The following is a 55,807-nucleotide window of genomic DNA, read 5'->3' on the forward strand; positions in this document are numbered from 1 at the left end:
GTGCGCGACTCGACCGACCGCGTCGACGTCGGGCCGATGCGCGTGCTGCTGAGCCGCCGGCCGTGGCCGTACTACGCGCGCCCGCGCGCCGAGCTCGACCTGTCGGCGCCGGCCGCCGTGACGGGGGAGGACGTCGCGGCGGCGGCCGCGCTGCTCGAGCAGAACGGCGCGCCGGTCGCGTTCGAGTGGGTGCGCGAGCGCGTGCCGTCGATGGACGCCGCGGTGACGGCGTACGGATTGGCGGTCGAGGCCGCGCCGCTGCTGGTGCGTCGAGCCGAGCCGCTGACCGCGGCCCCGTCCCCCGGAGTCTCGGTGCGCCTCCTCGCCGCGGACGACGAGCTCGTGCCCGCCGCCTCGCAGGTGGTGGCGACGGCGTTCGGCTCGCCGTACGTCGAGGAGCACGACCACATCCGCAGCCGCATCGAGCGCGGTCTCAACGTGACCGCGGTGGCGCAGGCGGCGGACGGGTCGGTGGTGGGGGTGGCCACGCTGCAGCCGATCGACAGCACCGCGGAGATCGTCGGTGTGGCGGTGCTGCCCGAGCACCGGCGCCGCGGCATCGGTGCCGCCCTCGTCCGCGTGCTCGTCACGGAGGCGTCCGCCCTCGGTGTCGGCACCGTGCTCCTCTCGGCGGCGCCGGACGCGCTCGCGCTGTACGAGTCGCTCGGTTTCGCCGTGGTCGGCACGCTCGCGAGCGCGCCGCCCGACCCGCACTGAGGCTCGGCCTGCGGGGTCAAGGAGGCTGGCACCGGCGTCGAAGGCAGAACGGTGGGGATCCGCACGCTCGTGGTGGTCGGCCTGTCCGCGTGGGCCGGCTGGCTGCTCGTGCGCGGGATCCTCCTCCGCACGGTCCCGTGGATCGGCCTCGGGCTGATCGCGGTGCCGCTGGTCGTCCTCGGCGTCACCGAGCGGCAGTGGGTCGACGCCGAGCACCGCTTCAGCGCGGTCGCCCGGGCGCTGGCCCCCGGCACCGACGGCGTCCACTGCCAGCGACTGGGTGAGACCTTCACGTACGCCGGTGCCGAGCTCGGCCACGTCGACTGGGACGAGGACGGCGTGCCGACGGGGCCCGCGATGGTGTCGTACGAGACGTGCGGACGCCTCGCCGCCTACCGCAACTCCTCGGGCACCGAACGGTCCGACCCGCCGCTCGACCAGGTGATCGCCGTGCACGTGCTCACCCACGAGGCGATGCACCTGGCCGGCCGGCTCCGGGAGGCCGATGCCGAGTGCGCCGCGATGCAGCGGGACGCATGGGTAGCGCAGCAGCTGGGTGCCACCGCCGCGGAGGGGCAGGCCCTGGCCGAGACGTACTGGCGCGAGGTCTACCCGCGCATGCCCGACGCCTACACCGACGACGCGTGCACCGCCGACGGCGACCTCGACGAGACGCCGGGCGACGGGCAGTGGCCCTAGCGAGCCAGGGATACGTCACGCGCGCGAAACCACCACCCCCTATCTTCACCACCACGACATGGGGTCGTGAGGAGCGAGGTGGTCGGGGTCGTGGCGCTGCCGGTGACGCTGCGCGCCATGCAGGCGCGCACGGGCGTCCGACGCGTGCTCGTCGGCTATGCGCTCTACTGCCTCGTCGAGATGGCGATGTGGATCGGCATCATCCTGTACGCCTTCGCCGAGGGCGGGGCGGTGATGGCCGGCGTCGTCGCCGTCGCGCAGCTCGTGCCCTCCGCGGTCATCGCCCCACTGCTGGCCGGCATCGCCGAGCGCCTCCCGCGCGGGCGCGCGCTCAGCCTGGCGTACCTCGGCGTCACCGCCACCTGTGCCTGGACCCTCGCGGCGCTCGCCGCCGAGGCCGACATCTGGGTCGTGACCCTGGCAGCCGGTACGTCGGTCACCGCGATCGCGGTCGCACGCCCGCTGCACTACGCCGTGCTGCCGTCCATGGCCGTCGGCCCGGACGACCTCGTCTCCTCGATCTCGCTGTCGTCGATGGCCGAGGGGCTCGCGCTGTTCGCCGGCCCGATCCTCGCCGGCGTGGGCACCCAGGCGCTCGGCACCTGGTCGGTGGTCGCGTCCTGCACCGTCGCAGCGGCGCTCGCCACCGTGCTCGTGCTGGGGCTCGGGCTCGCGTCGTCCGCGCCGCCGCACCACGGCGGCGACGACGAGAGCCCGCTGCGCGAGGCGTTCGCGGGCTTCGCCGCGCTGCGAGGCGACCGGGGCGCGATCGCGCTCATGGTGGTGCTGACGACGTTCTTCGTCTTCATCGGCGCGATGGACGTGCTCGGCGTCGCCTACTCCGAGGACGTGCTGGGCCTCGGCCACTCCGGCTCGGGCCTGCTCATCGGCGCGGCCGGGATCGGCGCCTTCGTCGGGGCCGCGATCGCCGCGTCGTTCGTGCGCCGTCGCGAGCTGACGCCGGTCATCCTGGTCAGCGGCGTGCTCCTCGGGGCGGGGCTCGGCGCCGTGGCCCTGTTCACCGCGCTGCCCCCGGCGATGGCGGTGCTCGCCATCGGCGGCCTCGCCGGCCAGCTGCTGATGGTCGCGGGGCGCACGCTGCTGCAGCGCTCGACGGACGACTCGGTCATCGCACGCGTCTTCGCCGTCCAGGAGAGCACCTCGCTGCTCGGGCTGGCGCTCGGCTCCGCTCTCGCGCCGGTGCTGGTCGCCCTCATCTCCGCCCGTGGCGCGTTCATCCCGCTCGGCATCGGCATCGTCGCGTGCGCCTTCGTGTGCGCAGCGTTCATCCGCTCGCTCGACGCGCGCGCGGTCTACCGCCCGGTCGAGATGGAGCTGCTGCGCTCGGTGCCGTTCCTCGGCGTGCTGCCGCCGTACGAGCTCGAGCGGCTCGCGAAGACGGTCACCTGGCGCGAGGTGCCCGAGGGCACGGTCGTGGTCACCGAGGGCGAGCCCGGTCGGGACTTCTTCATCGTGGACGAGGGCTCGCTCGCCGTGCAGGTCGGCGGCGTCACCAGCCCCGAGCCGCTGACGGCTCCGGGGTGGTTCGGCGAGATCGCGCTGCTGCAGGACGTGCCGCGCACGGCCACGATCACGGCGCTCACGCCCGTGCGACTGCTGCGCATCCAGGCCGAGGACTTCCTCGCCGCCGTCACCGGCAGCCCGGACGGCCGGGCGCTCGCATCGGAGATCTCGGCGGGGCACCTCGCCCGCGACGCCGCCCGGCGAGCCACCTAGCCGCGCACAGCGGGGAGGCCTGAGCGCCTCTCAGGCGGCCTGGGGCACCTTCATCCGGAGAAGCGCCGGTAGGTGGTCGGCGTGAGGACGGCGTCGACGGGACGGTCGTGGGGCTCGTGCGGGACGGAGTCGAGCACCTCGTCGTCGTGGACGACGGCGACGAGCAGCGGGCCGCCGTCCAGGTGCTCGGGCACGTCGGCGAGGAGCCGGTCGTAGAAGCCGCCGCCCTGGCCGAGCCGGCAGCCGTCGTGACCGACCGCCAGCGCGGGCACCAGCACCACCGAGCATCCCGACGCGGCGAGGCCGGCGGCGCCCGTGCCGAGCGCGGGGTCGGCAGCAGGCTCGGGGATCGCGAGCCTGTGCGCACGCGGCACGAGGTCGTCGGAGTCCCAGCCCCAGTCGAGGCGGCCGTCGTCGCGGATCACGGGCAGCAGCACCCGTACGCCGGACAGAGCGAGGAGCGCCCGCAGCGCGCCGGTGCCCGGCTCGTCGCCGAGCGAGGCGTACGCCGCCACCACGCCACCACCCGCGGCGACCAGCGCCGTCACCTCGGGGACCGTCCCGACCCGGACTGCCAGGCCGGACGCCACCTGCTCGCGGTCCGTCGCCGACCGCGCCGCCCGGGCCGTGCGCAGCCGTCGGCGCAGGACCTTCTTGGCGTCCGCGTCGTACGCCGCCCGGCCGCCGGCGGGGTCGGGGGCGGAGGTCGGCGAGGGGTCTCCCGGCAACGTCACGAGGTCATGATCCCCTCTGCGCCGTAGGGTCGGGGGGTGCGCAGCGTCGAAGAGCATCTCCAGCGGGTCCTGGCAGGGGTCGTGCCCCTGTCCCCGTTGGACCACACCCTGCTCGACGCGCGCGGCTGCGTGCTCGCCGAGGACGTCACCGCGCCCTGGCCGCTGCCGCCGTTCGACAACTCCGCGATGGACGGCTACGCCGTGCGCGTCGAGGACGTCAAGGCCGCGAGCGACGGCAAGCCCGTCGTGCTGCGCGTCGTCGACGACGTCCCGGCCGGCTACCGCGCGAGCGTGCCCGTCACCGAGGGCACCGCGATCCGGATCATGACCGGTGCCCCGATGCCCGAGGGCGCCGAGGCCGTCGTCCCGGTCGAGTGGACCGACGGCGGCATGCCCGAGGTCACGATCATGCGCGACGTGGCGCACGGGGCGCACGTGCGCTCGCGCGGCGACGACGTCTCGCTCGGCGATGTCGTGGCGACGTCCGGCACCGTGCTCGGCCCGCGCGAGATCGCGCTGCTCGCCGCCGTCGGCCGCGGCCGCGTCTCGGTGCACCCGGCGCCGCGCGTGGTGATCCTGTCGACGGGCAGCGAGCTGGTCGAGCCGGGCACCCCGCTGCAGCCCGGCCTCATCACCGACTCGAACGGCTACACGATCGCCGCCGCCGTGCAGGAGGCCGGTGCCATCGCCTACCGCGTCGGCCCGGTGCCCGACGACGCGCCGCTGCTGCTGTCGACCATCGAGGACCAGCTCGTCCGCGCGGACATGATCGTGACGACGGGCGGCGTGAGCGCCGGCGCGTACGACACGGTGAAGGCCGTGCTCTCGCGCCTCGGCACGGTCGAGTTCACCAAGGTCGCGATGCAGCCCGGCATGCCGCAGGGCCACGGCTTCCTCGGCCCCGAGCAGACCCCGATCTTCACGCTGCCCGGCAACCCGGTGTCGGCGTACGTCTCCTTCGAGGTGTTCGTGCGGCCGGTGCTGCGCCGCATGCTCGGCCACCAGCGCATCTACCGGCCGGTCGTCCGCGCGGTGCTCACGGAGACCCTGATGTCGCCGCAGGGCAAGCGCCAGTTCGCCCGTGGCCACCTGTCGGTCGAGGAGGGCCGCTACGTCGTGCGCCCCGCCGGCGGTCAGGGCTCGCACATGCTCGGTGCCATGGCGCAGGCCAACTGCCTCGTCGTCGTCCCCGAGGACGTCACCGAGGTGAAGCCGGGCACCGCGCTCGCCGTCCTGCGCCTCGACGAGGCCTGACATGACTGCCGACCACGGACTGACGCACGTCGACGAGACCGGTGCCGCGCGCATGGTCGACGTCAGCGGCAAGGCGGTGAGCGTCCGCTCCGCCGTCGCCACCGGCCGCGTGCTGGTGTCCGACGACGTCGTCCGCGCCCTGCGCGACAGCACCGTGCCCAAGGGCGACGCGCTCGGTGTCGCGCGCATCGCCGGCATCCAGGCGGCCAAGCGCACCCCCGACCTCGTGCCGCTGTGCCACCCGATCGCGATCCACGGGGTCGTCGTCGACCTCGACGTGCACGACGACCACGTCGCCATCCGCGCCGAGGTCCGCACCGCCGACCGCACGGGGGTGGAGATGGAGGCGCTCACCTGCGTATCCGTCGCGGCGCTCGCCCTCGTCGACATGGTCAAGGCGCTCGACCCGTCGGCGACGATCACCGACATCCGCGTCGAGGAGAAGCTCGGCGGCAAGACCGGGGTCTGGCGCCGCGAGGGGCTCGAGGCCTGATGCGCGCGCTCGTCATCACGATCTCGACCCGCGCCGCAGCCGGCGTCTACGAGGACGTGTCCGGCCCGGTGCTGGTCGCGGGGCTCGAGGCGCTCGGGTTCGACGTCGCCGGCCCGACCGTGGTGCCCGACGGCCCGGAGATCGAGAGCGTGCTCCTCGGCGCCGTGCACGACCGCTTCGACGTGGTCCTCACCACCGGCGGCACCGGGCTGACGCCGAACGACGTCACGCCCGAGCACACCGCCCGCGTCATCACGCGCGAGGCCCCGGGCATCGCCGAGGCCATCCGCGCTGCCGGCGTCGCCAAGGGCGTGCCCACTGCGGCGCTGTCCCGCGGCCGGGCCGGCCTCGCCGGGGAGACCCTCATCGTCAACCTGCCCGGCTCGAAGGGTGGCGTGAAGGACGGCATGGCCGTCCTGTCGGAGCTGCTCGTGCACGCCGTGGAGCAGATCCGGGGTGGCGACCACCCCCGGACGGACGACGGCGCGGCATGACCGTCGGCTGGCCCGTCGTCCTGCGGGATGGCGACGTCGTGCTGCGGCCGCTGCGCCTGCGGGACGCCCGCGAGTGGCGCGAGGTGCGCGCCCGCAACGCCGAGTGGCTGCGGCCGTGGGAGGCCACGAGCCCGGACCCGGTGTCGGAGGCGCCCCCGACGTACGGCGCGATGGTGCGGCGCCTGCAGACCGAGGCCCGTCAGGGCCGGTCGATGCCGTTCGTCGTCGAGTTCGGGGGCGCGCTCGTCGGCCAGCTCACCGTCGGGGGCATCGCCTGGGGCTCGCTGCGCGGCGCCCACATCGGCTACTGGGTCGACCAGAGGGTCGCGGGCCGCGGGATCATGCCGACCGCCGTCGCGATGGCGAGCGACCATTGCTTCGCGATCGGCCTGCACCGCGTCGAGATCAACATCCGACCGGAGAACGTCGCCTCGCGCCGCGTCGTGGAGAAGCTGGGGTTCCGGCCGGAGGGGCTGCGTCCGGCGTACCTCCACATCGACGGCGACTGGCGCGACCACCTGTCGTTCTCCCTGACGGCAGAAGAGGTTCCGGAGGGTCTGCTCGCGCGCTGGAAGGCTGCGAACGGCTGGGCCTGACGCACATCGTCATCCGTGTGGCCGCTCACCGCTCAGCGGTGTCCGCGACACGCACCCTCAGTGACGCGTGTGATCCACGGGGTTACCGTGCCGTGACCGTAGCCTCGGGTTCGTGCAGAGCGGATCCGGCGTCCTCGGTGGATCGTGGATCTATCTCGTCATCGCCGGCATGTGGGCCCTGGTGCTCGTGCCGATGTGGCTGAAGCAGCACGACGCGAGCCGGGAGTCGAAGTCGGCCGACCGGTTCGCCCGGGCCATGGGCACCCTGCGCCGCTCGCGCGGTGAGGCCGACGCCGCGCCCGCGCAGCGCGAGGTCCTCATGCCCGGCCGCTCGGCCAAGGTGCGGGAGACCCAGGTGGTCGTCACCGGGCCGCGCGCCGAGCAGAGCGCGTCCAGCCAGGCCGCCTCGCGCCGGCGCCGGACGCTGTACGTCCTCCTCGGTCTGCTGACCGTCACGCTGCTCCTCGGCGCCTTCGGTCTGATCCCGCTCGTCGCGGCCGCCGCGCCGCTCGTGCTCGTCCTGGGCTTCCTCGTCGTCGCCCGTCGGCAGGTGACGCACGCGGCCGAGATGCGCGCGCGCCGCGAGCGCCGCGCGGCCCTCGCCGAGGCGGCCCGTGCCGCTGACGCCCACTACGCCACCGGCAGCACCGCGGCGCGTCGGGGCGGACGCGCGATGGACCCGGCCCCCATGTCGGACCGTCGCGGCGAGCTCGTCGCCGACTCCGCGTACGACGCCGTGGCCGCCACCGGCACCGACGACGCGTGGCACGCCGTCCCCACCACGCTGCCGACGTACGTCACCGCCCCCCGCGCCACGAAGATGCCGCGCGTCATCGACCTCACCCACCCCGGCGCCTGGACCGGTGCCGCGATGGTCGAGCAGGCGCGCAGCACCCTCGCCGCCGAGCCGGTCGGCGACGGCGAGATGCGCGTGGAGACCTTCGAGATCACCAAGCCGCGCGAGGGCCAGCTCGAGCAGCCCGCGCGCGAGCCTGCGGCGTACGCCGACCGCTACGTGCACGACGACGACACGTTCGAGCAGCTGGCGTCGCAGGAGGACCTCGACGCGCTGCTCGAGGACCCGCGCACCGGCGTCGACCTGCCGGGCGACGGCTACCGCCGCGCCGCCAACGGCTGACGCGCGCTTCCTGAGAACGGCCGCCTGCCCGGCAGAGGGGTCTCTCAGCGTCGTCCCAGGGTGACGGGGGTGCCTCTCACAGGTCGGGTCGGGAACGTAGGGGACGTCGAGGGCGACGAGCCCTCCCGACCTCAGGAGAACGACTCACATGAACAAGAAGCTGACGCTCGTCCTTGCCTCCACCGCCGTCGCCGGCGGTATCGCCCTCGGAGCCAGCGCCCTCCCGGCCATGGCCTCCACCACGTCGCCGAGCCCGAGCGCCTCGAGCTCCGCCGGCTCCTCCACACCGTCGGTCGACGGCAGCACCGACGCCGACCGCACCGCCGACATCCAGGCGCGGATCGCGTCCGAGCTCGCCGGCCTCGTCTCGGACGGCACCATCACCCAGGAGCAGGCCGACAAGGTCGCCGAGACCCTGGCCTCGAAGATGCCCGCCGGGGGCGGGCACGGGGGCCGCGGTGGTCACGGCGGCGGCTTCGGCGGCCTGACCGCTGCTGCGACCGCGATCGGGATCACCGAGGACGAGCTGCGCACCGAGCTCGAGGCGGGCAAGTCCGTCGCGGCCGTCGCCGAGGCCAACGGCGTCTCGGAGCAGACCGTCATCGACGCGATCATCGCCGAGGCCAAGGCCCACTTCGCCGAGGAGGTCGCCGCCGGCGAGCACACGCAGGCCGAGGTGGACGCCAAGCTGGCCGACCTGCAGACCCGCGTGACGACCATGGTCGAGACCGAGGGCCTGCCCGAGCGCGGCGGCCGCGGCGGTCACGGCCCCGACGGCGACGGCGGTTCCAGCACCCTCACGCCGAACAGCACCACCTCGTCGTCGGCCACGGCCAGCTCGGCCGCCTGACGCACGCCCGCTCGACCCGCCTCGTCCCCTGACGTGGTCCTCTCCCGCCCGCTCTCCCCGGGCACCGACGGCCGGCCTGCCTCCCCAGCAGGTCGGCCGTCGCCGATTCGGTAGTGGAATCTCGTCACCTGCGCCGAGATTCCACTACCCAATCGGTGGGTCCCCTCAGCTGAGAAGGGATCAGGCTCCGACCCGACGAGCGTGGGACGGAGCCTGATCCATGGTGGAGCTGAGGGGACTCGAACCCCTGACCCCCTCGATGCGAACGAGGTGCGCTACCAGCTGCGCTACAGCCCCTTGCGGTGAGGAGAGGGTAGCAAGGCACCGGCAGGCTGCCCAAACCGGATCGATCTGCCGCCGAGCAGCTGTCGCCGGCGCGACTCCGGCGTACGGCGGGAGCAGGCTGGAGGTGGGACGGGAGCATCCGGGACGCCGGACGCACGGACCCGCCTCGCGAGGAGGTGCGTCATGAGCACCGTCAGCTCCGGTCCGGTCCTCCACCACCCCCACCCGGCCGTGCGGGTCATCGGCCACGTCGCGGCGGTGGTCGGCGGGGGCCTCGTGCTCCTCAACGTCGCCTTCGCGGCGTACGCAGCCCTGTTCCAGGTCGTGCGTCGTGTCGGGGCCGTACTGGTGGGTGGAGGCACTCCCACCGAGACGGCGCTGCTGACCGCGAACGTCGTCGTCCTGGCAGCCTGGCTCATCGCGGTCCGCTGGGTGACGGTCTGGTCGCTGCGGCGCTGGCCGACAGGGCTCGCAACCGCTGCCTGGCTGGCGGTGCCGACGGCGAGCGTGCTGCTGCCCATCGGGATCGCGCTCGTCGACTACCCGGTCGCCGTCACGCTCACCCTGTGCGGGGTCCTGGTCGTCGGGGTGCTCTGGCTGATGGCGCGCACCCACCAGCCGTGGGAGCAGCTGCTGTCCGTCGCGTGGGTCGCCGGCGCCCTGGCTGCGATCGTGCTCCTGGGCATCGACATCTGACCCGTGCGTCCGCGTGACCGCGGCACCCGCGATGATGCGTGCCGTGGACGGGCTGAGCATCGACGTCGTCGGCGAGGGCGCGCCCGTGGTCCTGCTGCACGGCGCCCTGGGCTGGGGGGCGCAGACCTTCGCCGAGCAGTATGTGCTCGCCGACACCTATCGCCTGCATGTCGTCGACCGTCGCGGGTACGGCGCCTCTCCGCATCAGGGCGCGGTCGGGTGGCCCGTCGACGTACCGGACCTGCTCGCGCTTCTCGAGCAGCTCGGCGGTGCGCACGTGCTCGGGCACTCGTACGGCGGCGTGGTCGCGCTGATGGCCGCAGGGCAGCGGCCCGACCTCGTGCGGTCGCTCGTCGTCGTCGAGCCGCCGATGTACGGGATCAGCGACCATCCCGAGGCCCAGTCGCTCACCGCCGACCTCTGGGGCCTCGCCGAGCGGGCGCCGCACCAGGACGGCGCGGAGTTCTTCGCCGACTGGGCCGACCTCGTCCTCGGCCTGCACCCGCGCCTGGTGTCGATCACGGTCAACGGCTGGAGCGACCTCGACCGCATCGCCGCCGAGGCAACGCGGGTCGAGGCGATGCCGCTCGACCCCCCGGTCGACTGGGACGGCGTACGACGGGTGAGCGGCCCCACTGTCGTGGCGTCCGGTGCCTGGCCGCCCGAGAACGCCCGCGCCGCAACCGATCCCAAGCGGCTGCGCGCCGCGGCTGCCTTCCGGGAGACCGCGCGCGAGGTGGCCGAGCGGCTCGGCGTGCCGATCACGCAGTTCGACGCGTCCGGCCACAACCCGCAGCTCACCGAGGCGGCGGCGTTCAACTCGCTGCTCCGGCGTACCTGGGGCTGACGCCTCACGCACCGATGTGCCAGAAACCGCAAGGGTTTTCTGGCAGTTCGGTGGGTCAGGCGGGGCCGCCGACCTCGACGGTGATCTCGTGCAGGCCGGCTGACGCGCCCGGGAAGATGGGACGCTCCGCTTCGGTCTGCCAGGTGCCGTCGCTGCTCCGCGCGCGGCACTCGAGGGTGTGCGGGCCCGGGGTCGCGGGCCACTGCCACGACCACAGCCGCCACGAGTCGTCGCCGACGTCGGAGGCGAGGACGGCGTCCTCCCACGCACCGCCGTCGACGCGCACCTGAACGGCCTCGATCCCGCGGTGCTGGTGCCAGGCCCGACCGCCGACCGCGACCGTGCCGCCCGTGATCAGCGTGCGGTTGCGAGGCACGTCGATCCGCGACGACAGCTCGATCGTCCCGTCGGCCGACCAGCCACGAGCCAGCCAGAAGGGCACCGTCTCCTGCAGCGTCGTCAGCCGGATAGCGCTGAGCCACTTGGTCGCCGAGACGTAGCCGTAGAGCCCGGGGACGACGAGCCGCGCGGGGAACCCGTGCTTCACGGGCAGCGGCTCGCCGTTCATGGCGTAGGCGATCATCGCGTCGCGGCCGTCGTCGAGGACCGACAGCGGGAAGCCGGCGGTGAATCCGTCGACCGACTCGCCCACGAGCGCGTCGGCGTCGGGCCGCACGCCCACCGTGGCGAGGACGTCGCTGAGCCGCACGCCCTGCCACCTCGCGTTGCCGACGAGGTCACCGCCGACCTCGTTGCTGACGCAGGTGAGAGTCACGTGCCGCTCGATGCTCGGCAGCGCGAGCAGGTCGGCGTACGACAGCGTGAGGGGCGTGGCGACGCGCCCGTCGACGGTGAGCGACCAGCTCTCGACGTCCACCGCGGGCGTCACGAGCGCGGTGTCGATCTGGTAGAAATCCGCGTTCGGTGTGACGGCGGGTGCGAGGCCGGGCACCGCCGGGTCGACGCCGGCAGGCAGCGGCTTCGCGGGATCGGTGGGCTTCGGCAGCCCGATCGCGGCGCGCACGGTGTCGACCGCCGCCGCGCTCCCTCGCCGCGCTGCCGCTGCTATGCCGACGCCGACGGCGCCAGCAGCCGCCAGCACGGCGGCGAGCTGCAGGAACGCGCGGCGGTCGAGCGCTCCCGCAGGAGTGGATCGCATCGTGGGGCGGGTCGGGCTCAGCACGAGGCGTGTCCAGGCGAGGGCGCCGACCCCCACGCCGACGGCGAGGGCGATCGCGAGGGTGACGGCGTCCTGCACATTGCCTGTGAAGCAGAGCAGCCACGTGACGAGCCCGCCGGCGGCGAAGACCCACGGCACCCGCTCCGGCTTCGCGAACCAGCCGACGAGCGCGCCCACGATCACGACACCGAGGACGATGCCGAGCACGAGCAGCGGCTTGTCGGCCGTGCCGACCGCGCCGATAAGCGTCTCGCGCAGGCCGTCGGGCGTGTTCTCGATGATGCGGTCGGCGAACGCCGCCGTGGGGCTGGGAGCGCCCGGCAGGATCAGCCCGGCCACCTCGGCGGCGCCGAGACCGGCGAGCGCGGAGGCGCCGCCCGCCAGCGTGAGCCGCGCCGGGTCGCGCCTGGCCTCGGCCTGGACCTCGCTCATGCGGACCCCTCCGGGAGGAAGCCGGAGTCGAGGTTCCACGGCTGGATGGGGGAGTGCTCGAGGATCCAGGCCTGCAGGTCGCGGTCCCAGCCGAGTGCGACGGCGACCCCGACGAGGATGAAGACCAGCCCGAGCCCGCGCCGGAACCTGCCGTGCGGGTCGGCCGCCCAGCCGAGCCTGGCGATGACCCGCTGGCCCGCGAGGGCGACGACCAGAAGCGTGCCCGCGAGGCCGACGACGTAGATCGTCAGCAGCACGAGGCCGTCGACGGGCGAGGCGGGCAGGACCGTGACGAGGACGTACGCGTAGAGCGGCGAGCACGACGTGAAGACCGGACCGAGTGCCGCACCCGTGAGGACGGCGCCTGCGGTGCCGTCACGATCGGCGGCCGCGGCGAGGCGCGCGGTGCTGCGCCCCTGGAGCCCGAGCCGACCGGACACCCTGTCCCAGGCCGTGGGGAACAGCATGGCCGCGCCGAGGGCGACGAGGATGCCGCCCGAGAGCCAGGACCACACCTCGGGCGGGATGCCCAGCAGTGCGGTCGTCGCGCGCAGCAGCAGGGTGAACGCCAGCACCGACACGGCGAGCGATCCGGCCACCACCAGCGCGCGCCGTGTGCCCGGGGAGACGCGTTGCCTCACAGCGACAGATCCCGCGGCGTGATCCGCACCGGTCGTCGGAGCGACCGAGCCGCCCACGATGACGGGCAGCAGGGGGAGCACGCACGGGGCGAGGGTCGTGAGGACGCCTGCCGCGAGCGCCCCCAGGAGGACGACAGGATCCACGGTCAGGCGACCTTCCCGGCGATCTCGCCGCCGGTGTAGGTGCCCGTCCAGGCGCCGATCTTCGCGCCGGAGGCGTCGACCTGGACGAAGGTGTGCTGCACGGTCACGCCGTACTGCTGGCGCAGTGCCGTCTCGCTGTCGAAGTCGAGCTTCACCACGGTGAGCCCGTCCGGCAGCGACGCGGGATCGGCCGTGAGGTTGGAGTCGGTCTCGCGGCACTTGGGGCACCAGTCGGCGTGGAAGAACAGCACCACCGGTCCGGAGGAGAACGCCTCCTTGTCGGCCGTGTAGTCGGCGTACGTCACGTAGCCGTCGCGAGCCTCGGCCGCGGGCGTCGTGGCCGACGCCGACGGTGAGCCGGACGTCGCCGGAGCGGTGGAGGAGGAGGCCGAACCGGCTGTCGACGCCGGTGCCGCCGAGCCCCCGGAGGTGGTCGTGCCGCAGGCGCCGAGCAGCAGCCCGACGGCGATCAGAGCGGGCAGGGCTCGTGCGGTGTGCGAAGTCATCGGCTTCTCCTCGGTCGAAGTGTTACCAGTGGAACTCATCCGCGCACCCGGGAGGTCCCTCGAGCGCTTACGGACCGATGACGTCGTGCTCCGGGCCGCTGTCGCGGCGCATCCGCGGTCCGTACGCTGCGCAGGTGCCTCGCGTCCTTGTCGTCGACGACGACCTCACCGTGGCCGAGGTCGTCCTCGGCTACCTCCGACGCGACGGGTTCGAGGCCGCGCACGCGGCAGATGGCCTCGCCGCTCTCGCGATCGCCGAGCAGGCACCGCCCGACCTCGTCGTGCTCGACCTCATGCTGCCCGGGATCGACGGGCTCGAGGTGTGCCGCAGGCTGCGTGCGGCGAACCCCTCCCTCCCGGTGGTCATGCTCACCGCGCGCGGCGAGGAGGAGGACCGCATCGCGGGCCTCGAGGTGGGCGCGGACGACTACGTGGTGAAGCCGTTCAGCCCGCGCGAGCTCGCCCTGCGCGTGCGCTCGGTGCTGCGCCGCACGGAGCCGCGGACTGCGGCCGAGGCCGATCCGGTGCTCGTGGACGGCGATCTGCGCGTCGACACCGCCGCACGCGCCGCCACCCAGGGCGGCGCACCGCTCGCGCTCACGACGCGCGAGTTCGACCTGCTGTCGCACCTGCTCGCGAACCCCGGCCGGGCGATGTCGCGCGAGGACCTGCTGCGCGACGTGTGGGGCTGGGACTTCGGCGACCTCTCGACCGTGACCGTGCACGTGCGCCGGCTGCGCGAGAAGGTCGAGGCTGATCCCGCGACGCCGACCCGCCTCGTCACGGTGTGGGGCGTCGGCTACCGCTGGGACCCTGCTGCGTCCTCCGCCGGTGAGGCGCTCGCGCAGACCTACGGGGGCCCGGAGGAGTGACGCTCGACTTCGCGCTGGCCGCGCAGGCTGCGCTCGCCGCTGCCGTCGTGGGAGTGCTGGGCGTGCTGGGGGTTCTCCTGCTCGCCCGTCGGTCGCCCCGCTGGGCGGCGGTGCTGACACCCGTGATCGTGGTGCTCGCGGTCGCGGCGGGCGTGCTGGCGGGCGCGCGCTCGATGGTGCTCGAGGGCGCAGACCTCGCGGTCGTCTGGACCGTCCTGCTCGCGGTCGTGCCGGTCGCGCTCGTGGTCGGCGTGGTGCTCGCGCGGCGCACGATGGGCCTGCAGCGCGAGATCGAGCGCGAGGCCGCCGCGCGGGCGATGGAGGCCGAGGTCGAGGCGCGTCGGCGCGAGATGGTCGCGTGGGTCTCGCACGACCTCCGCACGCCGCTGGCCGGCATCCGCGCGATGACCGAGGCGCTCGAGGACGGCGTGGCGCCCGATCCGTCGGCGTACCACCGGAGGATCCGCGAGGAGGTCGACCGGCTCGCGGCGATGGTCGACGACCTGCTCGCGCTGTCGCGGCTGCAGTCGGGCCAGCTCGAGCTGTCGCGGTCGCTGCTGCCGCTGCGCGACCTGGTGTCGGACACGCTGGCCGGTGCCGAGCCTCTGGCCCGCGAGCGCGGCGTGGCCGTGTCCGGCACGTGCGACGACGCGGTGACGGCGTACGTCGACGAGGCGGCGCTCTCGCGCGCGCTGACCAACCTCGTGGTGAACGCCGTGCGCTACACGCCGTCGGGCGGTTCGGTGCGGATCGAGGCGGCGTCGGACGGCGCGGTCACGGCGCTGCGCGTCGTCGACACGTGCGGCGGCATCCCCGCGGACGACCTGCCGCGTGTGTTCGAGGCCGGGTGGCGCGGCACGGTCGCGCGCACCCCGGGGGCCACGAGCGGCGCGGGGCTCGGGCTCGCCGTCGTACGAGGCCTGGCCGACGCCCTCGACGGCTCCGTCACCGCCGCCAACACCCCCACCGGCTGCGTCTTCACCCTCACCGTCCCGGCCACCGCCCCCTGACCGCGCTCGGGTGACCCCTCGGGTCGATGGTGGAGGGCGCGGGGAACGTGCTGCGGGTCAGGCGGCGGGAGCGTCCGCCAGGTCGAGGCGGATGCGTGCGGCGGCGAGGTGCGGGTTGGTGCGCCGTGCCTCGGGCACCGCGAGCAGCGCAGTACGCAGCGCCCGCGCGGTGAGCGACGCCGACAGATCGGTGGTCGGCAGGCCGGGCAGCGCGAACATCCGGCGCGACCAGCGCGGCATGAGGCCGAACCCGGTGAGCGCGAGCGTCGTCCACGCCGGGCGGGCCGGGGTCAGCAGCTGCACGCGCGGCGCCATCGGCGGCCAGATCAGGTCGCGCACCGACTCGCGCGTCTCCGGCGTCACCTCGAGCTGCGGCTTCATCCGCTCGAAGTACGCCGACAGCTCGGCGACCGAGGCCGGCACGGTGTCGAGGTCGCAGCCGACGAGGCGCGCGGCCTCGACCTGCTCGAGCACGTACTGGTCGGCCTCTGCGTCGGTCAAGGGTGCGCCGGAGCGACGGTGACCCACGAGCCAGGAGTCGACCGCGCCGCAGTGCACCCACAGCAGCCAGTCGGGCCGGTCGAGACCCAGCTTGCGGTGGACGAAACGCACGCGGGTGGCGGTCTTCTCGGCCTCGGCCCGGGTGCCGTACGTGATGGCGTTGACGTAGGCGCCGGTCCGCGCGAGCCGGCCCCAGGGGTCCTCGCGGGTGGAGGTGATGTCGTGGAACGAGCGCATGACGTCCGGGTGCAGCGCCTGCAGGATCAGCGCCCGGATGCCGCCGACGACGTTCGCGGGGTCGTGGTGCACGCGCCAGGAGACGCTGTCGGGGCCGAAGAAGCCCGGGTCCGGCGTCGCCTGGTCGAGCGACTCCATCGGGGTGAAGCCGCTGCGGATCCCGGTGCGGGGGCGCTCGAAGGTCTCGGACATGGTGCTCCCAGGGTGCCCCTTCCCCGCGCCGGGCGCACGGCGGACGGGCTCGACGCCGCGTCGATGGGGGAGCCCGGTTGCCCCGCCGTGGGCCGGGGGCAGCCGTATCCGGCACGTACGGGGAGTGGCGGGCGAGACATCGGGGCGTGAGCGGTGGTGGTCCGGCTGGCGGGCTCGGGCCGATAGGGTCGGGGTGACCGGTTCGTGACCGTGCAGCCAGCACCGTGCTCGGTGAGCGTCCGGCCGCCGCACCCGTGGCGCCTCCTGGCAACGTCGCCGAGGCCGTGGACGGCTGCGGCAGACGAGCCCGTCCGCAGCGCCGCTGCGGAGCACAGCGACACCCTGGAGCTACCTGTGGCCAGCATCGACGCCGTCATCGCCCGCGAGATCCTCGACTCCCGCGGCAACCCCACCGTCGAGGTGGAGGTCGGCCTGGACGACGGCACCGTCGCCCGCGCAGCAGTCCCCTCCGGCGCCTCGACCGGCGCCTTCGAGGCCGTCGAGCTCCGTGACGGCGGCGACCGCTACGGCGGCAAGGGCGTGGAGAAGGCAGTCCTCGCGGTCGAGGACGAGATCGCCCCCGAGATCCTCGGGTTCGACGCCACCGAGCAGCGCCTCATCGACCAGGTGATGATCGACCTCGACGGCACCCCCAACAAGGAGCGCCTCGGCGCCAACGCGATCCTCGGCGTCTCGCTCGCTGTCGCGAAGGCCGCCTCGGACTCCGCCGGCCTGCCGCTCTTCCGCTACATCGGCGGCCCGAACGCGCACACCCTGCCTGTCCCGATGATGAACATCATGAACGGCGGGTCGCACGCCGACTCCGACGTCGACATCCAGGAGTTCATGATCGCGCCGATCGGCGCCGAGTCGTTCCGCGAGGCGCTGCGGATGGGCGCGGAGGTCTACCACGCGCTCAAGTCGGTGCTGAAGAAGGAGGGCCTCGCGACCGGCCTCGGCGACGAGGGCGGCTTCGCCCCCAACCTGCCGAGCAACCGCACCGCGCTCGACCTCATCGCCAAGGCCGTCGACATCGCCGGCTACACGCTCGGCACGGACATCGCGCTCGCGCTCGACGTCGCGGCCAGCGAGTTCTACAACGACGGCGTCTACACGTTCGAGGGTGCGACCAAGACCGCCGAGGAGATGTCGGCGTACTACACGCAGCTCGTCGCTGACTACCCGCTCGTCTCGATCGAGGACCCGCTGAACGAGGACGACTGGGACGGCTGGAAGACCCTCACCGACGCGATCGGCTCCCAGGTCCAGATCGTCGGCGACGACCTGTTCGTCACCAACCCCGAGCGGCTCGCCCGCGGCATCGCGTCCGACACCGCCAACGCGCTGCTCGTGAAGGTCAACCAGATCGGCACGCTCACCGAGACGCTGGACGCCGTCACCATGGCCCACCGTGCCGGCTACCGCTGCATGATGAGCCACCGCTCGGGCGAGACCGAGGACGTCACCATCGCCGACCTCGCGGTCGCGGTGGACGCCGGCCAGATCAAGACCGGTGCCCCGGCCCGTTCGGAGCGCGTGGCGAAGTACAACCAGCTGCTGCGCATCGAGGAGGAGCTCGACGACGCGGCGCGCTACGCCGGTCGCGGCGCCTTCCCGCGTTTCCACGGCTGATCGCGGCACACTCGTACGCATGACGGGGCCGTCGCAGCGTGCCGCGGAGCGCCAGGCGGCGCGCCGCGGGGCTGCGACGTCCCCGTCCGCACGAGGTCGCGTCCGGTCGGTCGCGACCGCCGTGCGCGACCGCCCGACCCTCACCGGGCGCGCCGTCGTCCTCGCCGCCATCCTCGGCATGCTCGTGCTCACCCTCGCCGTGCCGCTGCGCGAGCTCGTCGCCCAGCGCGCGGAGATCAACGCGCTGCGCGCCGCGAACCAGGCTGCGTCGGCCCGCGTGGCCGAGCTCGTCCTGCGCGAGGAGCGGCTGAAGGACCCGGCGTACGTCACCTCGCTCATCCGCGAGCGGCTGCACTACGTGCTCCCCGGCGAGGTCGGCTACGTCGTCCTCGACCCCGAGGAGGCGCCGGCGCCGGCGAAGGCGGGCGCGAAGGCCCCCGCGAACCCGTGGTACGCCACGCTGTGGTCGTCGGTGCAGTCCGCCGACCAGGCAGCCGGTGCCGCGTCGCGCTGACGCGCCCGTCACTGCCGCCTGCTCGCGGCTCTGGAAGGCTTGCCCCATGACCGACGCGCCGTCCCCCGACGACCTCGCCGCCATCGCCCGCCAGCTCGGGCGCGAGCCGCGCGGCGTGCGCCGGGTGGCCCACCGCTGCTCGTGCGGCGACCCGGACGTGGTGGAGACCGAGCCGCGGCTGCCCGACGGCACCCCGTTCCCGACGATGTACTACCTCACCTGCCCGCGCGCGGCCGGCCTGATCGGCACCCTCGAGGCCGGCGGCACGATGCGCGCGATGCAGGACCGCCTCGCCGACGACCCCGGCCTCGCGGCTGCGTACTCCGCGGCGCACGAGGCCTACCTCGCGGCCCGCGAGGAGATCGCGCACGTCGAGGAGATCGCGGGCATCACCGCCGGCGGCATGCCGTCCCGGGTGAAGTGCCTGCACGTGCTGGTGGGCCACTCCCTCGCCGCCGGGCCCGGCGTGAACCCCTTCGGCGACGAGGCCCTCGCCCTCCTGCCCGACTGGGGTGCGTCCGGCCCGTGCACGCGGGACGAGACCGCGTGAGCGCGGTGCGCGTCGCCGCGATCGACTGCGGCACCAACGCCATCCGGCTGCTCGTCGCCGACGTCGACCTCGAGGCGGGAACGCTCGTCGATGTCGACCGCCGCATGGAGATCGTGCGGCTCGGCGAAGGGGTCGACGCCACCGGTCGACTGTCCGAGGGAGCGCTCGCGCGCACGTTCGCGGCGTGCGAGACCTACGGGGCCCTGATCACGTCGTACGGCGCGATCCGCGTGCGGTTCGTGGCCACGTCGGCCTCGCGCGACGCGAGCAACCGCGCGGACTTCGTCGCCGGCGTGCTCGCGCGGATCGGCGTCGAGCCCGAGGTGATCTCGGGCGACGAGGAGGCTGCGCTGTCGTTCACCGGCGCGACGCGCGGGCTGGTCGGCGCGGAGCCGCCGTACCTCGTGGTCGACATCGGCGGCGGCTCGACCGAGTTCGTCCTCGGCACGAGCGTGCCGGTGGCGGCGCGCAGCGTCGACATCGGATGCGTGCGGATGACCGAGCGCCACGTGCGGCACGATCCGCCGACCCCTGCCGAGGTGGCCGGTATCGTCGCCGACGTCGATGCGGCGATATCCTTTGCAGCAGAGGCGGTTCCGCTCTCCGAGGTGCGCACGCTGGTCGGGCTCGCAGGCTCGGTCACCACCGCCGCCGGCATCGCGCTCGACCTTCCCGAGTACGACTCGGCGCTCATCCACGGATCGCGGATCAGCGCGGCGGACGTGGACGCCGTGTCGGAGCGGCTGCTCGCGCTCGGCCACGACGAGCGCTCGGCGATCGGCGTCATGCACCCCGGCCGCGTCGATGTCATCAACGCCGGCGTCCTCGTGCTGCGCCGGATCATGCACCGCACCGGAGTGCCCGAGGTGCTCGTCTCCGAGCACGACATCCTCGACGGCATCGCCTGGGCGCTGGCCGAGCCCGGGGCATGAGCGGCTGGCGCATCGAGGCGCGCGACCCCTCCGACCCGGCTGCGGTCGCCGCGGTCGCGGCGTACTCGGCCGAGCTCGACTCGCTGCTCGGCGCGTCGTCGCCCACCATCAGCGACCCGCGTCTCGACGACTACCGCGCACCCGGTGGCACGTTCCTGCTCGTGGTCTCCGACGACGGCGCCGTGCTCGGATGCGCGGGGCTGCGGACGATCCAGACCGACGCGTACGGCGACGTCGCGGAGATCAAGCGCATGTGGGTCTCGCCGTTGCTGCGCGGGCAGGGGGCCGGGAGGGCGCTGCTCGAACGGCTGCACGAGGAGACGCGGCACCTCGGCCTGGGGTCGGTGGTGCTCGACAGCAAGCGCGAGCTCCACGACGCCCGCCGCCTCTACCTGGCTGCCGGGTACGCCGAGGTCGGGCGCTACAACGACAACGCGGACGCCACCGTGTGGATGCGCCTCGATCTCGGCGTGCGCCGGCCGACGTACGCCGCGGTGCTGCTCGTGGACGCCGAGGGCCGGGTGCTGCTGCAGCACCGGGACGAGCACGCGCCGCGCGCGCCGCTGCAGTGGGGGATGGTCGGCGGTGCGGTCGAGGCCGGCGAGTCGCCCGAGCAGGCGGCGTACCGCGAGCTGCTCGAGGAGACGGGCTTGGCGCCCGCCTCCGGGGAGCTCGCGCTCTGGCGGTCCGAGGCGTTCGCGTGGTCGGACGGGTCGATGGCCGACTACCACCTCTACGTCGCCCCGACCGCGGCGACCGACGCCGACGTCGTGCTGGGGGAGGGGCTCGCGATCGTGTTCGTGACGCCCGACGAGATCCAAGCGCTGCCGCTCACCGAGAGCGGCGAGCACTTCCTCACCGCGTTCCTCGGCTCGCCCGCGTACCGCGCACTGCTCGGCTGAGCTGTGGCGTGCGCCACGGCCCGTGGCGTTGCGCGTTCAACGACCCGTGGTGAGGGTGGGGGCATGACCGACGTGCGACCGATCCCGCTGACCCTGCTCGACGGCTCCGCCACGACCCTCGGCGAGGTGGCCGGCGACGGGCCGGTCCTCGTGGTCAACGTGGCGAGCCGGTGCGGCCTCACGCCGCAGTACGCCGCGCTCGAGGAGCTCGCGCGCACGTACGGGCCGCGTGGGCTGACGGTGCTCGGTGCCCCGTGCAACCAGTTCCTCGGGCAGGAGCCGGGCAGCAACGAGGAGATCGCCGAGTTCTGCTCGATGACCTACGGCGTCACGTTCCCCCTCACCGACAAGGTCGAGGTCAACGGCGAGGGCAGGCACCCGCTGTTCGCCCAGCTGACGGCCGCCGCGGACGCCGAGGGCCACACCGGCGACGTCCGCTGGAACTTCGAGAAGTGGCTCGTCTCGCGCGACGGCGAGGTCGTCGCCAGGTTCGCGCCGATCACCAAGCCGGACGCCGCCGAGGTGGTCGCTGCGGTCGAGGCATCGCTCGAGGCCTGACCGCACGGTGAGACGTCCGGCACACACCGAATCGCTCAGGCCCACGTCGTCGCAGGTCACAGCCTGATGCGAACGATTCGCATTGGGATTGCTGGACTTGCGGCGGTGCGGGCCTGGTGAGGTCGCCCTAACCTGGACGCATGAGCACCAACGACACGACCAGCACGGTCCCGCGCATCCTCATTGTCGGCGGAGGGTACGTCGGCCTCTACACGGCGCTGCGCCTCGGCTCGAAGCTGCAGCGCGGCGAGGCCGTCGTCACCGTCGTCGACCCGCGCTCGTACATGACCTACCAGCCGTTCCTGCCCGAGGCGGGCGCCGGCTCGATCCAGCCGCGGCACACCGTCGTCCCGCTGCGCCAGACGCTGCCGGACGCCGAGATCATCACCGGCTCCGTGCAGTCGGTCGAGCACGCCCGCAAGGTCGCGGTGATCGAGCCGCTCGAGGGCGAGGCGTACGAGCTGCCGTACGACGTGCTCGTGATGGCCGTCGGCGCGGTGCCGCGGGTGCTCCCCATCCCGGGGCTGGCCGACTGGGCGATCGGGTTCAAGAACGTCGAGGAGGCCATCGCCCTGCGCAACCACGTGCTCGAGTGCCTCGACATCGCCGAGACGGCGACCGATCCCGCGATCCGCGAGCGGAACCTCACCTTCGTCTTCGTCGGCGGCGGGTACGCCGGCGTCGAGGCGATCGCCGAGATCGAGGACCTCGCCCGCTACGCCACGCGCTACCTGCGCAACGTCACTCCCGCCGACCTGCGCTTCGTGCTGGTCGAGGCCACGAACCGGATCCTCCCCGAGGTGGGCGAGGAGATGGGTCGCTGGACCGTCGAGCAGCTGCGCGAGCGCGGCCTCGAGATCCGGCTCGAGACGCGGCTCGAGTCGACCGTCGAGGGGCACGTGATCCTGTCCGACGGCGCCCAGATGCTGTCGGACACCGTGGTGTGGACCGCCGGCGTGAAGGCCCACCCGCTGCTCGAGGCCACCGACCTCCCGCTCGACGACCGAGGCCGCCTCGTGTGCGCCACCGACCTGCGCGTGGTCGGCGTGGAGGACGCGTGGGGCGCCGGCGACTGCACCGCCGTACCCGACCTGACCAACCCCGGGACGTTCTGCTCGCCGTCGGCGCAGCACGCGGTGCGCCAGGCGAAGGTGCTGGCCGACAACGTCATCGCGGTGATGCGCGGCTTCGAGCCCGCCGACTACAAGCACAAGCACAACGGCTCGGTCGCCTCGCTCGGCCTCTACAAGGGCGTCGCGCAGGTGAAGGGCATCCAGATCAAGGGATTCCCGGCCTGGTTCCTGCACCGGACCTACCACATGAGCAAGGTGCCGACGACGCGCCGCAAGGTGTCGGTCATCGCCGACTGGACGATCGCGTTCCTGTTCAAGCGGGACGTCACCAGCCTGTGGGGCACGCACGAGCAGCTGCGCAACAGCTCCTCGCTCGTGCAGCACGAGAGCCGCAAGCGCGCCGGCTGACCCGCCCGCTCGCGATGATCAATCCGTTGTTTCCCGGTGCGGGAAGCGACGGATTGATCAGTCTCAGGGCAGGGGTGGCGGCAGCGGCGCGGTCTCGGCTGCCTAGGCTGACGGCATGACTCGCAGTCTCGCCGTCACGGTCCTCGGGCACGACCGCCCCGGCATCATCGCCGAGGTCACCGGCGCGCTCGCCGCGCTCGGCGGCAACCTCGAGGACTCCTCGATGACGCTGCTGCGCGGCCACTTCGCCTGGACCCTCGTCGTGTCGGTCGAGGCATCGGCCGGGGACGTCGCGGCACGGCTCGAGCACCTCACCGCCGAGGGCCTCGTCGTCTCCGTGCTCCCGGTGCCGGACGCCGACGCCGCGGCCGTCGAGGGCAGCGCCTGGCTCCTGTCGGTGCACGGCGCAGACCGTCCGGGCATCGTCTCCGGGATCACCGGCGTGGTCGCCGAGGCCGGCGGCAACATCACCGACCTCACGACGCGGCTCGGCACGGGCCTCTACGTGCTCGTCGCCGAGGTGGCGCTGCCCGCCGACGTCGACGTCACGGCGCTGACGGCGCGGATCGACGCGGTGGCCGCGGACCTCGGCGTACGCGCCACGCTGCACGCCGCCGACGTCGACGAGCTGTAGGCATCTCGTGGGGATCGTGGACGGGCGGATCGTCATGCCGCCGTTGCCTTCCGGGCAGGTGCTGCCCGTGGTAACGGTGCCGGCCGACGTGCTCTCGACCCCGTGCATCGACGTCGACCCGACCGATCCGGCCGTGGCGCAGCTCGCCGCCGACCTGCTCGCGACGCAGCGCGTCTCGCCGGGCTGCGTCGGCCTCGCTGCCAACCAGGTGGGCGTGGGGTGGCGGGTCTTCTCTCTCGACGTCTCGCAGCACCCGAAGGCACGTATCCACCACGGCGAGTACGTGCTCGTGAACGCACGGGTCGAGTCGTCGTCGCGCAACGAGAAGTCGCGCGAGGGATGCATGTCGGTGCCGGACTTCACCGGTGACGTGAAGCGGGCCTCGCGCATCGCCGTCCGCGGCTGGCTGCCCGGCTCCGGCGAGGAGGTCGTCGTCGAGACCGACGCGTTCGAGGCCCGCGCCCTGCAGCACGAGCTCGACCACCTCGACGGGTTCGTGTTCCTCGACCGCGTCGTCGGCCCGCACGCCGTCTTCCCGCGCAAGACCTACCTCTAGCCCCCGGACGCCGCGGCACGCGGCAGACTGGTGCGCGCGCCCCCGTAGCCCAACTGGCAGAGGCATCCCGCTTAAACCGGGACCAGTGCAGGTTCGAGCCCTGCCGGGGGCACACGCGATTGAGGCGAGAGCAGTACGAGCTTGCTCGTACTGCCGAGCCGATTGAGTGTGTTGAGCGAGGGCGGCGCTCTTCCGCCCCTCGCGATCACTCCGCTTACATGCTCGGCGCATAGCGCCGCACTCTGAGCCACCTACCCGGCAGGGCTCGGGAGGAACCCCCGCGCGCCGCGCCCCGCCAGCGTCCCCGGCCACCCTCGGCCGAAGGCTGCACGTGCCCGCCCGCCGTCGGGCGCCCGACTAGCTAGCCGAGACGGCCCCTGCCGGGCGCGAGCTCCGCCGCGCCTCGGCCGCAGGCCGCGGCCGGCGCCCTCGCAGACACGTTCGACGTCCGCGATCGCACGGTGGGGCGCAGCGACGTACCGCGTCGGGGCGACAGCTCAGCTGCGGCATTGATCGGGGTGTCCTGCTGTCAGGACAGCCGCTCGACCACCATCGCCATGCCCTGGCCGCCGCCGACGCACATCGTCTCGAGGCCGATCTGCTTGTCGTGGAAGCGCAGCGAGTTGAGCAGCGTGCTCGTGATGCGCGCGCCCGTCATGCCGAAGGGATGCCCGACGGCGATGGCACCGCCGTTGACGTTGAGGCGGTCGACGTCGATCCCGAGCTCCCAGGCGGAGGCGAGCACCTGGGCGGCGAACGCCTCGTTGATCTCGACGAGGTCGACGTCGTCGATCGTCATGCCCGCGCGGGCGAGCGCCTGACGGGTCGCCTCGACCGGGCCGAGGCCCATGATCTCGGGCGACAGCGCGCTGACCCCGGTGGAGACGATGCGTGCGAGCGGTGCGATTCCGAGCTCGGCTGCTCGTACGTCGGACATGATCACGACCGCCGCGGCGCCGTCGTTCAACGGGCAGCAGTTGCCGGCCGTCACCGTGCCGTCCGGCCGGAAGACCGGTGCGAGAGTGGAGACCTTCTCGAGCGTCACACCCGGGCGGGGCCCGTCGTCGGTCGAGACCATCGAGCCGTCGGGCAGCTCGAGCGGCACGATGTCCGTCGCCCAGAAGCCGTTGGCGATCGCGGCCTCGGCCAGGTTCTGGCTGCGCACCCCGAACTCGTCCTGGGCGAGCCTGCTCACGCCGCGGATCTGCGCGACGTTCTCCGCGGTCTGACCCATCGCGATGTAGACGTCGGGCAGGCCGCCGTCGAGCGCCGGGTCGGTCCAGACCTCGGCTCCTCCCGCCGAGCGCGCGGCCGTGCGGTCCCCGGCCTCGGCGAAGCGCGCGTTCCTCGTGCCGGGCGAGCCGTCGCTGGCGCCGTGCGCGTAGCGGCTCACCGCCTCGACGCCGACCGAGAGGAAGGCGTCGCCCTCCCCGGCCTTGATGGCGTGGAACGCCATGCGCGTGGTCTGCAGGCTCGAGGCGCAGTAGCGGTTCACCGTCGTGCCGGGGATGTCGAGGCCAGCGAGCAGCGCGGTGACGCGGGCCAGGTTGTAGCCCGCCTCGCCCGCGGGCTGGCCGCAGCCGAGCATGACGTCGTCGAGGGTGGCCGGATCGAGCTCCGGCACTTGGGCGAGCGCGGCCAGCACCATCTGCGCAGCCATGTCGTCGGGGCGGAGGCCGGCGAGGCTGCCCTTCACGGCGCGGCCGATCGGGGAGCGGGCGACGGAGACGATGACGGCCTCGGGCATGGTGCGCCTCTCGAGCGGGGTGGGGCGACCCGCGGTGAGGCGGGGCGCGGACCGTGGTGCGTCGTCAGCCGCGGGCCGGCGCCCGGGCAGTGCGCTGTGCGCTGTGCGCTGTGCACAGTCTGCCGGGCGGGCCGCAGCGGCCGCCACCGCCGGGAACGCCGTGCCCTGCGTGCGCCTTCTCCACGCGGCCGCCGGCCGCAGCGGCGTTCTGCGTCCATGAAGGCCGGAATTGTTCGGCTCTATTGGATGAAGGTCGCCTTCATCTGGATAGGTTCGCGGGCGTGGGATCGATCAGGGTGCGCCTCGGGGCGTTGTGGGCGGCGGCGCGGGGGCGGTACTACCCGCACGGCACGCGGCGTCGGCGTACGTACCGTGAGGCGGCGCTCGCACTGTTCGGCCTCGCCGTGCTGGTGCCGGTGCTCGCCATCGGCTGGGTGCTGCTGACCTCGCCCGGTGCGGGCCGTGCGCTCCTGGTGATCGTCGGCGCGGTGCTGCTGGCGTTCGGGTCGCTCGTCGTGTTCGCGCAGCTCGACCGGCTGCAGCCCGGCCGGGCGCCGTGGTTGAAGGTCGTCCTGGCGTGGATCCTCGCTGCACCCGGAGCGGTCGCCGGCGTGGTGCTGCTCGTCGCCGACCTGCTGCGCGGGTCGGGCGGTGCCGCGCGGCTGCAGGCCGGCGAGGTGCTGTGGGCTGAGATGCCGAACGACGAGGACCGCGGCGCGACCTCGAAGGTCCGACCGGTCGTCGTGGTGGCCGACGAGGGCGACAGCGTGCTCGTGCGCTGGTTCACCAGCCAGGACAAGTCCCAGCGCCACGGATACGTCGAGTTCACGACCGCGATGCAGAAGCAGGCCGGCCTCGACGGTGTCGGGCACTCGACCTGGCTTTCCGGGGAGGCGCGGCCGCTGCCGCGCAGCGCGTTCCGCGACCCGGTGGGCAGGGTGCCCGCCGAGGTGCTGCACCGCCGCCCGAGCTGACCGCCGTGCGCCGATCCGCCCCCGAGCGCTCCGGGCAGGCCCCCCGCCGTACGACGAAGGCCGCGCCCACCGGGGTGGACGCGGCCTTCGTGCGGAACGACTAGCGGTTGGCGATCGACAGGAAGCGCAGCAGCTCCATGTAGAGCCAGACGATCGAGGACGCCAGCGACATGCCGAGCGACCACGACCAGTTGCGCGGCGCACCGCCCTGGATGGCCTGGTCGGCACGGCCGATGTCGATGAGCAGGGACCACGCGGCGAGCGCCACGCCGAGGGCGCAGAGCACGAGGCCGATCCCGCTCACGCCGTAGAAGCCCCAGCCGCCGCCGACGCCGAAGAGCACGGCGACGATGTTGGCGAGGCCGAGCACGAGGTAGCCGATCGCGAGGCCCGCGAAGAGCTTGTAGGCGCGCGAGGCCTTCTTGCCCCACGAGGTGGAGTACACGGCGAGCATGCCGATGACGCCGGCGAAGGTGCCGATGATCGCCTGGGTGATGAGCGCGACGTTGCCGCCCTGGCCCACGGCCATGTGCGAGAAGGCGCCCATCATGAGGCCGAGCGCGGCGCTGTAGACCAGCGCCAGCGGCGCGCTGACCGGCGAGCGGCGCGCGACGTAGATGCCGAAGAACATCAGGCCGATGATCAGGGCGAGGTACAGCGCGAAGCTGCCGGACAGGTAGATCCAGCCCGGGACGGCGGCGACCACGGCGATACCGAGGCAGGCGGCGGTCGTGACGAGGACGTCGGGGAGGGCGAGGCGCTCCTCGGCCTGCGGGGTGGTGTCCTGCAGCGCCTTCTGGACCTCGGCGAGCATCTGGTTGGCCACGTCAACTCCATCTGTGGGGGCCGGTGCAGCCGGGGTCGTGCACCCCGTCTGGGTCAGATCGTAGCCGCTCAGGCCTCAAAGGAAGAAGTCGAGATCGGGTGTTCGGACCCCACGGGAGGGAGATTCCGCTCAGAGCCGACCGCCGCTTCCGCTCAGGTGCGGGGAGCGCCGACCGATCGGGAAGCCGACCAGCACGACTCTGCCGCCTGCTCACGTACCCCGGGCGTGGACCTTGCATCATCGACTTCCTGCGTCGCTGCCCCCATCCGCTCGCGGCTCATCGCGCTCGGCACGCTCGCCGAGGTCGCCTCGTCCGTCGCGTCAGCCGACGTCGCCGCCGCCGCGGTCGAGGAGCAGACGCGGAGCGCCACGCGCGAGCGCGCGGTCCTGGCCTCGACCCTCGAGGGCCTTGTCGGCGGCCTGCGCCACCGACCACGGCAGCGGCTCCCGGCGCGTCTGCGCGCCGGGAACCGCTGCTGCGGGCCGACGGTCGTACGGTCGGGGGAGCCACCAGCCCGACCGTGAGGACGCGCCGTGACCCACCACGCAGACCTCGTCCTGCGCGCTGCACGCGTGCTGACCATGGACGAGCGCAACACTCCCGGCACAGCCGTGGCGGTGACGGACGGCGTGATCTCCGCGGTCGGCGGTGACGCCGATGTGGCGCCGCTGATCGGGCCCCGGACCCGCGTCCTCGACCTCCCTGGCGCGACGGTCCTCCCCGGCATCAACGACGCGCACTGCCATGCCCTCGCGTTCGGGCTCGACCGGCCGCCCTTCAACCTCGATCTGTCGTACCCCACCGTTCGGTCGATCGCCGACGTCGCCGAGGCCGTCCGCGAGGCGGCCCGGTCCCGTCTGCCGGGCGAGTGGATCGTGGGCAGCGGCTGGGACCCGGGTTTCCTCGCCGAGTGCGTGGCCGAGCCGGGCCGGCTGCCGAGCAGGCACGATCTCGACAGGGTCAGCCCGCAGAACCCCGTGTACCTGCAGGACTTCTCGTACCACACGGCGTGGGTCAACAGCCGCGCGCTCGGGCTCGCCGGCTACGGCCCCTCGACCGTCGCGCCCACGGGCGCCACGATCGCGCGGGACCCCGACGGGTCGCCGAGCGGCTACCTGACCGAGGGCGCCCGCTACGCGATCCGCGACCTGCTGCCGACGCCGACCCACCAGATGAGACGCGACGCGGTGCGTTCGGCGGTCGCGACCATGAACGCGCTGGGGATCACGAGCCTGACCGAGCCGGGCATCGGGCCGGGCGACGCCGGTGGCGGCATGGCCGAGGGCGGGCTGGAGGTGTATCGCGACCTCGAGGCGGACGGCCAGCTCGATGCGCGCGTCACCGTGCTGATCCTCGCGGTGAAGATGTCGCGCTCCGTCGAGGAGTTCACCGAGAACCTGAGCACCCTCCAGCTCCCGGCGTACCGCGATCCGCGGATGGTGAACGTCGTCGGCGTGAAGGTGATGGCCGACGGGATCCCGCCCAACCGGACGTCGTGGATGCACGAGCCCTTCGTGGGCGGCGGATGCGGAGGGCTCACCGTCGGCGGCGAGTCGGACGAGGAGCGCGAGGAGACGCTGCGCGCGATGATCGTGCACGCCCACTCGCTCGGTTACCAGCTGGGCGTGCACATCACCGGCGACCGCGGGATCGACGCCGTGGTGGACGCGTTCGCCGAGGCGGCCCGCCGCCACCCGCGGCCGGACCCTCGCCACTACGTCATCCACGGCGACTTCATGACGCCGCACAGCCTGCGGGTGAGCCGCGAGCACGGGTTCGGCGTCAACATGAATCCCACCATCAAGTGGACGATCGCCGACCTCGAGGAAGAGTTCGTCGGGCCCGAGCGCGCGGCGTACGAGTTCCCCTACCGGACCGCGCTCGATGCCGGCGTCACCGTCACCAGCGGCTCCGACGCTCCGGTGACGTTCCCCGACTGGCGGCAGGGCGTCTCGACCATGGTCCTGCGCGAGTCCAAGGCCAGCGGTCGGGTCAGCGGCCCTGACGAGCGCATCGGCGTCCTCGAGGCTCTGCGCACGTACACCGCAGCTCCGGCCTGGCAGGACTTCGCGGAGAGCTGGAAGGGGTCGCTCGAGGTGGGCAAGGTCGCCGACATCTGCGTGGTCGCCGGCGACCTGCTCACGATGGACCCGCACGACATCCCGACGGTGCCCGTCCTGCTGACCCTGCTGGGCGGGCGCGCCGTGCACGACGCCACCGCCGGCTGAGTTCGCTCCCTCACTGCACGAGAACCCCGCACCGTCGTCGGTGCGGGGCTCTCGTCGTGTCGGGGCTGCTCTCAGCCGAGCTTGCGGTGCGCCCGGACCATGTCGGCCTCGTGGACGATCGCCGTCGCGAAGCCGTGGGACAGGCCGTGCTCGTCGCGGAGCCAGTTGACCTTCTCCTCGAACCGGGAGAACGCAGGCCCGTCCTCGAGCGAGCGCATCCAGTCCTTGACGTCACGGCCGGTCGCGGAGGGGAGGCGCTGGACGAGCTGCTGGTGGGTCTCCTCGGAGTGACGGATCATGGCGCGTCTCCTTCGCCTCAGGGCTTCGTCTGGGCTTCACCGTAGACCTGGTCACCACCTCCGACGCAAGACTTCCGCGCGATTGGGGGCGTGGTCCGGGCCACGCCTGGGCCCGGCCTAGGCTCGACGCGTGGCGCACCCTGGACCGGGCGGGACCGACCCCGTCGCCGACACCCCTGCGGACCGCTTCGCCGACCAGCTCGCGCGCACGGTCGACCGGCTGCGCTCGCTCTCCCTCGCCCGGCTCGGGGCTCCGTTCGAGCCCGAGGCGACCCGGGCCGACGCCGCCCGCGCGACGGCCCAGAGGCTCGCCGACATCGCCGCCGAGCTCGAGGGCGGACCCGCGCGGACGCTGCCCCGGATGGCCGACGCCGCGGTCGGCGACCAGGTCGCGGTGTGCGGACGGGACGTCCTGGCCGCAGCCTCGGGGGACGCGTCGCTCCTCGCCGGCCTGGCGGACGACCTGCTGGACCTGCGCCGCCGGCTCTGACGCCTGTCAGCTGGTCGGGGCCGCCGGCAGGGCGGGGAGGCCGCCGTCCTCCTGGGACAGCAGGCCGACGGCGCGCAGCACCTCGGGCAGCATCGCCTCGGCGCAGGCCTGGTAGCCGAGGGCCGAGGGGTGGAACCGGTCGGCGGAGAAGTAGATCTCGGGGGCGTGGTCGAACAGCGTCCCGAGCAGCTCGCCGAGCGGCACCGGGCGTCCGCCCTCCTGCCGGACCACGATCTTCTGGGCGGCGGCGAGCTCGCGGCTCGTGCGCCGCGCGTACCGCCGCAGGAGCGCGCCGAGGGGCCGGACGGTCCCGAGGTCGGGGCAGGTGCCCACGACGACCTCGGTGCCTGCCTCGCGCAGGCGCCGGACGGCGTCGGCCAGCAGCCGCGCAGAGCGCTGCGGCCGCACCGAGTGCGTGACGTCGTTCGCGCCGATCATGATCACCGCGACGTGCGGGCGCACCGCGAGGACACGGTCGACCTGGGCGGCGAGGTCGGCGCTGCGGGCGCCGACGACCGCGACGTTCGTGAGCAGCACGGCCCGCCCCGAGGCGGCGGCGAGATCGCTGGCGAGGGCGCCGCCGGGCGTGGTCGCGGCGTCGTCGGCACCGAGGCCGGCCGCCCCCGAGTCGCCGAGGACGGCGAAGCGCAGCGAGGTGCCGCGGGCGACCTCCTCGCCGGGCGGCAGGTAGCGGCCGTCGGCGTACGGCGGGACGGTGGTGCGGGGGCCGATCTCCCTCCGGGCCCGCCGCGCCTGCAGCACGAGCGCACCGATGCCCGCTCCGGCGAGGGCCGTGCCGACCCCGAGGAGCCCGCCGCCGCCCTTCGCCGCGGCGACCGCGATCCGCCGCACCCGCTCATCGCGGATCGGCAGGGAGGGGACGCCACGGGCCATGCACCCATGATCGCCCACGGGTCCGACAGGTGGGACCACGTATCGCGTCACAGTTAGGGTCGGCCCATGCAGTACTCCGACAGCGTCGTCGACCTCATCGGCAACACGCCCCTCGTGCGGCTCCGCTCCGTCACCGCCCACCTCGGCCCGGACGCGCCCCTGGTGCTGGCCAAGGTGGAGTACCTCAACCCCGGCGGCTCGGTGAAGGACCGCATCGCGACCCGGATGATCGAGGCCGCCGAGCAGAGCGGCGAGCTCCGCCCCGGCGGGACGATCGTGGAGCCCACCAGCGGCAACACCGGCGTCGGGCTCGCGCTGGTGGCGCAGACCAAGGGCTACCGGTGCGTGTTCGTGTGCCCCGACAAGGTGAGCCAGGACAAGCAGAACGTGCTCAAGGCGTACGGCGCGGAGGTCGTCGTCTGCCCGACCGCGGTCGACCCGGAGGACCCGCGCTCCTACTACTCGGTGTCCGACCGGCTCGTGCGCGAGATCCCCGGCGCCTGGAAGCCCGACCAGTACTCCAACCCGAACAACCCGCGCTCGCACTACGAGACGACCGGCCCCGAGCTCTGGGCGCAGACCGACGGCCGCATCACGCACTTCGTCGCGGGCGTCGGCACCGGGGGCACCATCAGCGGCACGGGCCGCTACCTCAAGGAGGTCAGCGGGGGCACGGTGAAGGTGATCGGCGCCGACCCCGTCGGCTCGGTCTACTCCGGCGGCACCGGGCGCCCCTACCTCGTCGAGGGCGTGGGCGAGGACTTCTGGCCCACGGCGTACGACCAGGACGTCTGCGACGAGATCGTGGCGGTGTCCGACCGTGACTCGTTCCTCGTCACGCGCCGCCTCGCCCGCGAGGAGGGCCTGCTCGTGGGCGGCTCCTGCGGCATGGCGGTGCAGGCCGCGCTCGAGGTGGCCGAGCGGTCGGGCAAGGACGACGTCATCGTCGTGCTGCTGCCCGACGGCGGCCGCGGCTACCTGTCCAAGGTGTTCAACGACGAGTGGATGGCCGACTACGGCTTCCTGTCGACCTCGACCGACCGCAGCGTCGGCGACGTCCTGCACTCCAAGAGCGCCGAGCTCCCGCAGCTCGTGCACACGCACCCGCAGGAGACTGTGCGCGAGGCCATCGACATCCTGCGCCACTACGCCGTGTCGCAGATGCCGGTCGTTCGCGCCGAGCCGCCGGTCAAGGCCGCCGAGGTCGTCGGCTCCGTCGTCGAGCGCGACCTGCTCGACGCGCTGTTCGCGGGCCGCGCCGAGCTCGCCGACCCCGTCGAGAAGCACATGAGCGCCTCGCTGCCGATGATCGGCGCCGGCGAGCCCGTCGCCGCGGCCATCGCTGCGCTGGAGTCGGCGGACGCCGCGATCGTGGTCGAGGACGGCCTCCCCGCGGGTGTCGTCACGCGCCAGGACCTGCTCGGCTACCTGTCCCGCTGACCGCGACCGACGGCGGCACCGGCGACGCAGCGTCACCGCCGTCCGGGCGACCTCGTCGCCGCTGCCGCCCGGCTGCTCCGAACGGGTGGTCGTCACGCTCGTCCGCGCACGGCGGCGGCGGCGCGCGTCCCCCGGTCCGCCCATCAAGACCGCCTCCACCAGGGTCGACCCTCCCTCATGACACTCGTGGACGGCACGGGTCGTACTGGGCCGGAGGCCTTGATGGCACTCGAGAGCGGGATGCGGCGCGTCCGCATGGTCGGTGCTGAGCACTGGACCGAGACACCCGAGCGCGAGCTCCCCACGATCGTTGCGGGCGGCGACACCTACGCCGTGCACGAGCGCATCTGCATCGACTCGGCGCGCGTGCGCCTGGTGCTCGCCGACGGCGAGGACGTCGCCGCGGCGCTGCGCGAGGTGTACGGCGAAGCCGTGCGCGACTTGCGCGTGTTCCGGCTGGTCGAGGGCGGCGGCGACGTCGTCGAGGGCCTCCCCGAGTGGCGCCTGACCCTGCCATTGTCCGACGACGCGGCGCACGATCCGCTTCCGGGAATGATCTCCCGGCTCGCCGGGGTCGTCGCGGAGCCGCAGCCGGTCGCGCAGGAGGACGTCGCGGTCGAGCCCGTCCTCGCGGAGGCGGCCCTCCTCGAGCCGCCCGCCGACGCCGTCCCGGTGCTCGAGCCCGCCGACGCCGTCCCCACGCTGGAGCCGGAGCCCGAGCAGGAGCCGGCGGCGTTCGACCTCCCCGAGGGCCTGGTCATGCCGGAGCTCGCCGCTCCGGACGCCGTCGCCGAGGAGGCCGCCCCGGTCGACGTGCCCGACGAGCAGGCCGAGCCGGAGCAGCTGGCCGACGCCGAGCTCCTCGCCGCTGCCGCTGCCGCGGCCGCAGCTGTGGCCGACGAGCCCGCCGCCCAGGACGAGCCCGTTCCGCACGACGACCCGTTCGCGATGCCGGCCGAGACGGTGTTCCCCGCCGAGGCGGCCGAGGTCGAGGCCCCCGAGGCACTCGGCGTGCCCGAGGCCGCCGAGCCCGTCGAGGAGCCGGCTGCGCCCGTCGACGAGCCCGAGCAGGAGCTGGCCGACGAGGTCGTCGCCGAGGAGTCCGCGGCCGCGGAGCCCGAGGCAGCAGACGTCGTGGCCGCGGAGCCCGCGGCCGAGCCTGAGCCGGAGCCCGAGCCGGAGCCCGAGCCCGAGCCGGACCCGCGCGACCTGGCCTTCGCCGCCGTCGCCGCAGTCCTCGAGGTCGGTCGCCCGACGTGTGCCGCCGTCGATCGTGACGGCCCGTGCTCCACGTCGTCCGACGTCGTGTGGCAGACATCCGCGGGTGCCGCCTGGGCGTGCGCCTGGCACTGGCCGAGCGCCATGGCCGGCTACCCCGGCGCCGAGGTGGGCGCGGTCCGCACGGCCGGTGCCTGGGCCACGTGGCGCGACGGCAGCTCGGTCGACCTCGCCCGTCAGGGCGCGGACCTGTTCGCCGACGCCGCGCGGGGGCACGACCACCCGGTGGCGCGGCCGCTCGTGGCGCTCGACCGGCTCGACGAGATGCTGAAGTCGCTTCCGGACGACCTCCGCGGCGCGATCCTGCTCTGGTCGATCTCGGTGACGAACCCCGACTGGGACGTGCCGGCGGTGGCCGAGCACGGCCGGGCCACCCACGAGATCATCGTGGCCGAGGGTCGCGCGGTGGCCTTCCCGGACGAGATCTACTTCCAGCAGCAGGTGGCGGCGGCCCCGATCAGCCCGGTCGCTGCCGAGGGCGAGGCCCCGGCGCCTGCCTCGAACGCGAGCGGCGAGTCGCTGTTCTCCCGCGGCACGTCGCTGGCGTCCGCGGGCGACCTGCGCGGTGCCGCCCAGGCCTGGACCGAGGCGGCGGAGGACCACAACCACGCACTCTCGATGCGTGCCCTCGGTGATCTCTCCAGCGACCGAGACGACCTGAAGACGGCTGAGGAGTGGTACGGCCGCGCGGCGATGCTCAACGACACGACGTCGATGATGCGCATCGCGCTGCTGCTCGAGAGCCGCGGTCAGAACGAGCGCGCCGCCGAGTGGCTGCGTCGTGCAGCACGGTTCGGCGACGAAGAGGCGGCTCGCCGCCTGCAGAACCAGGGTGTGGTGGCCGCGAGCGCCTGAGCCGCGTACCACCGGACGTGACGCCGGGCCTGCCAGGAGGCGGGTGCGGCGTCCGTCGTTACGATCGTCGGCATGAGCACCGTGCGCGTCGAGCCCCGCGACAAGTCCTGGACCCTGACCAAGGTGGTGGCCGTCGTCGTCGCGATCCTGACTGCGGGCTACATGGCCCCGTGGGCCGTGGCGGCCGTCCGCGACGTGAAGCACTGGGGCGTCTTCTGGGTCAACCTCCTGCTCGGCTGGACGATCATCGGCTGGATCATCGCGCTCGTGATGTCGTTGCGCGCCCAGCGGCTCGTCGTCGTCGGCTGACGCCCCTGACGCCCCTGGCGGCCCGGGCGTGTTCGGCTGCGCCGGGGGCTCGTCCTCCTCTACGTTCCCGTCGTGCAGATCCTCATCCTCGGCGCCGGGTTCGGTGGCCTCGAGCTCGCCAGTCGTCTGTCCGAGGAGCTCGGCGACGCCGTCGACGTCGTGCTGGTCGACAAGGGCGACGGCTTCGTCTTCGGGTTCTCCAAGCTCGATGTGATGTTCGGGCGGGTGAGTCCCGAGCACGTGGTGCACCGCTTCGCCGACATCGCGAAGCCGGGCGTGACCTTCGTCCAGGCGGAGGTGACCGGGATCGACCCGGTGGCCCGGCGCGTCACGACCACCGTGGGCGAGCTGGTCGGTGACGTCCTCGTGGTCGCGCTCGGGGCAGACCTGCACCCCGAGCTGACTCCCGGCCTCCTCGAGGGCGGGCACGAGTTCTACACGGTGGCGGGGGCGTTCGCGGTCGCCGACGTCTTGCGGACGTTCGAGGGCGGCCGTGTCGTGGTGGGCGTGACGTCCACCCCGTTCAAGTGCCCGCCCGCCCCGAGCGAGACCACGCTGATGGTGCACGACCTCCTCGAGGCGCGAGGGCTGCTCGAGGTGTCGTCGGTGGAGCTCGTGCTCCCGCTGCCCGTGCCGATCCCGCCGTCGCCGCAGGCCTCCACGACGATCCTCGAGACCTTCGCCGAGCGCGGGATCGCCTTCCGTGGCGGCACCCTGGTCACCGCGCTCGATCCGGAGCGCAAGGTCGCACTGCTGTCGGACGGCACCGAGCTGCCGTACGACCTGTTCCTCGGCGTCCCGGTGCACCGCGCTCCGGCCGTCGTGGTCGAGGCCGGACTCACCGAGGACGGGTGGATCCCGGTCGACGCGCTCACCCTCGAGACGCGGTACCCCGACGTCTACGCCGTGGGCGACGTGACGAGCGTCGGCACGCCGAAGGCCGGAGTGTTCGCCGAGGGGCAGGCCGACATCGTGGCCAGCGCCATCATCGCCCGGGTCCGCGGCGGCGACGCGGCGGAGTACGACGGTCACGGCATCTGCTACATGGAGTTCGGGCACCAGCAGATCGCGATGGTCGACGTGTACTTCCAGAAGGGCGTGACCCCGCACGGCGACCTCATCGGCCCGTCGACCGACCTCATGGCCGAGAAGTCCCACTTCGGCACGAGCAGGGTCCGACGCTGGTTCGGCCGTGAGTGGTACGCCGTCGACGAGCCAGGTACTCCGCCCCGCTGACGCTGGTGGGGGTCGGGTCAGGGTGCCGTGGGGGATCGTCCCCGACGTCGGCTCCCCGAACGTCCGCCTAGCGTCGCAGGCATGGACGCACTGACCCGGATGTACGCGGACGCGTGGTCGCGGTTGCCCGTGGAGGTGCTCGAGCTCGTGGTCGTGCCCACGCCGCGACGGGCGGAGGACGACGCCGACGACTCCTAGGCGCCGGCGGCCGGGTGGAGGAACACGCAGAACTCGTTGCCCTCCGGGTCCGCGAGCACCCACCAGCCGATCTCGTCGTCGGGGGTGCGCAGCACAGTGGCGCCGGCGTCGACCAGCGCCTCCGGAGTGGCGACCCCGTCGGGCAGCTCGACGTCCCAGTGCATGCGGTTCTTCACGGTCTTGGTCTCGGGCACCTCGTTGAACACCCAGGCGTAGAAGGGGAATCCGGTCGCGCCCTGGATCCACCAGTACGGCGCCCCGTCGCGCGTCTGGGCCGTGCCGCCCGTCCGCGCCGCCCACCACTGCGCCACCGCGCCCGCGTCGACCGCATCGACCACGAGCTCGAAGGGGGTGGGCACCTCCACCGTCGGAGCACCCCACTCCGGCGGCGCAGGGGGCATGGCGCAGAAGAGGTTGCCGTCCGGGTCGGCGAGCACCCACCAGTGCTGGTCGCCCGCGGGCTCGCTCACCAGCCGCGCGCCCGCCTCGAGGAGGGGCGTCGGATCGGCCGCTGACAGGCGGAGGTCGAGGTGCACGCGGGTCTTCACCGCGCGCGGCTCGGGCACCGGATCCACCCACATGTGCTCGCCGTGCGGGCCGGCCGGAAGGACGGCGTACCCGCCGTCGTTCGTGCTCTGCACCGTGCGCGCGAGCAGGCGGCCCCAGAACGACGCGAGGACCTCGGAGTCCACGGCATCGAGGCAGAGGTCCTTGAACGAGCAGTCGGGGGCGGCGGCGGGCGGCGTCGTCTCGGTCACACGGGCATCCTGCACGGCGGCACCGACCGGCGGGGAGGGTCGCCGGTGTCCCCGCGGGCACGTAGGGTCGAGGTGTCGCGCACGCGACCACCCCGCCCTCGCCGAGGAGCGGGGCTTACGGGCGTGCGCAGGGAAGGAACCATGTCCGACACCTCCGCCCCGCTCGGCGGCCTGCTCGAGGTCATGCTCGAGGACCCCGCCGTCGCCGAGGTGGCCCGGCGCGCCCGCCTGACCGGAAGCGCGCAGGCCACCGAGCACCTCGAGGTGACCGCGCCCGCGCCGTTCTACCCGCTGCTCGTGGCCGCGGTCGGCTCGGCCGCCGGCGCGGGGCGCCCCGTGCTCGCCGTCACGGCGACCGCCCGGGAGGCCGAGGACCTCGTCACGTCGCTCGAGAGCCTGCTGCCCGAGCACGCGGTGGCGGAGTTCCCGGCCTGGGAGACGCTGCCGCACGAGCGGCTGTCGCCGTCGTCCGACACGGTCGGGCGGCGCCTCGGCGTCCTGCGCCGGCTCGCGCACCCCAGCGCCGACGACGCGTCGGCGGGTCCGGTCCAGGTGCTCGTGGCGCCCATCCGCGCGGTGCTGCAGCCGGTGGTGCGAGGCCTCGGCGACCTCGAGCCCGTGGCGGTCCAGGCGGGCGACGAGCTGCCGATGGACGAGCTCGTACGCCGGCTCGCGGCAGCGGCGTACACGCGGACCGACCTGGTCGACAAGCGCGGTCAGTTCGCCGTGCGCGGCGGCATCGTCGACGTCTTCCCTCCCACCGAGGAGCACCCGGTGCGCCTCGAGTTCTGGGGCGACACGGTCGAGGAGGTCCGCTGGTTCAAGGTGGCCGACCAGCGATCGCTCGAGGTCGCCGCCCACGGGCTGTGGGCACCGCCCTGCCGCGAGCTGCTCCTGACCGACGACGTCCGCGCCCGGGCGCGGGCCCTCGCCGAGACGCACCCCGAGCTCGTCGAGATGCTCGACAAGCTCGCGGACGGCACCGGAGTCGAGGGCATGGAGGCGCTCGCCCCGGTGCTCGCCGACGGCATGGAGCTGCTGGTCGAGCTGCTGCCCGAGGGGTCGCTCGTCGTCGTGTGCGACCCCGAGCGCGTGCGCACCCGCGCGCACGACCTCGTGGCCACGAGCCAGGAGTTCCTCGAGGCCTCGTGGCACAACGCGGCGGCGGGCAACGTGACGCCCATCGACCTCCAGGCAGCGGCGTACCGCACGGTCGCCGACGTGCGCACCGCGGCGGTCGGCCGCGGAGTGCCGTGGTGGTCGGTGTCGCCGTTCGGCGGCGTGGTCGACGACGGGCTCGACCCGGACGACGTCGACCGCGTCACCGTCGAGGTGAAGCCGGCCGAGGCGTACCGCGGCGAGACCGAGCGAGCGCTGCAGGATGCCCGCGGGCAGCTCGCCGACGGCTGGGCCGTCGTCGTGGTCACCGCCGGGCACGGCACGGCCGAGCGCATCGCTGAGTCCGCGCGCGCCGAGGGCATGGCGGCGCGCCTCGTCGAGGATCTCGTCGCGGCACCGGAGCCGTCGGTGCTCACCGTGACGACCGGCGGTCTCGAGCACGGCTTCGCCTCGGCGGCCCAGAGGCTCGCGGTGGTGACCGAGACCGACCTGGTCGGGCAGCGGTCCACGACCCGCGACGTACGCCGGCTGCCCGCCCGCCGCCGCCAGACCATCGACCCGCTCCAGCTCAAGGCGGGCGACTACGTCGTGCACGAGCAGCACGGCGTCGGCCGCTACGTCGAGATGGTGCAGCGAACGGTCGCCGGTGCGGCGCGCGAGTACCTGGTCGTCGAGTACGCCCCGGCCAAGCGCGGCCAGCCGGGCGACCGGCTCTACGTGCCCACCGATCAGCTCGACCAGGTCACGCGGTACGTCGGCGGGGAGTCGCCCAGCCTGCACCGGCTCGGCGGCGCCGACTGGACCAAGACCAAGGCCAAGGCGCGCAAGGCGGTCCGCCAGATCGCCGGAGAGCTCATCCGCCTGTACGCCGCCCGCATGGCGAGCAAGGGCTTCGCGTTCTCGGCCGACACCGTCTGGCAGCGCGAGCTCGAGGACGCGTTCCCGTACAACGAGACGCCCGACCAGCTCTCGGCCATCGACGAGGTCAAGGGCGACATGGAGAACCTCGTCCCCATGGACCGCCTCATCTGCGGCGACGTCGGCTACGGCAAGACCGAGATCGCCGTCCGTGCCGCGTTCAAGGCGGTGCAGGACGGCAAGCAGGTCGCGCTGCTCGTGCCCACCACGCTGCTCGTGCAGCAGCACATGTCGACCTTCTCCGAGCGGTACGCCGCCTTCCCGGTCAAGGTCGCGGCGCTCTCGCGGTTCCAGACCGACAAGGAGGCCAAGGCCGTCCTCGAGGGGATGTCCGACGGCTCGATCGACGTCGTGATCGGCACGCACAAGCTCTTCAGCGCCGAGGCACGGTTCAAGGACCTCGGCCTCGTGATCGTCGACGAGGAGCAGCGGTTCGGCGTCGAGCACAAGGAGCACCTGAAGGCGCTGCGCACCAACGTCGACTTCCTCACGATGTCGGCGACGCCGATCCCGCGCACGCTCGAGATGGCCGTCACCGGCATCCGCGAGATGTCGACCATCCAGACGCCGCCCGAGGAGCGGCACCCGGTGCTGACCTACGTCGGGGCGTACGACGACAAGCAGGTGGCGGCCGCGATCCGGCGCGAGCTGCTGCGCGACGGCCAGGTGTTCTTCGTGCACAACAGGGTCGAGTCGATCGAGCGGGTGGCCAAGAAGATCGGCGAGCTCGTGCCCGAGGCCCGGGTGCGCACCGCGCACGGCCAGATGAACGAGCACGTGCTCGAGCAGGTGATCGTGGACTTCTGGGAGAAGCAGTTCGACGTACTCGTCTCGACCACGATCGTGGAGAGCGGCCTCGACATCCCCAACGCCAACACGCTCATCGTCGACCGCGCCGACCTCTTCGGCCTGTCGCAGCTGCACCAGATCCGCGGGCGCGTCGGGCGCAGCCGGGAGCGCGGCTACGCCTACTTCCTGTACCCGCCGGAGAAGCCGCTCACCGAGACCGCGCACGACCGGCTCGCGACCATCGCCGCCAACACCGACCTCGGATCCGGCATGGCGGTCGCGATGAAGGATCTCGAGATCCGCGGCGCGGGCAACCTGCTCGGCGGCGAGCAGAGCGGCCACATCGCCGACGTCGGCTTCGACCTCTACGTGCGGCTCGTGGGCGAGGCGGTCGCGGAGTACCGCCAGGGCCCGGACGGCGCGGTCGAGGACGTGCTGGACGTCAAGGTCGAGATCCCCGTCGACGCGCACGTGCCGCACGACTACGTGCGCGAGGAGCGGCTGCGGCTCGAGGCGTACAAACGGCTCGCGGCGGCCACCACGGAGGAGGACATCGCCGGGGTCGCCGAGGAGCTCACCGACCGCTACGGCCAGTTCCCGGAGCCGGTGGCCAACCTGCTGGCCGTGGCACGGTTCCGCATCCGTGCCCGCGCCGCCGGTGTCGGCGAGGTCGTCGCGCAGGGGAACTTCCTGCGGCTCACCCCCGTCGAACTGCCGGAGTCGGGCGCGATGCGCCTGGCGCGGCTCTACCCGGGAAGCCTGGTGAAGCCCGCGACACGTACGATCCTGGTGCCGCGCCCGATGACCGCCCGCGTGGGTGGCCAGCCGGTCCGCGACACCGCACTGCTGCAGTGGCTCGGCGAGCTCCTCGACGCCGTCCTGCCCCAGCCGAGCCAGACGAGAGGAACACCGTGAGCACCGCCACCCGACGCCGCACCCTGACCCGAGCGGCCGGTGCGGCCGTCCTCGCCGTCCTCCTGACTGCCTGCGGCAACAGCCTGGCCGGCAAGGCGCTCGTGGTGGGCGGCACGTCCGTCGACGACGCGGAGATCGCGGAGCTGACGGAGGAGGTGCGCGACGTCTATGCGGCCTACCCGAAGGACTTCGCCGCCGTGGGGGCCTCGTTCGACGAGGGCACCGTCGTGTCCACCAACGTCAACCGGCTCACGCGTCACCTGCTCCTGCTCGAGGCCGCCGCCCGCGAGGGCATCACGGTGACGCAGGGCCAGATCGACACGTCGATCCGCACCGCCCTCGAGAACCAGTTCAACGGCAGCCAGACCCTGCTCGACGTCACGCTCGCCGCCCAGCAGCAGGCGCCGCCGAGCGCGACGTCCGAGGTCGTCTACGACTTCCTGGTCCTGCAGGCGCTGGCCGAGAAGCTCAAGCCGGCAGACCCGGCGACCGCGCCCGTCAACGAGTACCTCGTCGACCTCGCGGCCGAGCTCGGCGCGGAGGTCTCCCCGCGCTTCGGCGTGTGGGACGCCGAGAGCATCTCGCTCACGCCGGTGCCCGACGACCTCTCGGTGCTGCCGAACCTCGCGCCCACCGAGTGACCGGCGCGCGGTCGTGACGGACGCTGCTGCTGTGGGCTCCCGCCCGGGGGAGCGGCTGCTCGACCTCGTCGCGGTCATGGACCGGCTGCGCTCTCCGGGCGGCTGCCCGTGGGACGCCGAGCAGACCCACCACTCCCTCGTCGAGTACCTGGTCGAGGAGGCCTACGAGACGGTCGAGGCGATCGAGACCTCGGACGACGCCGCGCTCCGCGAGGAGCTCGGCGACCTCCTGCTCCAGGTGGTGTTCCACGCACGCATCGCCGAGGAGCACGCCGCGCCGTGGTCGATCGACGACGTCGCGGCAGGCATCGTCGACAAGCTCGTGTCGCGCCACCCGCACGTGTTCGCCGACGTCGACGCGTCCACCGCGGCCGAGGTCGAGGCCAACTGGGCGGCGCTGAAGGCTGCTGAGAAGGGTCGCGAGTCGGTCACCGACGGCGTGCCGCAGGCGCTGCCCGCACTCGTGCTCGCCGCCAAGCTGATGTCGCGGGCGAAGCAGGTCCCGGTGGTCCCTGCCGAGCCTGATGCAGCCGCTGCTGCCGCCTCGGCGGTGGCCTCGCTGTCCGCCGGGCGCCCGACCGCGGAGGCGGCGTACGGCGACCTGCTGCTGGCGCTCGTGGCGCAGGCCCGCGCCGACGGTGTGGACGCCGAGCAGGCGCTGCGCGAGGCCACGCGCGGCTACCGGGCCCGCGTCCGCGCCGCCGAGGGCCCGCACGCCTGACGCCGCGGCCCCGCGGCTGCGCGATCGCGGCTACGGTCGGGGCATGACCGACTGGGAGCTCGGGGACCGATCCGGTGACGTCGAGCAGACGTTCGCCGCGCTGGCCGACCACGTCATCGACGGGCTGCTCGCGCGCAGCCCCGAGACCGCGACCGCCCTCGGCGACCACCGCTTCGACGACCGGCTGGCCGACCTCAGCGAAGACGGCGTCGGCGAGACGCTGGCCCGCATCGACGAGGACCTGGCAGGCGTCGACCAGATCGACGACCTCGCGCTCGGCCAGGCGGCCGCCGTCGACCTCGAGATCCTGCGCGCCCGCCTCGCCGCCGAGAAGCTGAGCCTCGAGACGATCCGCGAGAGCACCTGGAACCCGCTCGTGGCCAACCCCGGGTCGGCGCTGCACCTGCTGCTGTCGCGCGACTTCGCGCCGGTGGAGGAGCGGCTCGAGTCGGTGGCCGGTCGGCTCGGCGCCGTGCCGGAGCACCTGGCGGTGGCGCGCGACGTCCTGGGCGAGATGCCGCAGGTCCACGTGGAGACCGCGCTCGGGCAGTTCGAGGGCACGCTCGGGCTGCTGCGCGGCCCGCTCGAGGACGCGCTCGCCTCGGCTCCCGGTCTGCGGTCACTGGTCGAGCCCGTGCGCGACGCCGCGGCCGGCGCGCTCGAGGCCCACCTCGGGTGGCTCCGCGACCGGCTCGAGTCCGGGGTGGCCGCGCGCGACCCGCGGCTCGGGCCGGAGAAGTACGCCGCCAAGCTCTGGGCCACGCTCGACGCCGACCTCACGCCCGACGACGTCCTGCACCGCGCGGAGACCGACCTCGTGCGGATCGAGGGCGAGATCGCGCGGGCGGCTGCCGAGTACCTCGGTGAGCCCGCGCCGCCGCCGGACGACGCGGGCGCGCTCGTGCGCCGCGCGCTCGACGCCGTCGCGGCCGAGGGCCCGGTCGACGACACGACCGTGCTGCCGCTGTGCGTCGCGGCGCTCGGCACCACGACCGCGTTCGTGCGCGAGCACGACCTGGTGACGGTGCACGACGACGCGGTCGAGATCGTCGAGATGCCCGAGATCCACCGGGGCGTGGCCGTCGCGTACTGCGACGCGCCGGGCCCGCTCGAGCCGCGCGCGCTCCCGACGTTCTTCGCCGTGGCCCCGACGCCGACGGGCTGGGACGGCGCCCGGGTCGCCTCGTTCTACCGCGAGTACAACGCGAGCATGCTGCACAACCTCACCGTCCACGAGGCCATGCCGGGCCACGTGCTGCAGCTCGCGCACTCGCGCCGCTGCAGCACTCCGAGCCGCGTGCGCACCACGTTCATGAGCGGCACGTTCGTCGAGGGCTGGGCGGTGTACGCCGAGCAGCTCATGGCCGAGCGCGGGTACGACGCCGGCCACGGCGAGAGGGGTGCCCTCGCGATCCGGCTGCAGCAGCTGAAGATGCAGCTGCGCATGACGATCAACGCGATCCTCGACGTGCGCGTCCACACCCGCGGCATGACCGAGGACGAGGCGATGCGGCTCATGCAGGTGCGCGGTCACCAGGAGGAGGGCGAGGCCGCGGGCAAGTGGCGCCGCGCGCTGCTCACCTCGACCCAGCTGTCGACGTACTACGTGGGCTGGACCGCGGTGGCCGACCTCGTGGCCGACCTGAATGCGGCCAACCCGGGCTGGACCGACCGGCAGGTGCACGACGCCGTGCTCGCGCACGGATCGCCGCCGCCACGCCACCTGCGCAGCCTGCTCGGCCTCTGACCCTCCCCGGCCGTGCGCCCGTCGGGGGCCGGATCGCGTCGCTGGGGACGCGCTCGGACCCCCAGCCCGAGACCCCCGCCGATTTGGTAGTGGGAAGTCGCAGCGGGGCGCGAGTTCCCACTACCAAGTCGGCGTGCGGCTGGAATCGGTTGTGGTTGCTGTGGATATCGCCTGTCGGTGGTCGGTGCATTGTCGGAGGTGGTGGCCATGATGGGGTCATGTCCCAGGCCACCTTCGTCGATCCGGCGGTGGAGTTCGCGCGCCTGGTCGCGGGTGCGCGGGGTCTGCTGAGCGAGGCGTCGGCGCTGGCCGGTTCGGGTGCGGTCGCGGGTGTCGGTCTGGCGGGTCTGCCGGAGCTGACGGCGGAGCTGTTCTCGGTCCGCGACGCCGCCCACGCCCTGGGGACCGTCGCGGTGGACCGCCTGGACGCCTCAGGGGTTCTCGCGGCACAGGGGTTCGGGTCGACGACGGCGTTCCTGACCCAGCGCACCGGCATGGCAGCGGGCAAGGCCGGCAGCGTCGTCTCCGGCGCCCGCACGCTGCGGTCCTATGCCGCGACGCGGGTCGCGCTGGTCGCGGGCCGGGTCACCCCGGACCTGGCCGCTGCCCTGGTGCGCGGGTCGGAGGCGGCGATCGCGGACAAGACCGACCAGGACCGGGTGCCGTGGCGGGCGTTCTGCGAGGACTACCTCCTCCCCATCGCGGAGCAGGGCTCGGTCGAGGAGGTCGCGGGCGCTGCCGCGGTGCTCAAGGAGATCCTCGATCCCGAGTCCGCGGCCCGGCGCAAGGAGGAGTCGATGGCGGGCCAGTTCCTCACCGTGACGCAGGTCGGGGACCAGTTCGTGATCAAGGGCGCCCTCACCCTGGAGGACGGCGCGGCGCTCAAGGTGCTGCTGGACCGGATGCGCGACGCGAAGTACCGGTCGGGATCCCTGACCCCGGACGAGCAGCCCACCGGCGACGCGGCCACAGATGAGCGGCGGCGGCGGATCGCGGCCGCGCATCAGGACGCCCTGTCGTTGAACCACCTCGTGCAGCTGTGGCTGACCAACGGCATGGTCGGCCGCGCCCACGGGGTCCGCCCGCACGTCACCATCACCACGTCGGTCGACGACCTCGACGCGGGGTTCCCGGGCGAGATGACCGTCCCCGGGATGTCGTCCCCGGTGCTGGTCAACGCCGAGATGGTGAAGCGGATGCTGTGCGACGCGTCGGTGACCGAGATCGGCGTCATCGGGTCCGTCCCCGACCGGCACGCGCACCACCACGACGGCGTCCCCTGCCACGGACCCGCCCACCACGGACGACACGGCCACGTCCACGGCGTCTCAGGCTGCGAGCTGCACCCCGGCTCCGCGCGGTTGCTGCGCCGCCGCCACCACGTCTGGGACGAGGGCCGCCGGTACCGCACCGTCCCGCCGAGGCTGCGCCGGGCGCTGGACCTGCGGGACCGGCACTGCTCGTTCCCCGGCTGCCGGATCGCGGTCGGGTGGTGCGAGGCCCACCACATCACCGAGTGGGAGCACGGCGGCGCCACCGACCTCGACAACCTCACGTTGTTGTGCGCGAAGCATCACCACTCGGTGCACGAGGGCGGCTGGACCATCGTGAAGAACCCCGGCATCGACCCGGGATGCCCGGCCTGGCTCACCGTCGACCCACCCGACCCCAGCCCACCACGAACCCAGCCCTGAAGAAGGGCCGGCACGCGAGATCCACCAGCACCACCCCGAGACCGCACCACCCGGCAGGGAGCGGTCCCTGTGGCATGTCCGGGCACGGGTGGCAACGCGAGAAGGAACCGGCATCAGGACGAGCCTTCGGATCGGCGGGACACCGTCGATCCCACGGCTGGAAACTGGATGTGCGGTGCGGCGGGAGACAGGGCCGGCACCCAGTTGACTCTGGTCACCGCCCCCGTTGACGGGAGGCGCACCATGCGCAGGTTCATCGCCATCCTGGCCGCGGCGGCCACCTTCGTGCTGACGCTCGCCAGCTGTGGTGGCTCCGACGGCTCGACCTCGGGCAGCTCGAGTCCCGCCGTGTCGAACTCACCGACAACGACCTCGAGCCCGTCCTGGCCCAAGCCGACGAACGCAGCCCTGCCCAAGGCCATGGTCGACCAGTTGCAGGCCCAGCTCACCAGCTACATCGCCGAGAAGAAGCTCGTCGGCGTGACCGCCTCCGTCGTAACCCGCGACGGCATGTGGGCTGGAGCCGCTGGAGTCGACGGTGCCGGGAAGACCCTCAGCCCGGACTCCGCGATGGTCATCGCCAGCACCACGAAGACGTTCACCGCCGCCGAGATCCTTCTCCTCTCCGCGCAGGGGAAGATCAACCTCGACGCCCCCGTGACCGACTACGTGTCTCTGCCGTTCGACGCCCAGGGCGCCACCGTCCGCCAACTGGCCACGATGACCAGCGGCTTCCCGGACCTCCCCGAAGCGACCATTCGCCCGAAGGTGAGTGCTGATCTGACGAAGGAGTGGAAGTGCACCGATGTCGTCGCGCTCGTGGACCCCAAGGCGGCACGCAAGGGCTCGCTGGGCGGGGCGGCCGCCTACAACGGTCTGAACTACTACGTCCTCGGCATGGTGATCGAGAAGGTCACGAGCAAGCCGCTCGCGGATGCCATCCGCACGGACCTGCTCGTGCCTGCCGGCGTGACTCGGGTCTGGACCCAGACCGGTGACAAGCCCGAGAAGCCGTCGGCACCGCTGGCGATGCCGGTCGATGACACGACGAACCCCGTCGTCGATGCCACCAGCGGATACCTGCCGTCCGCTGCCGCGGCGACCAGCAGCTGCGCGGGAGCCGGGATGGCCGCGGACGCACCGAGCCTGGCGCGTTGGGGATACCTGCTCTATGGCGGGTACGTCATCGACAACAGCCTCGTGAAGACCATGACCACTCCGAACCCCATGGGCGGAGACAACAGCTACGGCTTCGGAACGATGATCGACAGCGACAACGGCGACCCGCTGTGGGGCCACGCCGGCAACTACACCCAGTACACGTCGATCTTGCTGGTCTGGCCCAAGACCTCGACAGTGGTCTCGGTGCTCGTCCCCATGACGGGCGGAACGGACAACGACGTCAGGGGCGACCTCGCCTTCCAGCTCAAGCAGACAGCGACGGCATCCAACTGACGCGACAGCGGGCACAGCCCCGGTCCTGCCCTGCGCATGTCCCCGATGGGCGAGGCGTCGAGAGCAGGCCGCTGGTGGAGGGGCACACACAGGTTTCCTGCGCATGTGCAGGCCGGGTGTGCGCGATATGCCGCTATCGCTCGCTTCACGTGAGCCGACCCGGCGCCAGCGCGTGCCTGGGCAAGGGTGACGAGGTCAAGGGCGAGTTGCTCAGGCTGACCTGGGATCAGGTGCATGCCTGGCGCAGGGACGACGTGATGAACCTCGCTGCGGCCGCCGTCCTGTGGAAGCGGACGCCTTGCAGGACGAACGGGCGGTCGCCGTGAACGCGGCCGCCGACGAGGTCGTGTTCGCGATGATGATCACGCTCGATGAGCCTGGCGACCCGGAGGGGGATCCTGGGGGTGATGGGTGCGAGCTTGTGGACCCCGCGACTGGATGACCGATCGACGGCCTGCACGAAGGGCTCCTGAGGGCTGACCCCACCGGTAACGAGGGCAGCGACCTCTTCGCCTGAGGCGTGGCGCACCCGAGCCGCTGTCGTCGTCAGCCCGTCACGGCTATTCAGCGACCCTCCGGTGGCTGAACGCGAAGTCCCTCACGCCGCTGTGCTCGCCGATGCCCATCGCCGTGACGCCGCGCTCGAGCAGCAGCGCTCGAGCTGCTTCCAGGTCATCGGTCTGCAGCGCGATGGACGGGGTGGCCAGATCGAGGCCGTACGGGTTGTCGGCCATCATCTCGAGCGGGACACGCTCGAGGCGAAGGGCTGGTCGGCGAAGCCGACCTGGACGATGGAGAAGTCGTCGACCTCGGTGCGCGCCTTCTCCACCAGCCCGAACTGTTCGACCCGGAACCGGCGGCAGACCTCCGCGTCGGTGACATCGAGAACGACGTAGCGGACGCGCAACACGTCGATACCTTCGTCGGCCCTCTGGGGACCTACACCACCTGGGTCGTGAGCCGGCCGGACCAGGTCACGGTAGCGATCTGCCGCCTGCTCGGCCTCTGACCATGGCCGACTCGGTAGTGGTAAGTCGGCCTCTGCCGCGAGATACCACTACCGAATCGGGCTAGACCCAGGTGTCGAACCACATCCGCAGGTGCCAGGCGTCGTACGGCATGATCTGCGCGCTCCAGATCGGGTAGAAGAACCACGCCGCTGCCACCGCCAGCAGGACGACCGACCCGACGACGCTCGCACCGATGGTGCGACGACGCGGCTCGGCGTCGGCGGGGCCGAGGATCGTGCCGAGGGTCATCGCGAGGGCGATGCACACGAACGGCGCCATCACGACGCTGTAGAACGTGAAGATCGTGCGGCCCTGGAAGCCCAGCCACGGCGCCCAGGCGGCGAGCAGCGCGAGCACGACGTAGCCCGAGCGCCAGTCGCGACGGGCGGCCCAGCGCCAGGCCTGGTGCACGAGGGCGGCCGCGCCCGCCCACCAGATGATCGGGTTGCCGAGCGCGAGCACCTCGGCGGCGCACTTGTCGGCCCCGCACGTGCCGGCCGGGATGTCGGGCGTGCCCTCGTAGAAGAAGCTGGTCGGCCGGGTCTGCAGCAGCCAGCTCCACGCGTTGCTCTGGTACGAGTGCGGCGACGACAGTCCCTGATGGAAGCTCAGCGCCTGGCCGTGGTAGTACCAGAGCGACCTGGCCCAGTCGGGCAGGAGGGCCCAGACGCCGGACGCCGGGTTCTTCGACGCCCAGTCGCGGTAGAACCCGTCGTCGCTGAGGATCCAGCCGGTCCACGACACGACGTACACCACGACGACGGTGCCGACGATCGCGACGAAGGCGCGCAGCCCGTCGAGGAACGCGCCGATCACGGCGTCGCCGGCGTTGGTGCCCACGAGGCGACGGGTGCCGTACTCCCACGCCACCGTGCAGAGCCCGAACGCGACCACGAACCAGACGCCCGACCACTTGGTGGCGCACGCCATGCCGAGCGCGAAGCCCGCGGCCCAGCGCCACGGGCGCCAGCCGCTGCTCGGGCCGTAGCCCTGACGCAGGGACATGATCGCGTCGTGGTCGTCGGCGAACGCGCGGACGCGGTCCGCGAGGCGTCTGCGCGTTCGTTCGCGGTCCATGAGGATGCAGCCGAATGCGACGACGACCCAGAACGCGAGGGTGTTGTCGAGCAGTGCCGTGCGCGACAGCGCGATCGACATCCCGTCGATCGCGACGAAGAGCCCGGCGGCGGCGGCGATGAGGGTGGAACGGGTGAGCCGCCGCGTGATGCGGACGACGAGCAGCACAAGCAGCGTGCCGAGCAGCGCCATCATGAAGCGCCAGCCGAACGGCGTGAGCCCGAACGCGTACTCGCCGATCGCGATCGTCCACTTGCCGACCGGCGGGTGCACGACGTACGCCGCGCTGTCCTTGAAGACGTCGATCGTGCGCCAGTTGCCGTCGCTGGCGAGGATCAGGTCGTTCGCGTCGTCGACGAACTGCCGCTCGGTGCCGTAGCGCAGCAGCGAGAGCGCGTCCTTCATGTAGTACGTCTCGTCGAACACCACGGCGTGCGGACGGCCGAGGTCCCAGAAGCGCAGGACGCCGGCGAGTGCGGTGATCGCGAGCGTGACCCACCAGGACGTCGCGCGGTCGGCCGGCATCGCGGGGGAGAGGCGGTCGGCGAGGGGCGACAGCCGCTGGTCGCCCGAGGGCGGGGGCCCCGGTGCCGGGGCGCGCTCCGCCTCGATGGTCGCCGTCACCCCGACAGCATAAGGAGGTGGCAGGCTGATGCTCGTGGACGCTGCCCCGAACGACACCGGATCCTCCGGCGACGGCACGGCGTCCTCCGGTCTCCTCGTGCTGGCTGCCACGCCCATCGGACGCGCGGACGACGCCTCCGGTCGCCTCCGTGACCTGATCGCAACCGCCGACGTGGTCGCGGCCGAGGACACCCGGCGCCTGCGGCGCCTCGCCGACGACCTGGGCGTGACGATCGGCGGCCGGGTCGTGTCGTACTACGACGCCGTCGAGCGGCAGCGGCTGCCCGAGCTCGTCGCCGCCCTCGAGGGCGGCCGGACCGTGCTGCTCGTGACCGACGCGGGGATGCCCAGCGTGAGCGATCCGGGCTACCGGCTCGTGGCCGCGGCGGTCGAGGCCGGGATCCGTGTGACCGCCGCCCCCGGGCCCAGCGCGGTCCTGACGGCGCTCGCGCTCTCCGGCCTGCCCGTGGACCGGTTCGCGTTCGAGGGCTTCCTGCCGCGCAAGGCGGGGGAGCGCAGGCGCGCGCTCGCGGCGGTGGCCGCCGACCCCCGAACGCTGGTCTTCTTCGAGGCGCCGCACCGCGTGGGCGAGGCGCTTGCGGCCATGGCCGAGGTGATCGGGGACGACCGCCCGGCGGCGGTGTGCCGCGAGCTCACCAAGACCTACGAGGAGGTACGCCGGGGCACGCTCGGCGAGCTCACCGCCTGGGCCGCCGACGGGCTGCGCGGCGAGATCACGATCGTGGTCCAGGGCGCCGCGCCGGGCACCGTGCCGGCTGCGCCCGGCGCGGACGGTGCGGATCCCCGCAAGGCGGCGCTCGCGGCCGTGGCAGCGGCGTACGGCCTCGACCGCGGCGCCGTCTACGACGCCGTCGTCGCCGCCAAGAAGGCCGCGGCGGCCGGATCCGGGGGGATGGGGCTGCCGCCGCGCAACTAGGATCGTCGGGTGCCCGGAACCGAGAAGGCGTTCTACCTGACCACGCCGATCTACTACGTCAACGACGCGCCCCACATCGGGCACGCCTACACGACGACCGCGGGCGACGTCCTGACCCGCTGGCACCGCCAGCGCGGCGAGAAGGTCTGGTTCCTCACCGGCGTCGACGAGCACGGCCAGAAGGTCATGCGCACCGCCGAGGCCAACGGCGTCGCCCCGCAGGAGTGGGCCGACCGACTCGTCGAGAGCGCCTGGCTGCCCGTGCTCGAGACGATCGACGCCGTCAACGACGACTTCATCCGCACGACCTCCACCCGGCACACCGAGCGCGTCCAGAAGTTCCTGCAGGGCCTGAAGGACAAGGGCGAGATCTACGAGGGCTCGTACGACGGCCCCTACTGCGTCGGTTGCGAGGAGTTCAAGCTGCCGGGCGACCTGCTCGACGGCGAGGGCGAGTACGCCGGCCAGAAGGTGTGCCCGATCCACGGCAAGCCGGTCGAGACCGTCAGCGAGACCAACTGGTTCTTCCGGCTCTCGGCGTACGGCGACGCGCTGCTCGCGCACTACGAGGCCAACCCGCTCGCGGTGCAGCCGCAGTCGGCGCACAACGAGGTCACGTCGTTCCTGCGCGGCGGGCTCACCGACCTGTCGATCTCGCGCTCGACCTTCGACTGGGGCATCCCGGTGCCGTGGGACCCGAGCCAGGTCGTCTACGTGTGGTTCGACGCCCTGCTCAACTACGCCACCGCCGTCGGCCTCGGCGACGAGCCGGGCACCCCGGGCGCCGAGCAGTTCGCCGCCACCTGGCCGGCCGACGTGCATCTCGTGGGCAAGGACATCCTGCGGTTCCACGCCGTCATCTGGCCGGCGATGCTGATGGCCGCGGGCCTGGCGCTGCCGGGCCAGGTGTTCGCGCACGGCTGGCTGCTCGTCGGCGGCGAGAAGATGAGCAAGAGCAAGCTCACCGGCATCGCGCCGAGCCAGATCGTCGACCACTTCGGCTCGGACGCTTTCCGCTACTACTTCCTGCGCGCGATCCAGTTCGGCAGCGACGGCTCGTTCTCGTGGGAGGACATGAGCGCCCGCTACACGTCCGAGCTCGCGAACGGCCTGGGCAACCTCGCCTCGCGCGCCCCCGCGATGGTGGCGAAGTACCGCGACGGCCTGCTGCCCGAGCCGACGGCGTACGGCGAGGCCGAGGAGACGCTGCAGGCGCTGCTCGTCGCGACCGTCGCGACCGCCGACGAGTGCATGCTGCGCCTGGACTTCGCGGGCGGCCTCGGCGCGATGAAGTCGTTCGTCGACGCGGTGAACCTCTACGTGACCGAGCAGGCGCCGTGGGCGCTCGCCAAGGACCCGGCCAACGACGAGCGGCTCTCGACCGTGCTCTACACGATCTGCGAGTCGCTGCGGGCGATCGCGGTGCTGCACCACGCCGTGATGCCGAAGGCCACGGCGTCGCTGTGGGAGCAGATCGGCGCGGAGGCCTCCCTCGGCCCGATCGGCGCGCAGGTCGTGACCGACGCCGGCCGCTGGGGGCAGCTGCCCGTCGGCACCACGATCACCAAGGGCGCGATCCTGTTCCCGCGCCTGGAGGAGACCGCCGACTGAGGTCGGCGCTCCTCGCCATGGCTGCCACAGACGAGCCTGTCCGCCAGCGCGCGGCGCAGCAGGAGACCGGGCACTCGCGCGACCTCGAGCGTCCGCCGCTCCCCGAGCCGCTGCGCACGCCGGTGATCGACACGCACTGCCACATCGACATCCACGACGGCGACGCCGGGGCCGAGTGGCTCGGCGTCGGCGAGGCTCTGGCCCGAGCGGCGTCGGTCGGCGTCACGCGCGTGGTGCAGGTGGGCTGCGACCTGCCGAGCGCGCGCTGGTCCGTCGTCGCCGCCCACGAGCACGAGCACCTCGTCGCCACCGTCGCCCTGCACCCCAACGAGGCGCCGCGGATCGAGGCGGCGTCCGGTAGGGCGGCGCTCGAGGAGGGCTGGGCCGAGATCGAGTCGCTCGCCGCCGATCCGCGCGTGCGGGCGGTGGGGGAGACCGGTCTCGACTTCTTCCGCACGGGCGAGGAGGGCCGTGCCACGCAGGAGGAGTCGTTCCGCCGGCACATCGACCTCGCCAAGCGGCTCGGCAAACCGGTCGTGATCCACGACCGCGACGCGCACGACGACGTGATCCGCGTGCTCGAGTCCGAGGGCGCCCCTGAGCACGTCGTCTTCCACTGCTACTCGGGCGACGCCGAGATGGCGCGCTACTGCACCGAGCGCGGGTGGTTCCTGTCGTTCGCGGGCACCGTGACGTTCAAGAACGCCAAGGTCCTGCGCGAGGCCGCCGCGGTGGCACCGCTCGCGAACCTGCTGGTGGAGACGGACGCGCCGTACCTCACGCCGACGCCGTACCGCGGCCGTCCGAACGCCTCCTACCTCGTGCCGCACACGGTGCGCGCGATGGCCGAGGCCGGCGGTCACGACGAGGACGTGCTCGCCCAGGCGCTGTGGGACAACGCCCAGCGGGTGTTCGGCCCGTGGTGACGCCCGACGGCCACGACGGCCTGCTCGGCGCGACGGAGATCCGGCTGCTCGCCGACCGGCTCGGGGTGAGGCCGACGAAGCAGAAGGGCCAGAACTTCGTCATCGACGGCAACACCGTGCGGCGCATCGTGCGCACGGCGGAGGTCGGCCCCGACGACGTGGTGATCGAGGTCGGCCCCGGGCTCGGGTCGCTCACGCTCGCGCTGCTGCCCGAGGTGGCGCGCGTGGTCGCGATCGAGATCGACGATGTGCTCGCCCCTGCCCTCGCCACGACCGTGGAGGCGCGCCGCCCGGACCTGCTCGACCGGCTCGAGGTCGTGCACGCCGACGCGCTGCAGGTGCGCTCGCTCGACGGCCCGGCCCCGACGGCGCTCGTCGCGAACCTGCCGTACAACGTCTCGGTGCCGGTGATCCTGCACCTGCTCGAGCACTTCCCGAGCATCCGTCGCGTGCTCGTGATGGTGCAGCTCGAGGTGGCCGACCGGCTCGCCGCCGGCCCGGGCTCGAAGGTCTACGGCGTGCCCAGCGTGAAGGCTCGCTGGTACGGCGACGTCGCGCTGGTCGGCAAGGTCGGCCGCACGGTCTTCTGGCCCGCGCCGAACGTCGACAGCGGCCTCGTCGCGATCACCCGTACATCGCCCCCGGAGACCACGGCGACCCGCGCCGAGGTGTTCGCCGTCGTCGACGCCGCCTTCGCCCAGCGCCGCAAGACCCTGCGTGCCGCGCTCGGTCAGTGGGCCGGCTCGCCCGCCGCGGCCGAGGAGATCCTGCGCGCCGCCGGTATCGACCCGAGCGAGCGCGGCGAGCAGCTCGACGTCGCCGCCTTCGCCGCCATCGCCGCCGCCCAGGGCCGCGAGTAGCTGCCCGAAGCGGGGTGATGGAGCCGCCCATCACCCCGCTTCGGGCAGTAACTCGCTTCTGCCCGCCAGCACATAGGGTCGGAGCGTGCTCGCTTCTGTGACGGTCCGCGCCCCGGCGAAGGTCAACCTCGCCCTCGGCGTCGGTCCGCTGCGCGAGGACGGCTTCCACGGGCTCGCCACGGTCTTCCACGCGGTCGGCCTGTACGACGACCTCGTCGCGACGCCGCTGCCCACGGGGTCGGGCATCCAGCTGCATGTCGCGGGCGAAGGCGCGTCCGAGGTGCCGCTCGATGGCACCAACCTCGCGTGGCGCGCGGTCGAGGCGCTCGTGCCGTACGGCGGGTCGCACGACGTCTCGCTCGCCATCCGCAAGGGGATCCCGGTGGCCGGCGGCATGGCCGGCGGAAGCGCCGATGCCGCCGCAGCCCTCGTCGCGGTCGACGCGCTCTTCGGCCTGGGCCTCGGCCGCGAGACCCTGATGGACGTGGGCGCCGAGCTCGGCAGCGACGTCCCGTTCTCGATCCACGGCGGTACGGCGGTGGGCCGCGACCGCGGCACCGAGCTGACCACCGCCATGGTCCGCGGCACCTTCCACTGGGTCTTCGTCCTCGCCGAGGAGGGCCTGTCGACGCCCGCCGTCTACCGCGAGACCGACCGGCTGCGCGCCGGTCAGCCGGTGCCCGAGCCCGAGGTGCCGGCCGAGCTGATGTCGGCGCTGCGCGCAGGCGACCCCGTCGCCCTCGGCAAGGCGCTGCGCAACGACCTGCAGACCGGCGCGGTGTCGCTGCGACCCCTGCTCGCCCAGGTGCTCTCGATCGGCGAGGAGTACGGCGCCCTCGGCGGCGTCGTCTCCGGCAGCGGACCGACCTGCGCGTTCCTGGCGCGCGACGACGAGCACGCGCTCGACCTCGCCGTCGCGTTCACGGCGTCCGGCGTCTGCCGCACGGTGCGACGGGCGGTCGGCCCGGTCGCCGGGGCGAAGGTCGTCGACCAGCGGGCAGCAGGCTGATGCCGCCGCCCACCTACGTGGCGCTCGAGGACGTCGGCAAGGCCCTCGGCACGCGCACGCTGCTCGACGGCGTCACCGTCGGCGTCACCGAGGGCGCACGCATCGGCGTCGTCGGGCGCAACGGCGGCGGCAAGACCACGCTCGTGCGCGTCCTCACCGGCCTCGAGGACGTCGACTCGGGCCGCGTGATCCGCCTCGGCAGCGTGA

General features: G+C 73.2%; 56 protein-coding genes and 2 tRNA genes (2 of these 58 cut by a window edge). 42 read left to right on the forward strand and 16 right to left on the reverse strand.

Features of this window, described 5'->3' with window-relative positions; genetic code table 11:
- The 3 genes from ACFQGU_RS02385 to ACFQGU_RS02395 form a co-directional block, all read left to right on the forward strand.
- Positions 1-717: the 3' portion of a GNAT family N-acetyltransferase gene (locus ACFQGU_RS02385; protein WP_386763748.1), read on the forward strand. Its footprint begins 48 nt before the window's first position; the window shows 717 of its 765 coding nt (coding positions 49-765); the start codon falls outside the window, past its left edge; the stop codon is at positions 715-717.
- 51 nt (positions 718-768) lie between these two features.
- A complete protein-coding gene (locus tag ACFQGU_RS02390) occupies positions 769-1,416 on the forward strand; it encodes a hypothetical protein (protein WP_386763749.1) in 648 nt (215 codons plus the stop codon).
- 66 nt (positions 1,417-1,482) lie between these two features.
- Positions 1,483-3,153 (forward strand): MFS transporter, encoded by a 1,671-nt coding sequence (locus tag ACFQGU_RS02395; RefSeq protein ID WP_386763750.1) that lies wholly within the window; start codon positions 1,483-1,485, stop codon positions 3,151-3,153.
- Positions 3,154-3,203: 50 nt separating this feature from the next.
- Here ACFQGU_RS02395 and ACFQGU_RS02400 read toward each other — a convergent pair whose 3' ends face one another.
- Positions 3,204-3,887, reverse strand: coding sequence for a 5-formyltetrahydrofolate cyclo-ligase (locus tag ACFQGU_RS02400; RefSeq protein ID WP_386763751.1), 684 nt, complete (start codon positions 3,885-3,887; stop codon positions 3,204-3,206).
- A gap of 36 nt (positions 3,888-3,923) precedes the next feature.
- On the opposite strand from ACFQGU_RS02400, the gene glp reads away from it, so the two are divergent.
- The 6 genes from glp (at position 3,924) to ACFQGU_RS02430 (ending at position 8,712) form a co-directional block, all read left to right on the forward strand.
- Positions 3,924-5,141 carry a molybdotransferase-like divisome protein Glp gene (gene glp / locus ACFQGU_RS02405; RefSeq protein ID WP_386763752.1) on the forward strand — a complete coding sequence of 406 codons (1,218 nt, stop codon included), beginning with the start codon at positions 3,924-3,926 and terminating at the stop codon, positions 5,139-5,141.
- Between the two features lies 1 nt (position 5,142).
- Positions 5,143-5,634, forward strand: a complete 492-nt coding sequence (moaC, locus tag ACFQGU_RS02410) for a cyclic pyranopterin monophosphate synthase MoaC (protein ID WP_386763753.1) — start codon at positions 5,143-5,145, stop codon at positions 5,632-5,634.
- Entirely contained in the window at positions 5,634-6,128 is a 495-nt protein-coding gene (locus ACFQGU_RS02415) for a MogA/MoaB family molybdenum cofactor biosynthesis protein (RefSeq protein WP_386763754.1), read from the forward strand. Before moaC ends, ACFQGU_RS02415 begins: the two co-directional genes overlap by 1 nt.
- Positions 6,125-6,724, forward strand: coding sequence for a GNAT family N-acetyltransferase (locus ACFQGU_RS02420; RefSeq protein ID WP_386763755.1), 600 nt, complete (start codon positions 6,125-6,127; stop codon positions 6,722-6,724). The genes ACFQGU_RS02415 and ACFQGU_RS02420 overlap by 4 nt, the downstream gene beginning before the upstream one ends.
- A gap of 112 nt (positions 6,725-6,836) precedes the next feature.
- Positions 6,837-7,862 (forward strand): divisome protein SepX/GlpR, encoded by a 1,026-nt coding sequence (gene sepX, locus ACFQGU_RS02425; RefSeq protein WP_386763756.1) that lies wholly within the window; start codon positions 6,837-6,839, stop codon positions 7,860-7,862.
- A 148-nt stretch (positions 7,863-8,010) separates the two neighbouring features.
- A complete protein-coding gene (locus ACFQGU_RS02430; RefSeq protein WP_386763757.1) occupies positions 8,011-8,712 on the forward strand; it encodes a hypothetical protein in 702 nt (233 codons plus the stop codon).
- 221 nt (positions 8,713-8,933) lie between these two features.
- On the opposite strand, the gene ACFQGU_RS02435 is transcribed toward ACFQGU_RS02430, so the two are convergent.
- A tRNA-Ala gene (locus ACFQGU_RS02435) sits at positions 8,934-9,009 on the reverse strand.
- A 171-nt stretch (positions 9,010-9,180) separates the two neighbouring features.
- Between ACFQGU_RS02435 and ACFQGU_RS02440 the strand changes: the two genes are divergently transcribed.
- Both ACFQGU_RS02440 and ACFQGU_RS02445 read left to right on the forward strand, forming a co-directional pair.
- Positions 9,181-9,693 (forward strand): hypothetical protein, encoded by a 513-nt coding sequence (locus tag ACFQGU_RS02440; protein WP_386763758.1) that lies wholly within the window; start codon positions 9,181-9,183, stop codon positions 9,691-9,693.
- A gap of 43 nt (positions 9,694-9,736) precedes the next feature.
- A complete protein-coding gene (locus ACFQGU_RS02445; protein WP_386763759.1) occupies positions 9,737-10,540 on the forward strand; it encodes an alpha/beta fold hydrolase in 804 nt (267 codons plus the stop codon).
- 55 nt (positions 10,541-10,595) lie between these two features.
- Here the strand turns inward: ACFQGU_RS02445 and ACFQGU_RS02450 are convergent, their stop codons facing one another.
- The 3 genes from ACFQGU_RS02450 to ACFQGU_RS02460 are packed head-to-tail and all read right to left on the reverse strand — an operon-like array spanning position 10,596 to position 13,443.
- A complete protein-coding gene (locus tag ACFQGU_RS02450; RefSeq protein ID WP_386763760.1) occupies positions 10,596-12,152 on the reverse strand; it encodes a molybdopterin-dependent oxidoreductase in 1,557 nt (518 codons plus the stop codon).
- Positions 12,149-12,937, reverse strand: coding sequence for a cytochrome c biogenesis CcdA family protein (locus ACFQGU_RS02455; RefSeq protein WP_386763761.1), 789 nt, complete (start codon positions 12,935-12,937; stop codon positions 12,149-12,151). Before ACFQGU_RS02455 ends, ACFQGU_RS02450 begins: the two co-directional genes overlap by 4 nt.
- A gap of 2 nt (positions 12,938-12,939) precedes the next feature.
- Entirely contained in the window at positions 12,940-13,443 is a 504-nt protein-coding gene (locus ACFQGU_RS02460) for a thioredoxin family protein (protein WP_386763762.1), read from the reverse strand.
- Between the two features lie 134 nt (positions 13,444-13,577).
- Here ACFQGU_RS02460 and ACFQGU_RS02465 point away from each other — a divergent pair, with 134 nt between their 5' ends.
- Both ACFQGU_RS02465 and ACFQGU_RS02470 read left to right on the forward strand, forming a co-directional pair.
- Positions 13,578-14,315, forward strand: coding sequence for a response regulator transcription factor (locus ACFQGU_RS02465; RefSeq protein ID WP_386763763.1), 738 nt, complete (start codon positions 13,578-13,580; stop codon positions 14,313-14,315).
- Positions 14,312-15,325, forward strand: a complete 1,014-nt coding sequence (locus ACFQGU_RS02470) for a sensor histidine kinase (protein WP_386763764.1) — start codon at positions 14,312-14,314, stop codon at positions 15,323-15,325. Before ACFQGU_RS02465 ends, ACFQGU_RS02470 begins: the two co-directional genes overlap by 4 nt.
- A gap of 57 nt (positions 15,326-15,382) precedes the next feature.
- On the opposite strand, the gene ACFQGU_RS02475 is transcribed toward ACFQGU_RS02470, so the two are convergent.
- A complete protein-coding gene (locus tag ACFQGU_RS02475) occupies positions 15,383-16,255 on the reverse strand; it encodes an oxygenase MpaB family protein (protein WP_386763765.1) in 873 nt (290 codons plus the stop codon).
- A 354-nt stretch (positions 16,256-16,609) separates the two neighbouring features.
- Between ACFQGU_RS02475 and eno the strand changes: the two genes are divergently transcribed.
- From eno to ACFQGU_RS02525, 10 genes are all read left to right on the forward strand, one after another.
- On the forward strand, positions 16,610-17,887 hold the full coding sequence (gene eno / locus ACFQGU_RS02480) for a phosphopyruvate hydratase (RefSeq protein ID WP_386763766.1): 1,278 nt from the start codon (positions 16,610-16,612) through the stop codon (positions 17,885-17,887).
- 19 nt (positions 17,888-17,906) lie between these two features.
- The gene (locus ACFQGU_RS02485) at positions 17,907-18,401 is read left to right on the forward strand and encodes an FtsB family cell division protein (protein WP_386763767.1); all 495 of its coding nucleotides are present in this window, start codon (positions 17,907-17,909) and stop codon (positions 18,399-18,401) included.
- Positions 18,402-18,447: 46 nt separating this feature from the next.
- Positions 18,448-18,951, forward strand: coding sequence for a DUF501 domain-containing protein (locus ACFQGU_RS02490; protein WP_386763768.1), 504 nt, complete (start codon positions 18,448-18,450; stop codon positions 18,949-18,951).
- A complete protein-coding gene (locus tag ACFQGU_RS02495) occupies positions 18,948-19,883 on the forward strand; it encodes a Ppx/GppA phosphatase family protein (protein ID WP_386763769.1) in 936 nt (311 codons plus the stop codon). The genes ACFQGU_RS02490 and ACFQGU_RS02495 overlap by 4 nt, the downstream gene beginning before the upstream one ends.
- A complete protein-coding gene (locus ACFQGU_RS02500; protein ID WP_386763770.1) occupies positions 19,880-20,785 on the forward strand; it encodes a GNAT family N-acetyltransferase in 906 nt (301 codons plus the stop codon). The genes ACFQGU_RS02495 and ACFQGU_RS02500 overlap by 4 nt, the downstream gene beginning before the upstream one ends.
- A 63-nt stretch (positions 20,786-20,848) precedes the next feature.
- Positions 20,849-21,343 (forward strand): glutathione peroxidase, encoded by a 495-nt coding sequence (locus tag ACFQGU_RS02505; protein WP_386763771.1) that lies wholly within the window; start codon positions 20,849-20,851, stop codon positions 21,341-21,343.
- A gap of 140 nt (positions 21,344-21,483) precedes the next feature.
- Positions 21,484-22,824: an NAD(P)/FAD-dependent oxidoreductase gene (locus ACFQGU_RS02510; RefSeq protein ID WP_386763772.1), complete on the forward strand. Its 1,341-nt coding sequence runs from the start codon at positions 21,484-21,486 to the stop codon at positions 22,822-22,824.
- A gap of 115 nt (positions 22,825-22,939) precedes the next feature.
- Positions 22,940-23,458, forward strand: coding sequence for a glycine cleavage system protein R (locus ACFQGU_RS02515; protein ID WP_386763773.1), 519 nt, complete (start codon positions 22,940-22,942; stop codon positions 23,456-23,458).
- A gap of 34 nt (positions 23,459-23,492) precedes the next feature.
- On the forward strand, positions 23,493-24,014 hold the full coding sequence (locus ACFQGU_RS02520) for a peptide deformylase (RefSeq protein ID WP_386763774.1): 522 nt from the start codon (positions 23,493-23,495) through the stop codon (positions 24,012-24,014).
- A 38-nt stretch (positions 24,015-24,052) separates the two neighbouring features.
- A tRNA-Leu gene (locus ACFQGU_RS02525) sits at positions 24,053-24,126 on the forward strand.
- Between the two features lie 417 nt (positions 24,127-24,543).
- Here the strand turns inward: ACFQGU_RS02525 and ACFQGU_RS02530 are convergent.
- Positions 24,544-25,761, reverse strand: coding sequence for an acetyl-CoA C-acetyltransferase (locus ACFQGU_RS02530; protein ID WP_386763775.1), 1,218 nt, complete (start codon positions 25,759-25,761; stop codon positions 24,544-24,546).
- Between the two features lie 281 nt (positions 25,762-26,042).
- Here ACFQGU_RS02530 and ACFQGU_RS02535 point away from each other — a divergent pair, with 281 nt between their 5' ends.
- On the forward strand, positions 26,043-26,735 hold the full coding sequence (locus ACFQGU_RS02535) for a hypothetical protein (protein ID WP_386763776.1): 693 nt from the start codon (positions 26,043-26,045) through the stop codon (positions 26,733-26,735).
- Positions 26,736-26,835: 100 nt separating this feature from the next.
- Here ACFQGU_RS02535 and ACFQGU_RS02540 read toward each other — a convergent pair whose 3' ends face one another.
- The gene (locus tag ACFQGU_RS02540; RefSeq protein WP_386763777.1) at positions 26,836-27,561 is read right to left on the reverse strand and encodes a Bax inhibitor-1/YccA family membrane protein; all 726 of its coding nucleotides are present in this window, start codon (positions 27,559-27,561) and stop codon (positions 26,836-26,838) included.
- A 321-nt stretch (positions 27,562-27,882) separates the two neighbouring features.
- Positions 27,883-28,107, reverse strand: coding sequence for a hypothetical protein (locus ACFQGU_RS02545; protein WP_386763778.1), 225 nt, complete (start codon positions 28,105-28,107; stop codon positions 27,883-27,885).
- Between the two features lie 36 nt (positions 28,108-28,143).
- On the opposite strand from ACFQGU_RS02545, the gene ACFQGU_RS02550 reads away from it, so the two are divergent.
- Positions 28,144-29,790 carry an amidohydrolase gene (locus ACFQGU_RS02550; protein ID WP_386763950.1) on the forward strand — a complete coding sequence of 549 codons (1,647 nt, stop codon included), beginning with the start codon at positions 28,144-28,146 and terminating at the stop codon, positions 29,788-29,790.
- A gap of 71 nt (positions 29,791-29,861) precedes the next feature.
- Here ACFQGU_RS02550 and ACFQGU_RS02555 read toward each other — a convergent pair whose 3' ends face one another.
- The gene (locus ACFQGU_RS02555) at positions 29,862-30,089 is read right to left on the reverse strand and encodes a DUF4287 domain-containing protein (RefSeq protein ID WP_386763779.1); all 228 of its coding nucleotides are present in this window, start codon (positions 30,087-30,089) and stop codon (positions 29,862-29,864) included.
- Positions 30,090-30,219: 130 nt separating this feature from the next.
- Between ACFQGU_RS02555 and ACFQGU_RS02560 the strand changes: the two genes are divergently transcribed.
- Positions 30,220-30,579: a hypothetical protein gene (locus tag ACFQGU_RS02560; protein ID WP_386763780.1), complete on the forward strand. Its 360-nt coding sequence runs from the start codon at positions 30,220-30,222 to the stop codon at positions 30,577-30,579.
- A 6-nt stretch (positions 30,580-30,585) separates the two neighbouring features.
- On the opposite strand, the gene ACFQGU_RS02565 is transcribed toward ACFQGU_RS02560, so the two are convergent.
- A complete protein-coding gene (locus tag ACFQGU_RS02565) occupies positions 30,586-31,473 on the reverse strand; it encodes an SGNH/GDSL hydrolase family protein (protein ID WP_386763781.1) in 888 nt (295 codons plus the stop codon).
- A 66-nt stretch (positions 31,474-31,539) separates the two neighbouring features.
- Between ACFQGU_RS02565 and ACFQGU_RS02570 the strand changes: the two genes are divergently transcribed.
- The 4 genes from ACFQGU_RS02570 to ACFQGU_RS02585 all read left to right on the forward strand — a co-directional run bounded on the left by ACFQGU_RS02570 (position 31,540) and on the right by ACFQGU_RS02585 (position 36,591).
- Entirely contained in the window at positions 31,540-32,913 is a 1,374-nt protein-coding gene (locus tag ACFQGU_RS02570; protein WP_386763782.1) for a cystathionine beta-synthase, read from the forward strand.
- Positions 32,914-33,135: 222 nt separating this feature from the next.
- Positions 33,136-35,046: a tetratricopeptide repeat protein gene (locus ACFQGU_RS02575; protein WP_386763783.1), complete on the forward strand. Its 1,911-nt coding sequence runs from the start codon at positions 33,136-33,138 to the stop codon at positions 35,044-35,046.
- A 72-nt stretch (positions 35,047-35,118) separates the two neighbouring features.
- The gene (locus tag ACFQGU_RS02580; protein WP_386763784.1) at positions 35,119-35,355 is read left to right on the forward strand and encodes a superinfection immunity protein; all 237 of its coding nucleotides are present in this window, start codon (positions 35,119-35,121) and stop codon (positions 35,353-35,355) included.
- 72 nt (positions 35,356-35,427) lie between these two features.
- A complete protein-coding gene (locus tag ACFQGU_RS02585) occupies positions 35,428-36,591 on the forward strand; it encodes an NAD(P)/FAD-dependent oxidoreductase (RefSeq protein ID WP_386763785.1) in 1,164 nt (387 codons plus the stop codon).
- A 194-nt stretch (positions 36,592-36,785) separates the two neighbouring features.
- Here ACFQGU_RS02585 and ACFQGU_RS02590 read toward each other — a convergent pair whose 3' ends face one another.
- A complete protein-coding gene (locus tag ACFQGU_RS02590) occupies positions 36,786-37,547 on the reverse strand; it encodes a VOC family protein (protein WP_386763786.1) in 762 nt (253 codons plus the stop codon).
- Between the two features lie 141 nt (positions 37,548-37,688).
- Between ACFQGU_RS02590 and mfd the strand changes: the two genes are divergently transcribed.
- The 6 genes from mfd (at position 37,689) to ACFQGU_RS02620 (ending at position 47,546) form a co-directional block, all read left to right on the forward strand.
- Complete coding sequence (mfd, locus tag ACFQGU_RS02595; protein ID WP_386763787.1) at positions 37,689-41,288, forward strand: transcription-repair coupling factor; 3,600 nt, start codon at positions 37,689-37,691, stop codon at positions 41,286-41,288.
- A complete protein-coding gene (locus tag ACFQGU_RS02600) occupies positions 41,285-41,929 on the forward strand; it encodes a hypothetical protein (protein ID WP_386763788.1) in 645 nt (214 codons plus the stop codon). The genes mfd and ACFQGU_RS02600 overlap by 4 nt, the downstream gene beginning before the upstream one ends.
- Before the next feature lie 31 nt (positions 41,930-41,960).
- Positions 41,961-42,650 (forward strand): nucleoside triphosphate pyrophosphohydrolase, encoded by a 690-nt coding sequence (gene mazG, locus ACFQGU_RS02605; RefSeq protein WP_386763789.1) that lies wholly within the window; start codon positions 41,961-41,963, stop codon positions 42,648-42,650.
- A gap of 43 nt (positions 42,651-42,693) precedes the next feature.
- Positions 42,694-44,397 carry a DUF885 domain-containing protein gene (locus ACFQGU_RS02610; protein ID WP_386763790.1) on the forward strand — a complete coding sequence of 568 codons (1,704 nt, stop codon included), beginning with the start codon at positions 42,694-42,696 and terminating at the stop codon, positions 44,395-44,397.
- A gap of 218 nt (positions 44,398-44,615) precedes the next feature.
- Positions 44,616-46,091: an HNH endonuclease signature motif containing protein gene (locus tag ACFQGU_RS02615; RefSeq protein ID WP_386763791.1), complete on the forward strand. Its 1,476-nt coding sequence runs from the start codon at positions 44,616-44,618 to the stop codon at positions 46,089-46,091.
- A gap of 243 nt (positions 46,092-46,334) precedes the next feature.
- Positions 46,335-47,546: a serine hydrolase domain-containing protein gene (locus ACFQGU_RS02620; protein WP_386763792.1), complete on the forward strand. Its 1,212-nt coding sequence runs from the start codon at positions 46,335-46,337 to the stop codon at positions 47,544-47,546.
- Between the two features lie 226 nt (positions 47,547-47,772).
- Here ACFQGU_RS02620 and ACFQGU_RS02625 read toward each other — a convergent pair whose 3' ends face one another.
- From ACFQGU_RS02625 to ACFQGU_RS02640, 4 genes are all read right to left on the reverse strand, one after another.
- Positions 47,773-48,006: a hypothetical protein gene (locus ACFQGU_RS02625; protein ID WP_386763793.1), complete on the reverse strand. Its 234-nt coding sequence runs from the start codon at positions 48,004-48,006 to the stop codon at positions 47,773-47,775.
- Between the two features lie 100 nt (positions 48,007-48,106).
- Positions 48,107-48,283 carry a hypothetical protein gene (locus tag ACFQGU_RS02630; RefSeq protein ID WP_386763794.1) on the reverse strand — a complete coding sequence of 59 codons (177 nt, stop codon included), beginning with the start codon at positions 48,281-48,283 and terminating at the stop codon, positions 48,107-48,109.
- Positions 48,280-48,456: a hypothetical protein gene (locus ACFQGU_RS02635; RefSeq protein WP_386763795.1), complete on the reverse strand. Its 177-nt coding sequence runs from the start codon at positions 48,454-48,456 to the stop codon at positions 48,280-48,282. The genes ACFQGU_RS02630 and ACFQGU_RS02635 overlap by 4 nt, the downstream gene beginning before the upstream one ends.
- 160 nt (positions 48,457-48,616) lie before the next feature.
- On the reverse strand, positions 48,617-50,257 hold the full coding sequence (locus ACFQGU_RS02640; RefSeq protein WP_386763796.1) for a dolichyl-phosphate-mannose--protein mannosyltransferase: 1,641 nt from the start codon (positions 50,255-50,257) through the stop codon (positions 48,617-48,619).
- 28 nt (positions 50,258-50,285) lie between these two features.
- Here ACFQGU_RS02640 and rsmI point away from each other — a divergent pair, with 28 nt between their 5' ends.
- From rsmI to ACFQGU_RS02670, 6 genes are all read left to right on the forward strand, one after another.
- On the forward strand, positions 50,286-51,194 hold the full coding sequence (gene rsmI, locus ACFQGU_RS02645) for a 16S rRNA (cytidine(1402)-2'-O)-methyltransferase (protein WP_386763797.1): 909 nt from the start codon (positions 50,286-50,288) through the stop codon (positions 51,192-51,194).
- Between the two features lie 9 nt (positions 51,195-51,203).
- Complete coding sequence (gene metG / locus ACFQGU_RS02650; RefSeq protein ID WP_386763798.1) at positions 51,204-52,805, forward strand: methionine--tRNA ligase; 1,602 nt, start codon at positions 51,204-51,206, stop codon at positions 52,803-52,805.
- A gap of 17 nt (positions 52,806-52,822) precedes the next feature.
- Entirely contained in the window at positions 52,823-53,731 is a 909-nt protein-coding gene (locus ACFQGU_RS02655; RefSeq protein ID WP_386763799.1) for a TatD family hydrolase, read from the forward strand.
- Positions 53,725-54,591, forward strand: coding sequence for a 16S rRNA (adenine(1518)-N(6)/adenine(1519)-N(6))-dimethyltransferase RsmA (rsmA, locus tag ACFQGU_RS02660; protein ID WP_386763800.1), 867 nt, complete (start codon positions 53,725-53,727; stop codon positions 54,589-54,591). Before ACFQGU_RS02655 ends, rsmA begins: the two co-directional genes overlap by 7 nt.
- Before the next feature lie 85 nt (positions 54,592-54,676).
- Positions 54,677-55,600: a 4-(cytidine 5'-diphospho)-2-C-methyl-D-erythritol kinase gene (locus ACFQGU_RS02665; protein ID WP_386763801.1), complete on the forward strand. Its 924-nt coding sequence runs from the start codon at positions 54,677-54,679 to the stop codon at positions 55,598-55,600.
- On the forward strand, positions 55,600-55,807 hold the beginning of the coding sequence (locus ACFQGU_RS02670; RefSeq protein ID WP_386763802.1) for an ABC-F family ATP-binding cassette domain-containing protein. The gene runs 1,694 nt beyond the window's last position; the window shows 208 of its 1,902 coding nt (coding positions 1-208); its start codon is at positions 55,600-55,602; its stop codon lies beyond the right edge, outside the window. The genes ACFQGU_RS02665 and ACFQGU_RS02670 overlap by 1 nt, the downstream gene beginning before the upstream one ends.

Source organism: Longivirga aurantiaca (assembly GCF_042660085.1).
Lineage (GTDB): Bacteria > Actinomycetota > Actinomycetes > S36-B12 > CAIYMF01 > Longivirga > Longivirga aurantiaca.

Excerpts from the sequence above, each read along its gene's own strand:
- moaC (WP_386763753.1), top strand. The coding sequence starts at position 5,143 with ATGACTGCCGACCACGGACTGACGCACGTCGACGAGACCGGTGCCGCG.
- ACFQGU_RS02415 (WP_386763754.1), top strand. The coding sequence starts at position 5,634 with ATGCGCGCGCTCGTCATCACGATCTCGACCCGCGCCGCAGCCGGCGTC.
- ACFQGU_RS02420 (WP_386763755.1), top strand. The coding sequence starts at position 6,125 with ATGACCGTCGGCTGGCCCGTCGTCCTGCGGGATGGCGACGTCGTGCTG.
- ACFQGU_RS02430 (WP_386763757.1), top strand. The coding sequence starts at position 8,011 with ATGAACAAGAAGCTGACGCTCGTCCTTGCCTCCACCGCCGTCGCCGGC.
- ACFQGU_RS02440 (WP_386763758.1), top strand. The coding sequence starts at position 9,181 with ATGAGCACCGTCAGCTCCGGTCCGGTCCTCCACCACCCCCACCCGGCC.
- ACFQGU_RS02450 (WP_386763760.1), bottom strand. The coding sequence starts at position 12,152 with ATGAGCGAGGTCCAGGCCGAGGCCAGGCGCGACCCGGCGCGGCTCACG.
- ACFQGU_RS02460 (WP_386763762.1), bottom strand. The coding sequence starts at position 13,443 with ATGACTTCGCACACCGCACGAGCCCTGCCCGCTCTGATCGCCGTCGGG.
- ACFQGU_RS02475 (WP_386763765.1), bottom strand. The coding sequence starts at position 16,255 with ATGTCCGAGACCTTCGAGCGCCCCCGCACCGGGATCCGCAGCGGCTTC.
- ACFQGU_RS02485 (WP_386763767.1), top strand. The coding sequence starts at position 17,907 with ATGACGGGGCCGTCGCAGCGTGCCGCGGAGCGCCAGGCGGCGCGCCGC.
- ACFQGU_RS02490 (WP_386763768.1), top strand. The coding sequence starts at position 18,448 with ATGACCGACGCGCCGTCCCCCGACGACCTCGCCGCCATCGCCCGCCAG.
- ACFQGU_RS02500 (WP_386763770.1), top strand. The coding sequence starts at position 19,880 with ATGAGCGGCTGGCGCATCGAGGCGCGCGACCCCTCCGACCCGGCTGCG.
- ACFQGU_RS02505 (WP_386763771.1), top strand. The coding sequence starts at position 20,849 with ATGACCGACGTGCGACCGATCCCGCTGACCCTGCTCGACGGCTCCGCC.
- ACFQGU_RS02510 (WP_386763772.1), top strand. The coding sequence starts at position 21,484 with ATGAGCACCAACGACACGACCAGCACGGTCCCGCGCATCCTCATTGTC.
- ACFQGU_RS02515 (WP_386763773.1), top strand. The coding sequence starts at position 22,940 with ATGACTCGCAGTCTCGCCGTCACGGTCCTCGGGCACGACCGCCCCGGC.
- ACFQGU_RS02520 (WP_386763774.1), top strand. The coding sequence starts at position 23,493 with ATGCCGCCGTTGCCTTCCGGGCAGGTGCTGCCCGTGGTAACGGTGCCG.
- ACFQGU_RS02530 (WP_386763775.1), bottom strand. The coding sequence starts at position 25,761 with ATGCCCGAGGCCGTCATCGTCTCCGTCGCCCGCTCCCCGATCGGCCGC.
- ACFQGU_RS02550 (WP_386763950.1), top strand. The coding sequence starts at position 28,144 with ATGGACGAGCGCAACACTCCCGGCACAGCCGTGGCGGTGACGGACGGC.
- ACFQGU_RS02555 (WP_386763779.1), bottom strand. The coding sequence starts at position 30,089 with ATGATCCGTCACTCCGAGGAGACCCACCAGCAGCTCGTCCAGCGCCTC.
- ACFQGU_RS02565 (WP_386763781.1), bottom strand. The coding sequence starts at position 31,473 with ATGGCCCGTGGCGTCCCCTCCCTGCCGATCCGCGATGAGCGGGTGCGG.
- ACFQGU_RS02570 (WP_386763782.1), top strand. The coding sequence starts at position 31,540 with ATGCAGTACTCCGACAGCGTCGTCGACCTCATCGGCAACACGCCCCTC.
- ACFQGU_RS02575 (WP_386763783.1), top strand. The coding sequence starts at position 33,136 with ATGGCACTCGAGAGCGGGATGCGGCGCGTCCGCATGGTCGGTGCTGAG.
- ACFQGU_RS02580 (WP_386763784.1), top strand. The coding sequence starts at position 35,119 with ATGAGCACCGTGCGCGTCGAGCCCCGCGACAAGTCCTGGACCCTGACC.
- mfd (WP_386763787.1), top strand. The coding sequence starts at position 37,689 with ATGTCCGACACCTCCGCCCCGCTCGGCGGCCTGCTCGAGGTCATGCTC.
- ACFQGU_RS02610 (WP_386763790.1), top strand. The coding sequence starts at position 42,694 with ATGACCGACTGGGAGCTCGGGGACCGATCCGGTGACGTCGAGCAGACG.
- ACFQGU_RS02615 (WP_386763791.1), top strand. The coding sequence starts at position 44,616 with ATGTCCCAGGCCACCTTCGTCGATCCGGCGGTGGAGTTCGCGCGCCTG.
- ACFQGU_RS02620 (WP_386763792.1), top strand. The coding sequence starts at position 46,335 with ATGCGCAGGTTCATCGCCATCCTGGCCGCGGCGGCCACCTTCGTGCTG.
- ACFQGU_RS02630 (WP_386763794.1), bottom strand. The coding sequence starts at position 48,283 with ATGATGGCCGACAACCCGTACGGCCTCGATCTGGCCACCCCGTCCATC.
- rsmI (WP_386763797.1), top strand. The coding sequence starts at position 50,286 with ATGCTCGTGGACGCTGCCCCGAACGACACCGGATCCTCCGGCGACGGC.
- ACFQGU_RS02655 (WP_386763799.1), top strand. The coding sequence starts at position 52,823 with ATGGCTGCCACAGACGAGCCTGTCCGCCAGCGCGCGGCGCAGCAGGAG.